At 57.4% G+C, this 54,424-nt stretch carries 59 protein-coding genes (2 of these 59 only partly in view); 25 read left to right on the top strand and 34 right to left on the bottom strand.

The features are described from left to right. The 3 genes in view from leuS to holA are tightly spaced (each overlapping or abutting the next) and all read left to right on the top strand, a layout consistent with a single transcriptional unit that may run on beyond the window. Positions 1–2,131: the 3' portion of a leucine--tRNA ligase gene (gene leuS, locus ACR0A1_RS16555; RefSeq protein ID WP_170398887.1), read on the top strand. The gene continues 422 nt to the left of window position 1, outside the view; only the last 2,131 of its 2,553 coding nucleotides appear in the window; its start codon lies off the left edge, out of view; the stop codon is at positions 2,129–2,131. Beyond that, positions 2,118–2,609, top strand: a complete 492-nt coding sequence (gene lptE, locus ACR0A1_RS16560) for an LPS assembly lipoprotein LptE (protein WP_170398890.1) — start codon at positions 2,118–2,120, stop codon at positions 2,607–2,609. Before leuS ends, lptE begins: the two co-directional genes overlap by 14 nt. Next, positions 2,606–3,634, top strand: a complete 1,029-nt coding sequence (gene holA / locus ACR0A1_RS16565) for a DNA polymerase III subunit delta (protein WP_170636384.1) — start codon at positions 2,606–2,608, stop codon at positions 3,632–3,634. The genes lptE and holA overlap by 4 nt, the downstream gene beginning before the upstream one ends. A 3-nt stretch (positions 3,635–3,637) precedes the next feature. Here holA and ACR0A1_RS16570 read toward each other — a convergent pair whose 3' ends face one another. Next, entirely contained in the window at positions 3,638–4,816 is a 1,179-nt protein-coding gene (locus ACR0A1_RS16570; protein WP_480868417.1) for a TIGR03862 family flavoprotein, read from the bottom strand. A 44-nt stretch (positions 4,817–4,860) separates the two neighbouring features. On the opposite strand from ACR0A1_RS16570, the gene ACR0A1_RS16575 reads away from it, so the two are divergent. Then, positions 4,861–5,157, top strand: a complete 297-nt coding sequence (locus ACR0A1_RS16575; RefSeq protein ID WP_170398899.1) for an HNH endonuclease — start codon at positions 4,861–4,863, stop codon at positions 5,155–5,157. Here ACR0A1_RS16575 and ACR0A1_RS16580 read toward each other — a convergent pair whose 3' ends face one another. From ACR0A1_RS16580 to ACR0A1_RS16590, 3 genes are read right to left on the bottom strand one after another with little or no spacing between them, the layout of a single operon-like run. Continuing rightward, on the bottom strand, positions 5,158–5,895 hold the full coding sequence (locus ACR0A1_RS16580) for a VOC family protein (RefSeq protein ID WP_480868419.1): 738 nt from the start codon (positions 5,893–5,895) through the stop codon (positions 5,158–5,160). It abuts the gene before it with no gap. After that, positions 5,892–6,500, bottom strand: coding sequence for an enoyl-CoA hydratase/isomerase family protein (locus ACR0A1_RS16585; protein ID WP_170562309.1), 609 nt, complete (start codon positions 6,498–6,500; stop codon positions 5,892–5,894). Before ACR0A1_RS16585 ends, ACR0A1_RS16580 begins: the two co-directional genes overlap by 4 nt. Further along, entirely contained in the window at positions 6,497–7,246 is a 750-nt protein-coding gene (locus ACR0A1_RS16590) for an SDR family oxidoreductase (RefSeq protein ID WP_170398908.1), read from the bottom strand. The genes ACR0A1_RS16585 and ACR0A1_RS16590 overlap by 4 nt, the downstream gene beginning before the upstream one ends. Positions 7,247–7,378: 132 nt before the next feature. On the opposite strand from ACR0A1_RS16590, the gene ACR0A1_RS16595 reads away from it, so the two are divergent. The 5 genes from ACR0A1_RS16595 to lpxK all read left to right on the top strand — a co-directional run bounded on the left by ACR0A1_RS16595 (position 7,379) and on the right by lpxK (position 13,378). Then, positions 7,379–8,902 (top strand): DUF2125 domain-containing protein, encoded by a 1,524-nt coding sequence (locus ACR0A1_RS16595; protein WP_480562299.1) that lies wholly within the window; start codon positions 7,379–7,381, stop codon positions 8,900–8,902. Between the two features lie 125 nt (positions 8,903–9,027). Continuing rightward, positions 9,028–10,374: a TldD/PmbA family protein gene (locus ACR0A1_RS16600; protein ID WP_480868421.1), complete on the top strand. Its 1,347-nt coding sequence runs from the start codon at positions 9,028–9,030 to the stop codon at positions 10,372–10,374. Beyond that, positions 10,361–11,161, top strand: coding sequence for a 3'(2'),5'-bisphosphate nucleotidase CysQ (locus ACR0A1_RS16605; protein ID WP_223117141.1), 801 nt, complete (start codon positions 10,361–10,363; stop codon positions 11,159–11,161). Before ACR0A1_RS16600 ends, ACR0A1_RS16605 begins: the two co-directional genes overlap by 14 nt. After that, positions 11,158–12,393, top strand: coding sequence for a 3-deoxy-D-manno-octulosonic acid transferase (locus ACR0A1_RS16610; protein ID WP_480868423.1), 1,236 nt, complete (start codon positions 11,158–11,160; stop codon positions 12,391–12,393). The genes ACR0A1_RS16605 and ACR0A1_RS16610 overlap by 4 nt, the downstream gene beginning before the upstream one ends. Then, complete coding sequence (gene lpxK / locus ACR0A1_RS16615) at positions 12,380–13,378, top strand: tetraacyldisaccharide 4'-kinase (RefSeq protein WP_170732541.1); 999 nt, start codon at positions 12,380–12,382, stop codon at positions 13,376–13,378. Before ACR0A1_RS16610 ends, lpxK begins: the two co-directional genes overlap by 14 nt. A 38-nt stretch (positions 13,379–13,416) precedes the next feature. Here the strand turns inward: lpxK and ACR0A1_RS16620 are convergent, their stop codons facing one another. Beyond that, entirely contained in the window at positions 13,417–14,082 is a 666-nt protein-coding gene (locus ACR0A1_RS16620) for a DsbA family protein (protein WP_170406731.1), read from the bottom strand. Positions 14,083–14,096: 14 nt separating this feature from the next. Continuing rightward, entirely contained in the window at positions 14,097–14,603 is a 507-nt protein-coding gene (locus ACR0A1_RS16625) for a DUF721 domain-containing protein (protein ID WP_170398930.1), read from the bottom strand. 81 nt (positions 14,604–14,684) lie between these two features. Between ACR0A1_RS16625 and mutY the strand changes: the two genes are divergently transcribed. Beyond that, the gene (mutY, locus tag ACR0A1_RS16630; protein WP_480868425.1) at positions 14,685–15,740 is read left to right on the top strand and encodes an A/G-specific adenine glycosylase; all 1,056 of its coding nucleotides are present in this window, start codon (positions 14,685–14,687) and stop codon (positions 15,738–15,740) included. Positions 15,741–15,799: 59 nt separating this feature from the next. Continuing rightward, the gene (locus ACR0A1_RS16635) at positions 15,800–16,936 is read left to right on the top strand and encodes an alkane 1-monooxygenase (protein ID WP_170596781.1); all 1,137 of its coding nucleotides are present in this window, start codon (positions 15,800–15,802) and stop codon (positions 16,934–16,936) included. Between the two features lie 84 nt (positions 16,937–17,020). On the opposite strand, the gene ACR0A1_RS16640 is transcribed toward ACR0A1_RS16635, so the two are convergent. The 4 genes from ACR0A1_RS16640 to ACR0A1_RS16655 form a co-directional block, all read right to left on the bottom strand. After that, positions 17,021–18,403, bottom strand: a complete 1,383-nt coding sequence (locus ACR0A1_RS16640) for an adenylate/guanylate cyclase domain-containing protein (protein WP_480868427.1) — start codon at positions 18,401–18,403, stop codon at positions 17,021–17,023. A gap of 132 nt (positions 18,404–18,535) precedes the next feature. Next, positions 18,536–19,639, bottom strand: coding sequence for a site-specific DNA-methyltransferase (locus tag ACR0A1_RS16645; protein WP_170406740.1), 1,104 nt, complete (start codon positions 19,637–19,639; stop codon positions 18,536–18,538). Positions 19,640–19,744: 105 nt separating this feature from the next. Then, positions 19,745–20,362, bottom strand: a complete 618-nt coding sequence (locus tag ACR0A1_RS16650; RefSeq protein ID WP_170406743.1) for a ribonuclease HII — start codon at positions 20,360–20,362, stop codon at positions 19,745–19,747. 109 nt (positions 20,363–20,471) lie between these two features. Then, positions 20,472–20,951 (bottom strand): hypothetical protein, encoded by a 480-nt coding sequence (locus ACR0A1_RS16655; protein ID WP_170636393.1) that lies wholly within the window; start codon positions 20,949–20,951, stop codon positions 20,472–20,474. Positions 20,952–21,126: 175 nt separating this feature from the next. Here ACR0A1_RS16655 and ACR0A1_RS16660 point away from each other — a divergent pair, with 175 nt between their 5' ends. The 3 genes from ACR0A1_RS16660 to ACR0A1_RS16670 all read left to right on the top strand — a co-directional run bounded on the left by ACR0A1_RS16660 (position 21,127) and on the right by ACR0A1_RS16670 (position 23,737). Next, positions 21,127–21,414, top strand: coding sequence for a hypothetical protein (locus ACR0A1_RS16660; protein WP_170425885.1), 288 nt, complete (start codon positions 21,127–21,129; stop codon positions 21,412–21,414). Further along, positions 21,386–22,087, top strand: a complete 702-nt coding sequence (locus tag ACR0A1_RS16665) for a winged helix-turn-helix domain-containing protein (RefSeq protein ID WP_170398951.1) — start codon at positions 21,386–21,388, stop codon at positions 22,085–22,087. The genes ACR0A1_RS16660 and ACR0A1_RS16665 overlap by 29 nt, the downstream gene beginning before the upstream one ends. Before the next feature lie 90 nt (positions 22,088–22,177). After that, on the top strand, positions 22,178–23,737 hold the full coding sequence (locus ACR0A1_RS16670; RefSeq protein ID WP_480868430.1) for a DUF427 domain-containing protein: 1,560 nt from the start codon (positions 22,178–22,180) through the stop codon (positions 23,735–23,737). A 119-nt stretch (positions 23,738–23,856) separates the two neighbouring features. Here the strand turns inward: ACR0A1_RS16670 and ACR0A1_RS16675 are convergent, their stop codons facing one another. From ACR0A1_RS16675 to ACR0A1_RS16700, 6 genes are all read right to left on the bottom strand, one after another. Then, positions 23,857–24,654, bottom strand: a complete 798-nt coding sequence (locus tag ACR0A1_RS16675) for a DUF1217 domain-containing protein (protein WP_170562284.1) — start codon at positions 24,652–24,654, stop codon at positions 23,857–23,859. Continuing rightward, on the bottom strand, positions 24,651–25,052 hold the full coding sequence (gene flbT / locus ACR0A1_RS16680) for a flagellar biosynthesis repressor FlbT (RefSeq protein WP_170398959.1): 402 nt from the start codon (positions 25,050–25,052) through the stop codon (positions 24,651–24,653). Before flbT ends, ACR0A1_RS16675 begins: the two co-directional genes overlap by 4 nt. Next, the gene (gene flaF, locus ACR0A1_RS16685) at positions 25,052–25,426 is read right to left on the bottom strand and encodes a flagellar biosynthesis regulator FlaF (RefSeq protein WP_170514863.1); all 375 of its coding nucleotides are present in this window, start codon (positions 25,424–25,426) and stop codon (positions 25,052–25,054) included. Before flaF ends, flbT begins: the two co-directional genes overlap by 1 nt. A gap of 77 nt (positions 25,427–25,503) precedes the next feature. After that, complete coding sequence (locus ACR0A1_RS16690; protein WP_170406757.1) at positions 25,504–26,721, bottom strand: flagellin N-terminal helical domain-containing protein; 1,218 nt, start codon at positions 26,719–26,721, stop codon at positions 25,504–25,506. 210 nt (positions 26,722–26,931) lie between these two features. Continuing rightward, positions 26,932–27,279 carry a flagellar biosynthesis protein FlgN gene (locus ACR0A1_RS16695; RefSeq protein ID WP_170425894.1) on the bottom strand — a complete coding sequence of 116 codons (348 nt, stop codon included), beginning with the start codon at positions 27,277–27,279 and terminating at the stop codon, positions 26,932–26,934. Further along, entirely contained in the window at positions 27,272–27,544 is a 273-nt protein-coding gene (locus ACR0A1_RS16700; RefSeq protein WP_480868432.1) for a rod-binding protein, read from the bottom strand. Before ACR0A1_RS16700 ends, ACR0A1_RS16695 begins: the two co-directional genes overlap by 8 nt. A 115-nt stretch (positions 27,545–27,659) precedes the next feature. On the opposite strand from ACR0A1_RS16700, the gene ACR0A1_RS16705 reads away from it, so the two are divergent. From ACR0A1_RS16705 to ACR0A1_RS16715, 3 genes are all read left to right on the top strand, one after another. Beyond that, positions 27,660–28,889, top strand: a complete 1,230-nt coding sequence (locus ACR0A1_RS16705; protein WP_480868434.1) for a flagellar hook-length control protein FliK — start codon at positions 27,660–27,662, stop codon at positions 28,887–28,889. A gap of 3 nt (positions 28,890–28,892) precedes the next feature. Beyond that, positions 28,893–29,558: a flagellar hook capping FlgD N-terminal domain-containing protein gene (locus tag ACR0A1_RS16710; protein WP_480868634.1), complete on the top strand. Its 666-nt coding sequence runs from the start codon at positions 28,893–28,895 to the stop codon at positions 29,556–29,558. Positions 29,559–29,679: 121 nt separating this feature from the next. Beyond that, positions 29,680–30,480, top strand: coding sequence for a phosphotransferase family protein (locus ACR0A1_RS16715; RefSeq protein ID WP_480751795.1), 801 nt, complete (start codon positions 29,680–29,682; stop codon positions 30,478–30,480). Here the strand turns inward: ACR0A1_RS16715 and ACR0A1_RS16720 are convergent. From ACR0A1_RS16720 to ACR0A1_RS16740, 5 genes are all read right to left on the bottom strand, one after another. Beyond that, the gene (locus ACR0A1_RS16720; RefSeq protein ID WP_480868435.1) at positions 30,475–31,776 is read right to left on the bottom strand and encodes an NAD(P)/FAD-dependent oxidoreductase; all 1,302 of its coding nucleotides are present in this window, start codon (positions 31,774–31,776) and stop codon (positions 30,475–30,477) included. The two genes, ACR0A1_RS16715 and ACR0A1_RS16720, sit on opposite strands and share 6 nt — an antisense overlap. Continuing rightward, positions 31,773–32,591, bottom strand: coding sequence for an ABC transporter permease (locus ACR0A1_RS16725; protein ID WP_170398984.1), 819 nt, complete (start codon positions 32,589–32,591; stop codon positions 31,773–31,775). Before ACR0A1_RS16725 ends, ACR0A1_RS16720 begins: the two co-directional genes overlap by 4 nt. Next, positions 32,588–33,478: an ABC transporter permease subunit gene (locus ACR0A1_RS16730; RefSeq protein ID WP_480868438.1), complete on the bottom strand. Its 891-nt coding sequence runs from the start codon at positions 33,476–33,478 to the stop codon at positions 32,588–32,590. The genes ACR0A1_RS16725 and ACR0A1_RS16730 overlap by 4 nt, the downstream gene beginning before the upstream one ends. After that, complete coding sequence (locus ACR0A1_RS16735; protein WP_480868439.1) at positions 33,478–34,605, bottom strand: ABC transporter ATP-binding protein; 1,128 nt, start codon at positions 34,603–34,605, stop codon at positions 33,478–33,480. The genes ACR0A1_RS16730 and ACR0A1_RS16735 overlap by 1 nt, the downstream gene beginning before the upstream one ends. 70 nt (positions 34,606–34,675) lie before the next feature. Further along, positions 34,676–35,761, bottom strand: coding sequence for a polyamine ABC transporter substrate-binding protein (locus tag ACR0A1_RS16740; protein ID WP_170508945.1), 1,086 nt, complete (start codon positions 35,759–35,761; stop codon positions 34,676–34,678). A gap of 140 nt (positions 35,762–35,901) precedes the next feature. Between ACR0A1_RS16740 and ACR0A1_RS16745 the strand changes: the two genes are divergently transcribed. Both ACR0A1_RS16745 and ACR0A1_RS16750 read left to right on the top strand, forming a co-directional pair. Beyond that, positions 35,902–36,585, top strand: coding sequence for a GntR family transcriptional regulator (locus tag ACR0A1_RS16745; RefSeq protein WP_170406782.1), 684 nt, complete (start codon positions 35,902–35,904; stop codon positions 36,583–36,585). 75 nt (positions 36,586–36,660) lie between these two features. Beyond that, complete coding sequence (locus ACR0A1_RS16750; protein WP_170611349.1) at positions 36,661–38,058, top strand: aspartate aminotransferase family protein; 1,398 nt, start codon at positions 36,661–36,663, stop codon at positions 38,056–38,058. Between the two features lie 40 nt (positions 38,059–38,098). Here ACR0A1_RS16750 and ACR0A1_RS16755 read toward each other — a convergent pair whose 3' ends face one another. Both ACR0A1_RS16755 and ACR0A1_RS16760 read right to left on the bottom strand, forming a co-directional pair. Then, entirely contained in the window at positions 38,099–39,415 is a 1,317-nt protein-coding gene (locus tag ACR0A1_RS16755; RefSeq protein WP_480562284.1) for a lytic murein transglycosylase, read from the bottom strand. A gap of 70 nt (positions 39,416–39,485) precedes the next feature. After that, complete coding sequence (locus ACR0A1_RS16760) at positions 39,486–40,193, bottom strand: helix-turn-helix transcriptional regulator (protein WP_170625762.1); 708 nt, start codon at positions 40,191–40,193, stop codon at positions 39,486–39,488. An 82-nt stretch (positions 40,194–40,275) separates the two neighbouring features. On the opposite strand from ACR0A1_RS16760, the gene ACR0A1_RS16765 reads away from it, so the two are divergent. Continuing rightward, entirely contained in the window at positions 40,276–40,974 is a 699-nt protein-coding gene (locus ACR0A1_RS16765) for a glutathione S-transferase family protein (protein WP_480562283.1), read from the top strand. Beyond that, positions 40,971–41,357, top strand: a complete 387-nt coding sequence (locus tag ACR0A1_RS16770) for a DUF1801 domain-containing protein (protein WP_170406797.1) — start codon at positions 40,971–40,973, stop codon at positions 41,355–41,357. Before ACR0A1_RS16765 ends, ACR0A1_RS16770 begins: the two co-directional genes overlap by 4 nt. On the opposite strand, the gene rnr is transcribed toward ACR0A1_RS16770, so the two are convergent. From rnr to dapE, 3 genes are read right to left on the bottom strand one after another with little or no spacing between them, the layout of a single operon-like run. Next, positions 41,348–43,606 (bottom strand): ribonuclease R, encoded by a 2,259-nt coding sequence (rnr, locus tag ACR0A1_RS16775; protein WP_480868443.1) that lies wholly within the window; start codon positions 43,604–43,606, stop codon positions 41,348–41,350. The genes ACR0A1_RS16770 and rnr overlap by 10 nt on opposite strands. 57 nt (positions 43,607–43,663) lie before the next feature. Then, positions 43,664–44,239: a TIGR04282 family arsenosugar biosynthesis glycosyltransferase gene (locus tag ACR0A1_RS16780; RefSeq protein WP_170425918.1), complete on the bottom strand. Its 576-nt coding sequence runs from the start codon at positions 44,237–44,239 to the stop codon at positions 43,664–43,666. A 3-nt stretch (positions 44,240–44,242) separates the two neighbouring features. Further along, positions 44,243–45,382 carry a succinyl-diaminopimelate desuccinylase gene (dapE, locus tag ACR0A1_RS16785; RefSeq protein WP_480868445.1) on the bottom strand — a complete coding sequence of 380 codons (1,140 nt, stop codon included), beginning with the start codon at positions 45,380–45,382 and terminating at the stop codon, positions 44,243–44,245. 207 nt (positions 45,383–45,589) lie between these two features. Here dapE and ACR0A1_RS16790 point away from each other — a divergent pair, with 207 nt between their 5' ends. Beyond that, positions 45,590–46,648, top strand: a complete 1,059-nt coding sequence (locus ACR0A1_RS16790; protein WP_480868447.1) for a transporter substrate-binding domain-containing protein — start codon at positions 45,590–45,592, stop codon at positions 46,646–46,648. On the opposite strand, the gene ACR0A1_RS16795 is transcribed toward ACR0A1_RS16790, so the two are convergent. From ACR0A1_RS16795 to ACR0A1_RS16805, 3 genes are read right to left on the bottom strand one after another with little or no spacing between them, the layout of a single operon-like run. Further along, positions 46,645–46,989, bottom strand: coding sequence for a hypothetical protein (locus ACR0A1_RS16795; RefSeq protein ID WP_170399025.1), 345 nt, complete (start codon positions 46,987–46,989; stop codon positions 46,645–46,647). The genes ACR0A1_RS16790 and ACR0A1_RS16795 overlap by 4 nt on opposite strands. Positions 46,990–47,026: 37 nt before the next feature. Then, positions 47,027–47,620 carry a TetR/AcrR family transcriptional regulator gene (locus ACR0A1_RS16800; RefSeq protein WP_480868449.1) on the bottom strand — a complete coding sequence of 198 codons (594 nt, stop codon included), beginning with the start codon at positions 47,618–47,620 and terminating at the stop codon, positions 47,027–47,029. Next, positions 47,620–47,898 (bottom strand): hypothetical protein, encoded by a 279-nt coding sequence (locus ACR0A1_RS16805; RefSeq protein WP_480868451.1) that lies wholly within the window; start codon positions 47,896–47,898, stop codon positions 47,620–47,622. Before ACR0A1_RS16805 ends, ACR0A1_RS16800 begins: the two co-directional genes overlap by 1 nt. A 106-nt stretch (positions 47,899–48,004) precedes the next feature. Between ACR0A1_RS16805 and ACR0A1_RS16810 the strand changes: the two genes are divergently transcribed. After that, complete coding sequence (locus ACR0A1_RS16810; RefSeq protein WP_480868453.1) at positions 48,005–49,186, top strand: aromatic ring-hydroxylating oxygenase subunit alpha; 1,182 nt, start codon at positions 48,005–48,007, stop codon at positions 49,184–49,186. Between the two features lie 52 nt (positions 49,187–49,238). Here the strand turns inward: ACR0A1_RS16810 and dapD are convergent, their stop codons facing one another. The 5 genes from dapD to ACR0A1_RS16835 all read right to left on the bottom strand — a co-directional run bounded on the left by dapD (position 49,239) and on the right by ACR0A1_RS16835 (position 53,381). Further along, the gene (gene dapD / locus ACR0A1_RS16815) at positions 49,239–50,066 is read right to left on the bottom strand and encodes a 2,3,4,5-tetrahydropyridine-2,6-dicarboxylate N-succinyltransferase (protein WP_170508970.1); all 828 of its coding nucleotides are present in this window, start codon (positions 50,064–50,066) and stop codon (positions 49,239–49,241) included. Between the two features lie 92 nt (positions 50,067–50,158). Further along, positions 50,159–51,124, bottom strand: coding sequence for a biotin synthase BioB (gene bioB / locus ACR0A1_RS16820; RefSeq protein ID WP_480868636.1), 966 nt, complete (start codon positions 51,122–51,124; stop codon positions 50,159–50,161). Next, positions 51,117–51,704 (bottom strand): biotin transporter BioY, encoded by a 588-nt coding sequence (locus tag ACR0A1_RS16825; RefSeq protein WP_480868456.1) that lies wholly within the window; start codon positions 51,702–51,704, stop codon positions 51,117–51,119. The genes bioB and ACR0A1_RS16825 overlap by 8 nt, the downstream gene beginning before the upstream one ends. 121 nt (positions 51,705–51,825) lie before the next feature. Then, the gene (locus ACR0A1_RS16830; RefSeq protein WP_480868458.1) at positions 51,826–52,425 is read right to left on the bottom strand and encodes a GntR family transcriptional regulator; all 600 of its coding nucleotides are present in this window, start codon (positions 52,423–52,425) and stop codon (positions 51,826–51,828) included. 44 nt (positions 52,426–52,469) lie between these two features. Then, positions 52,470–53,381 carry a threonine/serine dehydratase gene (locus tag ACR0A1_RS16835; protein WP_480868460.1) on the bottom strand — a complete coding sequence of 304 codons (912 nt, stop codon included), beginning with the start codon at positions 53,379–53,381 and terminating at the stop codon, positions 52,470–52,472. A gap of 78 nt (positions 53,382–53,459) precedes the next feature. Here ACR0A1_RS16835 and ACR0A1_RS16840 point away from each other — a divergent pair, with 78 nt between their 5' ends. Together ACR0A1_RS16840 and ACR0A1_RS16845 are read left to right on the top strand one after the other, a co-directional pair. Then, entirely contained in the window at positions 53,460–54,302 is an 843-nt protein-coding gene (locus tag ACR0A1_RS16840; protein WP_170399048.1) for an LOG family protein, read from the top strand. A 3-nt stretch (positions 54,303–54,305) separates the two neighbouring features. Continuing rightward, positions 54,306–54,424: the beginning of a cystathionine gamma-lyase gene (locus ACR0A1_RS16845; protein ID WP_480868462.1), read on the top strand. It continues 979 nt past the right edge of the window; the window shows 119 of its 1,098 coding nt (coding positions 1–119); the start codon lies at positions 54,306–54,308; its stop codon lies beyond the right edge, outside the window.

Below are 54,424 nucleotides of genomic sequence, written 5' to 3' on the forward strand. Positions count from 1 at the left end.
TATGCTCGAGGCCGGTCTGGTTTATCGCAAGAACGCCGTGGTGAACTGGGACCCAGTCGATATGACCGTTTTGGCCAACGAACAGGTAGAAAACGGCCGTGGTTGGCGTTCAGGCGCCTTGGTTGAGCGTCGCGAGTTGACTCAGTGGTTTTTCAAGATTTCCGATTATTCCGAGGAACTGCTCGACGCGCTGGATACGCTGGATAACTGGCCCGCCAAGGTGCGCCTGATGCAAGAGAACTGGATCGGCAAGTCCCGTGGCCTGCAATTCGGGTTCGAACGCACTGATGGAGGTGAGCCGATCACCGTCTACACGACACGGCCCGATACGCTGATGGGCGCGTCGTTTGTTGGCATCTCGCCCGATCATCCGATTGCCAAGCAGCTTGAGGCAGAAAACCCGAAAGTCGCTGAATTCGTTGCCGAATGCCGCAAGGGCGGCACCACCGAAGAGGCGATCGAAACCGCCGAAAAGCTGGGTTATGACACCGGCATACGTGTAAAACATCCACTCGACCCCAGCTGGGAGCTGCCGGTTTGGATCGCCAACTTTATCCTAATGGACTATGGCACCGGCGCCATTTTTGCCTGCCCAGCTCATGATCAACGTGACCTCGATTTCTGTCGCAAATACGGCCTGCCTGTGGTCGACACATTCTTTGCACTGGATGATGACACTCCGGTCGACAAGATCGCGTTTGTTCCACCAAAAACCGAGAAAGTCCGCTGGGTGAATCATTTTGCGGGTCTCACCGAGGCAACGGGTGACGAGGCCATCAATGCCACCGTTGATTTCGCCGAAAAGGCCGGTTGGGGTGAAGGTGTTACCAAATACCGCCTGCGCGATTGGGGGCTCAGCCGCCAGCGCTATTGGGGCTGCCCGATTCCTGTTGTGCATTGTGATCAATGCGGCACGGTCCCCGAGAAGAAAGATAATCTGCCGATCGAGCTGCCTTATGATGACGGCAACAGCAAACCCATAGATTTTTCGATCCCCGGCAACCCGCTGGACCGCCACCCCAGCTGGCGCGACACCCCTTGCCCTTCCTGCGGCGCTCCAGCCAAGCGGGAAACTGACACGATGGACACGTTTGTCGATTCGTCGTGGTACTTCGCCCGTTTCACCGCCCCGCGCGCTGAAACACCCACCGATCTTGCCGAAGCCGAGTATTGGATGAATGTCGACCAATATATCGGTGGGATCGAGCATGCGATTCTGCACCTGCTCTATTCGCGCTTCTTCGCACGGGCGATGAACATCACTGGTCATTTGCCGAAGAAAGCGATTGAGCCGTTCAACGCGCTGTTTACTCAAGGCATGGTGACTCATGAAATTTATCAGACACGCGACGCCAACGGTCGCCCGGTCTATCACCTGCCCGAAGACGTGACCGACGGCAAGCTGACCGACGGCACCGAGGTTGAAATCATCCCCTCAGCCAAAATGTCCAAGTCGAAAAAGAACGTCGTCGATCCGGTCAGCATCATCTCGGCCTTTGGTGCGGATACTGCGCGCTGGTTTGTTCTGTCCGACTCCCCACCTGAGCGCGACGTGGAATGGACCGCGTCGGGCGCCGAAGCCGCGTTCAAACATCTCAGCCGCGTGCACCGCATCGCCGCAGAAATCGCAGAATCGGACTTGCCGGCCACAGCAGATGACGAAACGCTGCTACGTGAGATGCACAAAGCCATTCATGACGTATCGGGCGGGGTCGAATCCTTTGGCTTTAATGCATCTATCGCAAAGCTTTATGCATTCACCAACACGCTTGCCAAATCCAAAGCGGGCTCTGCAGTCAAGCGCGAGGCAGCCAAGACATTGGCGCAGCTGATGTCGCCGATGACGCCACACTTGTCCGAAGAACTTTGGCAGATGCTGGGCGGAGAAGGCCTGGTTGCAACCGCGCCTTGGCCCATCGCGGATGAGACGATGCTGATCGATGACACCATAACCCTGCCGATTCAGATCAACGGCAAGCGTCGGGCCGAGATCAGCGTAGCCAAAGATCTGGATAAAGCAGAGGTTGAAAAAATCGCCCTCAGCACCGAAGCTGTGCAAAAGGCGCTGGATGGCGCTGCACCGAAGAAAGTGATCGTTGTTCCGGGCCGGATCGTTAATGTCGTCGTTTGATCGCAGAACCCTGTTATTGATGCCGCTGGCGCTCGCCGCTTGCGGGTTCGAGCCGGTCTATGCGCCCGGAGGATCAGGCTCGGCCTTGGATGGCAAGGTCGAGGTGTCAGCGCCGAATACCGTCGAAAGCTTTCTGCTGGTCCAAAACCTGGAACGTAAATTAGGTCGAAGCGCGACCTCGGGCAACGAATACAAGCTAGATGTCGGGGTATCGACGGTCACCCGCAGGGCCTCGATTACCACAGCGAATGAAACTAATCGCTATACGATCGACGGGAATGCGACTTACGCGCTGAAATCCAATGCGACCGGGCAAATCATCGCCTCGGGCAACGTTACCGAATTTGTCGGTTATTCTGCTGCGGGCTCAACTGTGTCGACGCTGGCCGATGAGCGTGATGCGACCGAGCGGCTGATGGTGATTCTAGCCGATCAGATCGTGAACCGCCTTTACGCCACGCCGGGCCTGTCCACATGAAGTTGAGCCCGCGTGAGGCTGAAGGGTATTTTTCCAAGCCGGACGCGGACAAAGCCGGATTGCTGATCTACGGGGCGGACGCGATGCGCGTTGCGTTGAAGCGTCAACAGGTGCTGGCGGCTTTGCTGGGACCTGGCGCCGAAGAGGAAATGCGCCTGACCCGCATTCCCGGAAGCGATCTACGCAGCGATCCGGCCCTGTTGCTGGACGCGGTCAAGGCTGTCGGATTTTTCCCCGGTCCCCGCGCGGTGTTTGTTGAAGACGCCACCGATGTCGCAGCGCCTGCGATTCTCACAGCCCTTGAAGACTGGGATCATGGCGATGCACAGATCATCGTGACGGGCGGGCAGCTCAAACCCAGCTCGAAGATCCGTAAAGCATTCGAAGCGAACCCTGCCGCATACGCTGTTGGCATCTACGATGACCCGCCCTCGCGTGCCGAGGTGGAGCGCATTCTGGCGCAAGCCGGATTGAAGAATATTCCGCGCGATTCGATGTCGGCGCTTAGCGAACTTGCAATGGCGCTCAGCCCTGGTGATTTCACTCAATCAGTTGAGAAACTGTCGCTTTACAAACGCGGTGACGCCGGTGAACTGACGATTGAAGACATTGAAGCCTGTGCGCCGCGGTCGACCGAGGCGGCGCTGGATGATGTATTGAACGTCGTTGCCGAGGGCCGGGCACAGGAAATCGGCCCCCTGATCCGACGCCTGCAGGCGCAGGGCACCAACGGGGTCACCTTGTGTATTGGGGCGACGCGGCATTTCCGAACGCTCTATGCCTGCGCATCCGACCCTGGAGGCGCGGCGCAGGGAATCGGCAAGCTGCGCCCTCCGGTCTATGGCAAACGACGTGACCGGATCCTGAGGCAAGCTCAGGGATGGGGGGCGCCCAAGCTGCAGACCGCTTTAACCGTCCTTACAGATACGGACCTATCCTTGCGCTCGGCAGGTCAAACCGCACCTGCAATGGCACTGGTAGAGCGTGCCATGATCCGTCTGGCGATGCTGGCCCGATCGGGTTAAGGCCTAGCGCGCCAACCACGTTGCCGCCGACTGACCGGCCCAACGTCCCGTCGCCAGACAGGCGGTCAGAAGATAACCACCGGTTGGGGCTTCCCAATCCAGCATCTCGCCCGCGCAAAAAACGCCCGGACATGCAGTCAGCATCAAACCGCTATCCACGGCACCCGATGCTACCCCGCCAGCGGTCGAAATCGCCTCATCCATCGGACGTAGTCCAGCGTAACGGATGGGCAGGTTTTTCAGCGCACCGATCCATTGCGTTTGCTTCAATGCGCGGCCCTTAGTCATTTCGTGGAACAAAGCGATCTTTTGCGGAGACAGACGCAGACCATTCTTCAACCAATGCGAAAGCGTTGCCTTTGATTTCTTCGCGTCCAATCGCGCCTGCATCCCTTCAACCGTCACATCCGGGACCAGATCAACAAACAGCGGCGCCCCCGTCCGCAGCGCAGGGGTCAGGGCATACATACCGCCACCTTCCAGGCCTTTTGCGGAAATAGTGGCCTCACCACGGCTATCCAGATCGCCCGCCATCCACCGCACCGATTTGAGCGCCGCGCCAAAATGTGGCTGCATATAGGGGCTCCAATCGACTGACAGAGCGGCGTTAGCCGGTGCAAACGGTGTTAGATCAACTCCGCTGTCCGCAAGCCATTGGGCCCAAGCCCCATCCGAACCCAACCGCGCCCAGCTGGCACCCCCTAATGCCAAAACCGTCGCGCCGGGCGAGCAAAACTGCATGCCATCTGGCGTCTCAAAAACCAACGCGCCACCTTGCCATCCCTGCCAGCGCCAGCGTGTCCTGATCTGAACACCGGCCTGATCCAATCTGGCCAGCCAGGCCCGCAGCAAGGGTGAGGCCTTCATGACTTTCGGAAACACCCGCCCGGTGGAGCCCGTGAACATCTCTTGCCCAAGATCACCGGCCCAAGCCTTCGCCGCCTGTGCGTCAAACGCTTGTATCATCGGATGCAACCAATCCTTTGCATCCCCGTATGCGCCCATAAGCATGTCAAAAGGCTCATCCTTGGTCAGGTTCAGGCCGGACTTCCCCGCCATCAGGAATTTACGCGCGACAGACGGCATGGCTTCGGCCACTACAACCTCGTGCCCGGCGGCGGCAAGCTGTTCGGCGGCCATTAGCCCCGCTGGCCCTGCTCCGATGACCATGGTTTGCGCCATTGTGTCCCTCTTGCCCTGTACACGCATCAGCGCGAAGTTAGGTCATGGCAAATTCCGATCCGATCTGCCCGCTCTGCAACCGTCCGATCCCCGAAGGTGGTGGAAGCCTGCACCATCTGATCCCAAAGCTTAAGGGAGGCAAGGGCGGGCCCACCGTTTTATTGCATCAGATATGCCACAAAGAGATCCACGCGACACTGACCGAGGCCGAACTGGCGCGTGACTTCCACACTGTCGATGCACTGCGCAAACATCCGAGGCTTGAGAAGTTTCTGATGTGGGTGCGCAAACGCCCGCCGGGGTTTCGCTCAAAAGTGCCTGGCAAACGACGCGGGCGATGATCAGGCAGGAAGCCAGGGATCACCGAATGCATCCTTTTTCGGGTCAGCCAGCCCTTCAATTTCGATCCCAAGGTAATCCGGCACCGGTGCAAACCGGGCATTTGGGATGTGTTGGTATTCCAACGTGGTATAAGTACGCTTCCACAGCCATTCGCGATTCTCAACCGCCCAGAGATCGGGGTTGGGAGGCTCCTCTGCGGTGAACGCATAGAAATGCAGATCGAACCCGTGAGGTTCGACATCCTGCAAAGACAGCAATGACAGTCCCATGGATCGGCAAAACGCATCTTCGGCGGCAATATCGCCGGTTCGCAAAGTGATCTGGCCGATACGGGCCTTCGCGAAGGGGGCGTCCGGGCTTGTAGCATCAACCGGTCGGTTGCCCTCGAAAACCTGCTGCAGCAGTTCGATGGCAAACCCTTCGGGGTCATTCAGATGGCACATATAGCCGATATCCAGAAACTGCCGCGGCGCGCTGACCGGGATACCCTTCTGGCGCAGGTGTTCTGCGGCAAGATCAACATCCGGCAACGTGATCCCGATCTTCCAATACCGCTGCCCCGGATCATGGCGGTAGCCCCCGCCGCCCGGCATCAGCAACAGATCGGCATCCTGACTGGAATATCCAAGACGACGATTGGCGCCTTCAACCCTGACAGACATGCCAAGCGCATCACGATAAAACGCCGCCAAAGCATCCGGGTCCGCCACCCGCAATCGGAGCGCGGCCAACCTCATGGGCACAATCCGGCTATGCGCGCAGCAACCGACGGATCTGCGGACAGGCTGTCGGCCACAAGCTCTTGTGCAGTTGGTATCAAATGTTCGGGCTCAACCACCCGATCAACCAGCCCAAAGCTACAGGCTTCTTCTGCAGAAATCTTCTGTCCAGCCATCAGTATAAGCCGGGTTCTGGCCGGACCGATCAACTCTGCCATCCGCTTGGGATCCGAGGGCTGCGGCAAGAATCCCAGCTTCATGACCGGGTAAAAGAACTTGGCCGAGGGCACTGCGATACGCAGGTCACAGGCCAGCACCATACCGTTGGCTCCACCGGCCAAAGTGCCGTTGAGCGCGGCCACCGTCAGACAGGGCAAGGCGGCAATGGCACCCGACAACCTCTCCCAAAGATCGGAGGTCGCAAGGCCCGCCCGCGCTTCTTCAAGATCGGCGCCCGCACTGAAGACCCGGCCCGCCCCCGTCAGGATCAATGCACGTGCCTCGGTTGCCGCCTCTGCGATGCGAACCAATTCGCTTAGCATCGCTGAGGTCAGCGCATTGGCCTTGTCCGGATTGTTCAACGTGACGGTCCACAACCCATTATCCTGTGTCAGTTCGATCACGTCAGCCCGACCCTTTTTCGGATGTCTTCGTTGCGCAGCGATATTTCGGTCCCCAAGAACTCATCCGCATCTGCCGAGCACATCCACATCAACGCCCGCGCGGGCCAGTCTGCGGGGATGTGATCGTCCCAATCCAGCTGACTTACTGGATTGATTCCGCTGGCCTTGATCACCCGCTGCATATCTGTGGCCACAGTTCCCGGGGACAGGCCCATTGCGCGAATACCGTGATGCGCCTCTTCCAGATGCAGGCATTCGGTCAGCATCTTGGCCCCGGCTTTTGATGCGCAATAGTGGCTCCAGGCTTCGACCGGGTTCGACGCGGCACCGGACGAGACTGTCAGAACGGTCCCGCCGCCTGCTGCCCGCATGATGGGCAGGACGGCACGCATTCCGTAAAAGACACCCTTCAAGTTGATGTCGATTGCTTGGCTCCAGGCCCGGGTGTCGGCATTCGAAAGATGAAAGATCGGATCAATGACGCCCGCGTTCCCGATTAGCACATCCAGCTTGCCGAACCGGTCGATGCAATCGGCAACTGTCTGTTCGACCTGGGAAAAATCGCTGACGTCGCAGGCCAGCGCCATGGCATTTTCACCCAATGCCGCAGCCAGAGCGTCAATCTGATCGCGGCTGCGTGCGACCAAGGCCACATTGGCCCCAGCTGCGGCAAAAACGCGCCCGGCTTCCGCTCCGATGCCTCGGCTTGCCCCTGTGATCAGTACCGTTTTCCCTTGCATATGCATCGTTTAAATCCCTGCATTTGAAATTGTCTTAACTCGTACCCTGCAAATGGGGAATTGGTCCACCCCTTCCCCCTTGACGCTGGCCGCTACAGGCACGACCATGCCGGCAAATTGATCAAGAAGGGTTCTCTTATGACTGTTTTCCTTCGCCGTAGCTGCGGTGCAGCTTTGGCCTATGCTGTTGCAACCAACGGCGCGTTTGCAGATGTTACCGCCAATGATGTCTGGGCCGATTGGCAGGCTTATCTGGGCGGCATGGGCTATGACGTCACTGGCGATCAGAGCGTTTCCGGCAACGTCACCACCATCGCGAACATGACGATGGCCATGGCCATTCCGGACACCGAAGGCACCTTCGACATGGTCATCCCCGAGATGACGTTGACCGAAAATGGCGACGGTACAGTCAATATCGGCTTTCCTGCCAGCTTCCCGATGACAATTTCGGGTGAAGCCGAGGGCGAGACATTTTCGGCTGATCTGATGTACGCTCACGACGCCTTGGAAATGGTCGTTTCGGGTACCCCCGAAAACATGACATATGACTATACGGCGAACAGCCTGACTCTGTCGATGGACTCGATGGAGTTTGATGGCGAAACCGTATCCAGCGACATGTTTGCCTTGAACGTTCAGATGAACGAAATCGCAGGCACATCGCAGATGCAGATCGGCGAGATGCGCGATATCGCGCAGCAGTTCACGGCCAGCAGCCTGTCCTATGATGTGGCCTTCAACGAGCCCGAAAGTGAAGACACGGGCCGGATCAGCGGTAAATTAGATGGTTTGAAATTTGATGGCGATACAATCATTCCACCCGGTATGGATGTCGCCAACATTGAAGACATCTACAAGGCCGGGTTCGCCGCTTCAGGTACATTCACATACGCCTCGGGCAGCACCGAAATGGCAGGCACTGCCGAGGGTGAGCCATTCTCGCTCAGCAGCAGTTCCGAAGGAGGCAGCTTTACCGGCAGCATCGATGCACAGCGCCTTGTCTACGATCTTGCGCAGAACAGCACCAAACTAGCCGTCACTACGTCGGATCTGCCTTTTCCAATCGAAATCGCGATGGCAAATGCAGGGCTGAAATTCGAGCTTCCGGTGCAGGCCTCGGAAGAAATCCAGCCATTTGGATTTGGCATGAACCTGACGGATTTCACCATGTCCGACGTGTTGTGGAGCATGTTCGACCCTGCTAGTGCGCTGCCGCGCGATCCGGCGACCATCGCGATGGATGCAACCGGCACCGCCAAAGTTTTGGTCGATTTCATGGACCCGGAAGCCGTCGAAGAGCTTGAGACATCTGATATCGTTCCGGGCGAACTGCATTCGCTGAAGATCAACAAGCTTCTCGTATCATTGGTCGGAGCCCAATTGAGCGGTGATGGCGACTTTGCGTTCGACAACTCCAACACGGAAGAGTTTGATGGCCTGCCTGCCCCGTCGGGTGTCGCCAACTTGAAACTTGTTGGGGCCAACGCTCTGCTGGACAAGCTGATCGGCATGGGCTTTGTGTCGGAAAACGACGCGCTGGGCGCGCGTATGATGATGGGTCTGATGGCTGTTCCGGGCGAAGAACCGGACACGTTGAACTCGAAAATCGAGTTTACCGAGGATGGACAGATTCTGGCCAACGGTCAGCGTATCAAGTGACAAACAAATCGGGAAAGGCCGCGGCGCTGGCCTTTCCCGCCCGAGGCACATAAAGCCAGTGGGCTGCAGGCCTTGCGGGACAGGCTATCCGAGGCTAGGTCCAGAACAACAAGACCGGAGGCCTCATGACGCGAACACCTCAAACAATCAGTGAAGAGCTGCTGAATGCAGCCCGCAAGGCAGGTGCCGAGGCAGCGGATGCCATAGTAATTGATGGCTCATCCGTTTCTGTGGAAGTACGTAGTGGTGCATTGGAACATGCCGAACGATCGGAAGCGACCGATCTGGGGCTGAGGGTCTTCCTTGGCAAACAGCAGGCAATCGTATCCAGTTCGGATAGTCGCCCCGATACGCTTTCCGCGATGGCCGAGCGCGCCGTGGCCATGGCACGGGAAGCGCCCGAAGATCCGTTCACCGGCTTGGCCGCGCCTGACCAATTGGTCGCCGACTGTAATATCGACGAGCTGGAGCTGTTTGACCCAGCCCCTGAACCCAGCGCTGAAGCTCTGATGCAGGATGCGCTGGCGGCAGAGGCAGCAGCGCTGGACGTTGCGGGAGTCTCACAGGTGTCCGACGCTGCGGCCGCCTATGTTACCCACCGGGTCCATCTTGCCGCAACAAACGGCTTTTCGGATGGCTACATGCGCAGCAGCCGTTCAACCTCATGCGTCGCCATTTCCGGCGAAGGGACGGGAATGGAGCGTGACTATGACGGTGACAGCCGGACTTTTCAGTCTGACCTGCGCAGCCCCGCCGAGATTGGTCGCACGGCTGGTGAACGTGCGGTTCAAATCGTGGGAGCACGCAAGCCCCAGACCGGCAGTTTTCCGGTGGTGTTCGACGAACGGATTTCATCATCCCTGATCGGCCATCTGCTGGCCGCCAGCAATGGTGCGGCGATAGCCCGCGGGGCCTCGTGGCTGAAGGAAAGCCTTGGGCAACAGGTTCTACCGGCACATTTGTCTTTGATTGAAGACCCGCATCGCCCGCGCATTTCGGGCTCGCGCCCGTTCGATGCCGAAGGGCTGGCAACACGGCGCAGGACGATCGTTGAAGATGGCGTTCTGACCGGTTGGACGTTAGACCTGTCCAGCGCCCGCAAATTGGGAATGACCTCGACCGGCAACGCAGCGCGCGGCGTATCCGGGCCGCCGTCGCCCAGCAATTGGAACCTGAGCCTGACGCAAGGCGAGAAGACCCGCGCCGAGTTGTTGCGCGACATGGGTACCGGGCTTTTGGTCACTTCGATGATCGGATCGACCATCAATCCGAATACCGGCGACTATTCACGCGGCGCTTCGGGATTTTGGGTTGAGAACGGCGAGATCACCCATCCCGTCAATGAGTGTACCATCGCTGGCAATCTTCGCGACATGCTGATGCGAATCATTCCGGCAAACGATGCGCGGCCTTACCTATCGCGCGTTGTACCCTCGCTGTTGATCGAAGGGATGACACTTGCCGGCAACTGACCTGCCCCTGCTGATCGACGCTGCGCTTGAGGCCGGAAAGATCGCCACGCGCTATTCGGGTCCTGATGCCCAGCGCTGGGATAAACCCGAAGGCGCAGGCCCGGTGACCGAGGCCGATCTGGCCGTCAACGCGATGCTAGAACGTGATCTGCAGGCGGCCCGCCCGGATTATGGCTGGCTGAGTGAAGAGACCGAGGATTCCCCCGACCGTCTGGCCCGTGATCGAGTCTTTGTCATTGATCCTATCGACGGCACCCGCAGTTTTGCCGAGGGGTCGCGCACATGGGCCCATTCGCTGGCCGTAACCGAGAACGGTGAGGTCACGGCAGCCGTCATCTACCTGCCCTTACGTGATCTGCTTTATGCGGCTGCAAAGGGGCAAGGTGCAACGTTGAATGGCACTGCCATCCAAGTTTCAGGTCAAGCACACCTGCCCGAAGCCGAGATTTTGGCGGCAAAACCCAATCTAGATCCGCGCCACTGGCAATCCGGTGCTGCCCCTGACTTTCGCCGTGTATACCGCCCGTCCCTGGCTTACCGGATGGCGCTGGTTGCGCAGGGACGGTTTGACGGGATGCTGACGTTGCGACCCAGTTGGGAATGGGATATCGCCGCCGGAGATCTGATCCTGCGCGAGGCAGGCGGGCTCTGTACCGATCGTTTGGGGCAACCTCTGCGCTTCAACAATACCCACCCGCGCCTGAACGGCGTGGTGGCGGCAGGTTCAGCGGTGCATTCGGACCTTCAGGCCCGGCTTGACCCGAATGGGGCCGGAATTCCGGCATGAGCAAGCCGCGATCTCTGAGCCTTGCGGCCTATCGGGTCCTGTCCTGGGGCGTCCCGCAAAGCACGGGCCACCCCGAGATTGCGCGCCCGGAAGGTGAACTTCTGTGGGTCCATGTCAGTACACCCGATCGGTTGCGGGCCGTCGACAATATTTGCCGTCGGCTGCTGTCTGTGCGACCGGGACTTTCGCTGTTGCTGACCGCCCCACCCGATGTTGATCTGAAGGACTGGGAAGATTGCGATACCCCGATCACAATGCTGCCCGCCGAGCATACCGGCGCGGCGCGCACGTTCTTGGATCACTGGCGCCCTGATATGGGGCTGTGGTTTGGCGGTGGGCTGATGCCCAATGTCATAACACGCGCACAGGAGCGGGGCATTCCGCTAATTTTGCTTGAGGCTGTGGTCGACGTGAAAACCGCAAGAGGTGGACGTTGGCTACCTGATATCACGCGATACACGCTGGATTGCTTTACAGCGATACTTGCGCCCAATGATGACAGCGCACGCCAAATCCGACGCCTGGGAGTGAACTCGGCAAAAATCTCGGTCGCGCCACCACTTCATATCAGCCCCAACCCAGAGCCCTGGCCCGAAGATGAATTGATCGAAACCACTCACACAATGGCCGGGCGCCCGGTTTGGCTGGCCGCATGGGTTCAGGACAAGGAATTCATCTCGGTTCTGACGGCCCATCGTCAGGCCTTGCGGATGCTGCCACGTCTGGCTTTGGTCCTGCATGTGGCGGATATGTCCGAGTCAGCGCCCTTGTTTAAACGCCTCGAAGCGATGGATCTTCGATGCGCCAATTGGGATGAAGGCCATCCAATCGAAGACACCACACAAGTGATTCTAACAGCCGAGCCCGAGGATCTGGGCCTTTGGCATCGTGTATCCGCAGTTACCTTCATGGGAAGTTCACTGGAACGCGGGGCGCGGGGGCACGACCCTCTGACCGCAGTCGCCTTGGGATCTGCGGTAATCCATGGGCCTCATGTCAGCAAGCATCGCAGTCTCTATGACAGATTGGGGCAGGCAAAAGCCGCGTTGAAGATACGAACCGCAACAGAGTTGGGCGATGGCGTTGTCGAATTGTTGGCACCTGACCGCACAGCAGACATGGCATTGGCCGGATGGCGGATTGTCACCGAAGGGGCTCCACAGGCGGACCAACTGATCGATATGGTACAGGATGCACTGGACCGTCGAGGGCGTGACGATGCGGGCACCTGACTTCTGGAACTCAGCCCCTGATCGGTTGGATCTGCGCGCCAGGCTGTTGGCGCCGCTTGGTCGCCTCTATGCCGCTGCAACCGCCCGTCGCGTGGCGAGCGGGCAAGGCATCTCGCCGGGCGTACCGGTTATCTGCGTTGGCAACCTGAATGCCGGTGGCACAGGGAAGACACCGACGGTGATCTGGGTTTTGGAATATTTGAGGGATACCTGGCATCAACCTCATGTCGTGACCAAAGGCCATGGTGGCTCGCTGGAAGGCCCGGTGCAGGTCGACCCGCGCAAACACACAGCGGCTCAGGTCGGGGATGAACCCCTGTTGCTCGCCGCGTTTGCCGAGGTCTGGGTCGCCAAAGATCGTGCAGCGGGCGCGCAGGCAGCCGCAGCGGCAGGGGCGACCGCGATCGTGCTGGACGACGGTTTTCAGAACCCCGCAGTTGCCAAGGATTTTTCCATCATCGTGGTGGATGCGCGGCTCGGATTTGGCAATGGCCTTTGCCTTCCTGCTGGTCCACTGCGAGAGCCCGTGGCCGTTGGATTGAAACGTGCTGCTCTCGTGTTGTCGCTTGGGGACGCCGCAGCGCAGTCAACATTTTCAGAAAGATGGGAACCTGCCCTGACGGTCCCACACGCCACCGGCGAGGTGTGTCCGCTCCAAACCGGAATGGACTGGAACAATACACCGGTTCTGGCTTTTGCGGGCATAGGCTATCCGGATAAGTTCTTTGGAACTCTGCGACAGCAAGGCGCGAAACTGCTGCGGGCCGAGGCACTGGATGATCACCAACCACTGACTTCAGCGCTGATGACGCGGCTTGAGAACGAGGCCAAAGCACTGGGCGCGCAACTGGTGACAACCGAGAAAGACGCCGTGCGCCTGCCCGCCACTTTCCGCAGCAAAGTTCTGACCCTACCGGTTCGGTTGCAAATCAATCAGGATGACAAAGTCAAAGAGTTGTTGGCGAAGGCCGCGCCTTCACCTTAGGCAGATGGCCAGCCCAAAACAGGCTGACCATTCAGGATTTAGCTGCCAAGCTCGGCTTCGATCAGCGTCTTGAAGTCGTCATAAGGCTGATTTTCAACCTTCTTCCCATTCACGACGAAAGTAGGCGTCGCCTGAATTCCATCGCGTTCGGCATTTTCCTGATACCAGGCTACCAGTGTCTGCGCGCGGGTACCGTCCTGCAGGCAAGCCTCAAGCTGATCATTGTCTATGCCAGCGAGACGCCCGATCTTGCGCAGTTCATCAACGATTTCGGCAGGACCTCCGGCACGGGTCCATTCCGACTGGCCTTCATACAGCAGGTCGGTGATGCCAAAGAACTTGTCAGGTCCTGCACAGCGCGCGACCATCGAGGCCCACAGGCCATAGCGGTCGAAATACACCTCGCGGTAAGTGAACTTTACCTTGCCGGTATCGATGAAGTCCTTTTTGAGCTGCTTGTACGCGCCCTGATGGAAATTCGCGCAGTGCGGGCAGGTGTACGATGCATATTCGATGATCTCGACTGGCGCGTCTTCGGCCCCCTGCACCATCTCGACGATGGTCGAGGTGTCCAAATCCGCCTCTTGCGCCTCAGCAGCACCAACAAGCGGGTTCGAAGGGATCGTGTTACTCGACGTTGTCAGCCAATAGCCGCCAGCGGCCACGGCGACAGCCGCACATATTACGGTTGCAATCCGGCTCATTCATCAGCCCTTTCTTAGCGTTTCTGTCTGGATAAAACGTTGCGGCCCAAACGTTCAAGGGCCGCGCGCAAATCTTCATCATCAACCGCGCGCGACACATTGTCGGCCTCAGCTGCGATTTCTGGTGAAACAACCGGTTTCGTCTGTTTCGGTTTGTGATCGAAACTCGCCTGCCCCTCAGCAAATCCGGTAGGCGCGGTCTGGGTGATACGCACCCGATTGATCGCGTTGTAACCATAGACCGCATTCACTTTGTCGCGCAGCTGTTCTTTCTGCATCTCCAGCATTGGCGCCTGCGGCCCGGTGGTCAGCACCGTCAGTGTCGCGCCAAAGCCACCCTTGGCGTATCCCACATTCACCGGCCGGGCGATCGACGCGATGTCCTGGCCCACAATCTCGGCCCAATGGGTCAAAAGGCGCGAGACGGCAAATCCCCGGCTTTCCCCGGCCTGCCTGATCCGGTCGTTCAGCAAAGTGGCGGTGCGCTTGAACCCGCGGGTCGAGGAACGTCTGCGTTGCATCTGGTTTCCAACTCCTGCGCCGCTATTGTAATAGGCTGATACCCGGACGCCAGTGAAACCCTACAGAGAGTTACATAAAACTTGCGTGACTGCACCGAATCTGACCTGAGCAATACGCTGCTGGATTGGTACGACCACCACGCACGTGAAATGCCTTGGCGTATAGGCCCGGCAGCGCGTGCCGCAGGCGTAGCACCAGACCCCTACCGCGTCTGGCTATCCGAAGTGATGCTGCAACAAACGACCGTTGCCGCTGTTCGCGACTATTTTGTTCGTTTCACCACGCGCTGGCCAACCGTCGAAGCCCTTGCCAATGCGCAAGATGATCAGGTCATGGGGGAATGGGCTGGCCTGGGCTATTACGCCCGCGCCCGCAACCTTCTGAAATGCGCGCGGGTGGTTGCGTCCGCGCATGACGGGCAGTTTCCCAACAATTACGATGCACTACTGGAACTGCCGGGCGTTGGCCCCTACACGGCGGCGGCCATCGCAGCCATCGCATTTGATCGACCAGAAACTGTCCTGGACGGCAATGTCGAACGGGTCATGGCAAGGCTCTATGATATTCACGAACCCCTGCCCGCCTCAAAACCCCTGTTAAAGAAAAAAGCCGCGGCATTGACCCCGCAGCACCGGCCTGGAGATTACGCGCAGGCTGTCATGGATTTGGGTGCAACGATCTGTACTCCAAAATCTCCGACTTGCGGTATTTGCCCCCTGCATGCGGCCTGTCTGGCGCGGAAGGCGAGGACGCAGGTGGAACTGCCGCAAAAAACGCTCAAGAAGCCCAAACCCACCCGGCTGGGCCACATCTACATCGCCCAACGCGGAGATGGTGCCCTGCTGTTGGAACGCCGCCCCGATAAGGGTTTGCTGGGCGGAATGTTGGGCTGGCCTGGCTCGGACTGGTCCGAAACACCGCTGGAAAGCCCTCCGTTCCCGGCGCGATGGCACGAAATCCCCGGTGAAGTGAGACACACCTTCACCCACTTTCACCTGATCCTGCGTATTTGGACAACCGAATTGCCAGACGGTTGCGATCCGAACGGTCTGACTGTCATGGACAAACACCAATTCAGGCCCAGCGACCTGCCCACGGTTATGCGCAAGGCTTTTGACCTCTGGCGCGGCCAATAGACCGCTGGGCAAAGCCCAGTGCGCGGTCTACGGTGCCGCCAACGTTTCGGAGCCTCAACATGATCGCATCTGACACCCTGTCCCGATGGCAATCCGCCCTTCCCTTTTGGGTCTCATACCTCCTGATCCCACTGATCTGGATGACCACTACGGCAGGCGGATGGTGGGTCCTGCTGGTACCGCTTTCGACATGGTGGGTCTTTGCGGTGCTAGACCGGCTGACCGGCCTAAACCTTGAAAACGCCGACCCGGACACGCCAGATGCGGGGCTGCAATGGTATATCTGGCTGACCAAAGCCTGGGCGCCTGTGCAATTCCTCACGCTCTATGGGCTGATCTGGTACACTACCCGAGCCGTAGATATGAGCTCGGTCGAAAAAATCGGCGTGTTCTTCGGCATGGGCGTCCTTTCCGGAACAATAGGAATCAACTACAGCCACGAATTGATGCATCAGAAAGGCAAACTGGAACGCTGGCTGGGCGATTTACTGTTGTCGATGGTCCTTTATTCTCATTTCCGGTCCGAGCACCTGCTGGTTCACCACCGCTACGTCGGAACTCCGCGCGATCCGGTAACCGCGCGCTACAACGAAGGTTTCCACCGGTTCTATCCGCGCGTTCTGCGCCAAAGCCTCATCTCAGCCTTTCGCGCCGAGCGGGAAAAACTGGCCCGCAAAGACCGCCCGTGGACCGACCCGGCAAACCCGTTCTGGCGCTATTGGAGCCTTCAAGGAGCCATGCTGCTGCTAGCATTTCTGATCGGCGGATGGGCAGGGCTAGGCCTGTTTTTGGTACAGGCCGGCACCGCGATCTGGCAGCTTGAACTTGTTAACTATGTCGAGCACTACGGGCTGACGCGCAAATATCTGGGCGATGGCAAATATGAGCATGTGCACCCGCGCCATTCCTGGAACGCGTCACAAAAGGCCTCGAATTGGTTGTTGATAAACTTGCAACGCCACTCGGACCACCACTACAAGCCAAACCGGCGCTTTCCATTGCTGCAACACCATACGCAGGACGCAGCGCCGCAACTGCCTCATGGATATCCGGTCATGACCCTTGCCGCGATGATCCCGCCCTTGTGGCGGCGTATCATGAATCCGAGGGTCCGCGCATGGCGGCGTCAATACTATCCCGAAATCACCAACTGGAAACCTTACAACAAAGCGCACAACCCTGCCCCTCGCACCTGACTGCAGCGCGCACCAGCGCGCTGCCCGGCCCAACGTGAAGGATCACATCTTTGATCCGGTGCTGACAGGCGGGAGCCCTGGTTGCTACAGCACCCAGACATCCATCGGGGCTGTAACACCGCGAACAGGCTGGTCCGAGTGCTGTGCAAACCCGGTCATCATGTCTTGCGCATTTGGCGTCTCGCTTAGAGCCTGAGACCGCAATGCATCGCTGACAATGATGCGCGCTTGAAAATCGCGCGTCAGGGCCTCTAGCTTCGCGGCAACATTCACCGCATCGCCGATCACTGCAAATTCCAGCCGGTTTGCACCGATATCCCCCAGTACGACCGAGCCAAAATGAACCCCGACCCCGATCCGAATCTCTGGCTCACCCGCGCGCTTGCGCTCCAAATTCCAACGGTCGATCATCTCGACCATGGACCGCGCGCATGCCAGCGCATTGCTTGCATCCAGCTCTCCGGGTACGGGGGTTCCAAACGTGGCCATCAGCCCATCGCCCAAGTATTTGTCGAGTGTTCCGTGATGGCGAAACACCTCGGTCTCCATTCGGGCGTGGAAACCACGCAAAACTTCAATAACCTCATATGGATCACGGCCAGCCGAGAACTTGGTGAAGCCAACGATGTCGATAAATAGAACCGCGATATCCTCTTTGCGGACCTGCTTCAGAGGTTCGTCGTTCTGGCTCAGCTCATCCACCACATTCGGCGAAAAGTATCGAGACAGATTCGCGCGTTCACGTTCAAGCCCAGCATTGGACATCAGCAAGCGATTGAGGCGGCGCATCGACACCCCAAGCGTCACTGCGACCATGACAAAAACGATCACCTGCTGGATGCGTAGGGTTGGCATGAAACTGTTGGGATCCATGAACTCGGCCACATCCGGGTAGCCTGACAAAGCCTCGGCCACACGCTCGCTAATCCCAGGGATCGGGGTGGCGACCCACCAAGCGATCACCCATCCAGCCGTCCACATCATCGCCGTCCACGAACCAATCGCAATGACAGTGCGCCAGGAATAGGCAAGCGTCCCTGCTGCCAGGATAATGAAGAAATACTGAAAATTGTCGAACCGATACTGCATCGCCAGTGGTCGCACGTCTTCGCTGAACGGGTTGGGCACAATCATCCCCAGCGTCATGATCAGCAGATCGACGAAGATCAAAAGCAACTCGGTCCGGGATTGCCCCACACGACCCGCGCGTTGGATCAGCCAACCATTGGCGCAGATCAGAAGCAGGATGAAATGGTACCATAAGACCTCCCACTGGGGATTCAGATAGATCAGCAACAGCCCGGTCAACGCCATCGCGATCCAGCGTGCACGAACAGCCAGTTCAAGCCCCTCTCGCTTGTGTCGTTCCAGTGCCGCCTCGGTATATTTGTTGTCCAGATCGAAGTTGTCCGGTTGCGTAACAAAGAACCGGCTAAGGCGGGATTGACTGGCGGTGGTCTCGGTCATTGCCTTTATCTCCCAAAAGGGCTGTCAGGGGCTGCCCTATGCAATCATCTCACAGGCAAAAACAAAAGACCCCGCCGGTAACGGCGGGGCAAGGCGTAGTGCCTTGTGTCAGGCCACAGGCACCGGCGGTATTCAGTTATGCAATTCGGCCCTGATCTGCTGACGCAACACGTCGATGGGCACGGTTTTGCCATCGCGTTTGAAGCACCAATAGGTCCAGCCGTTACAAGACGGTGCATTTTCCAGATGCGCGCCAACCTGATGGATCGAACCTTTGACGTTCTGCCCTACCAGAGTCCCGTCGGCGCGGACCTTGGCCTTGTGGCGTTGGTTCATCGAATACAGTTCCTCACCCGGGCGCAGCATGCCGCGTTCGACCAATTGGCCGAAGGGCACGCGCGGCTCAGCGCGCTTGCTAGCGCTGACTTCCAACGCTTCGCGGTCAAACTTACGGACCTTTGAGATACGCTTTTCAGCCACCTTGCGATAACTTTCTTCGCGCTCAATCCCAATGAACTCACGCCCCAGCATTTTCGCTACAGCACCTGTGGTGCCCGTGCCAAAGAACGGATCCAGCACCACGTCACCGGGATTGGTCGAGCCAATCAGGACACGATGCAGCAGTGATTCCGGTTTCTGTGTCGGGTGCGCCTTATCGCCGTTTTCGTCCTTGAGTCGTTCATGCCCGGTGCAGATCGGCAGTACCCAATCGCTGCGCATCTGCACACCTTCGTTCAGCGCTTTCAGTGCTTCGTAGTTAAACGTGTATTTGGCCCCTTCGCGCTTGGACGCCCAGATCATTGTTTCATGCGCATTGGTAAACCGCTTGCCACGGAAGTTTGGCATCGGGTTGGATTTACGCCACACAACGTCGTTCAGAATCCAATAACCCGCATCCTGCAGGGCGGAACCCACGCGGAAAATGTTGTGATAAGACCCAATCACCCAGATCGCACCATTGGGCTTCAGCAGACGATGCGCAGCCTTCAACCATTCCCGCGTGAACTGGTCATAAGCCCCAAAGCTGCTGAACTGATCCCAGTGATCATCGACCGCATCGACCTGAGAATTATCGGGCCTGTGCAATTGACCTTTCAACTGTAAATTATACGGGGGGTCCGCAAAAATCAGGTCAATCGACGCCTCTGGCAGACTGTTCATCGCCTCGATGCAGTCACCGGATAGAATCGTGTTTAAAGGGAGCGCGGCTGCGCCCTTTGTCTTGATTGTGGTCATATCACTGCCTCAGTTCCACGGCGCTTTTGCGCTCATTTGGTTGAGACAAGGATGAGTCAAAGATGATTCGCCGTCAATTTCTTTTTTGAATCAGCGACTTACGATTTACTCTTGATACAAGATATTGTGGACCGGTTTGAACGAACGTCTATGGTGTGGGGTCACGCCAAGATTTTGCAACGCCTCGCGGTGCTGTTTTGTCGGATATCCGGCATTCGCCTCCCACCCATAGCCGGGATGCTGTTGCGCCAAATCCACCATCAGCTGATCACGCCAGATTTTTGCAATGATCGATGCTGCCGAAATCGACACCGACCGTGCGTCGCCCTTCACCACCGCCTGCGAGGGCAATTTCATACCGCGCGGGATCATGTTGCCATCAATCAGCAAGAAATCCGGAGCCGGGTCCAGCGCAGCTACCGCGCGTACCATCGCCAGATGCGAGGCGCGCAGGATGTTATGCTCATCGATCTCTGCAACCGTGGCTTCGGCCACCGCGACCTCTGCCCGGTCGCGCAATATCTCATCCAAACCGCCGCGACGCTTGGCCGTCAGTTTTTTTGAATCGTTCAACCCAGCAGGAATGTCATCCGGGTTCAAAATAACCGCTGCGGCCACAACCGGGCCGGCCAGCGGACCGCGCCCAACCTCATCCACCCCGGCAATTCGGGTATATCCGCGTGCTAGCAAAGCCCGTTCGAGTTCATAATCAGGTGTCGTCATACCCTTGGCAAATCGCGTTTCGTAGCGCTTCGCAAGAAAAAAGAGAGGGCAGCTTGCGCCACCCTCTCCCGCGCGGCGCTTCTATGGCGCCACTCCTGCTCGAAACCTGTTACTGGTAAACGACGCGGTATCCTTTCTGGCGCAGGCAGGCGGGTTCGTATGCCCGTTTTACCTTTTTACCATTCCAGAAACCAATCTTGCATTGGTGTGGCAGGCTATCGGCATGTTTATAGTACTTCTTCAGGCAATTTGGCCCAAGCAGCGGACGCTTGTTCGAATAGGCATTGAACGTGCGCAGGCAACGCTGCGGTAGGTCATACCGCGCCACCCGCTTTGGCAACGGGCGTACAGCATGTTTTTTCTTGGCCTTCTTCGCCTTGGCTTCAGCCTGCTTGTGACGCTTGCGGCGCTCTGCCTCTTCGTCGCGCTTTTTCTCCTGATGATAGTGGTTGACCGCAGCACCTATGAGCGCGATCGCAGCCAATCCGCCGAGAATATCTCGGGTATCTGCCGCCCGTGCCTGCGACGCTGAGATCCCCGTTATGGCGACGGCGGTTGCTATGATCAGAGCGATAAATTTCCGGTGCATGATGCGTGTCCTTTCGGATAACGGGCAGGCCGGTTACCGACCGCGAATTTGATAACCTGACACTGCGACCACCCCGTTCAGACAGGCAATAACGGCATACTGTTATTCAATATCAGCACCACAAACCCCCTGAGGTTATTGAATATCCACCCAACCCATGCGCAGGATGCAGCCCATGAAACAGATCCTCTCTTCTCTGGCTCTGACGGCCCTGATATCGGTTGGGTCGCAAGCCATCGCGGCAGATTGCTATGCCGACTACAAGGCCAAGCAGGACAATCCCTTACGCCTGCACTATGGCGTCATGCAGGTCTCAAACTGCGATAAAGGCTCGGCCCGGAAAGAAGTCGCCAAGCGGCTGAAGTCAAACGGCTGGACCCTGCTGAACGTGATGACCGTTTTCGAGGCGGGTGGATTGGATCAAAGGAAGGCCAATGCCGGAAAATACTATCTCCGTTACTGAGGCGCGTCGTTCGGGGGTTCGGCTGGTTGGTCTGGGGATTGCGGCAATCGTCGCGATCCTGGTGACTGCAGCGGTTTTCCTGTTCTGGACGCTACCGGACGCAAATGCCTTCAACGCGCGGGTTGAACGGCTGTTTGTCGAGGCTGACCTGACCTCGCAATCGGAAATCCGTCTGCTCGAGATTCTGGCGCAATCGGGCACCGCCTTTGCCGATACGCTATCCAGCTATCGAATGGTCATCTTCGTGCTGTTGGTCTTTGCCAGCGCCATGCTGATCACCGCGCTTGTTTTTCTGGTCATGCTGGTTCTGCTGAACCGCCGCATGGCCCAGATTGAACGGACGGGGATCCAGGTAACATCCCTGCTGATCAGCCGTGAAGAGAATACCGTTTATCTCAACAACATGGATTTTAAGTTGACCCCCGCCGCGATGGAAACGCTTTCGGTTCTGGCTGAATCCCGCTTGGATGACGAGGTCCTGTCGGGTGCCCAGATTGAAGCGATGATCTCGGGCAGAAACGCTGCAGATTGCGATGAGGCCGCCGGGGCAACCCGGATCAAACGCCTGCGCGACGCTTTGGGAAATCAGATGGTCAGTGAGCTGCTGGTGAAGAACATCGCCAAGAAGGGCTATATGCTATCGATTGAGAAAGACGTTATTCAAATGGTCTGAGGATGCCATTGCAGTAAAATCTACGTGCGCATCTTGGAATTCTCGCCCTCAAGACCCATGATATAAGGGCTTGGCCAAGGGAGGTTGCAGATGAACGTCCATGCCACACCGAATGTCAAAGGCTATGGGATATCAGTTGAGCCGCTGCAGGGACGGATCGCGATCTACCGTGGTGATATACTGCTGGCCGAAAGCCACAACGCCAAAGTGATGTACGAAACGCGGCTACCTCCCGCGATCTATGTTCCGCGCGAAGACCTGTGCGTCGAACTCAGCCCTGAGACCGAATTGCAGACGTTCTGCCCCTTCAAGGGTACCGCAACCTATCACGACATTAGCCTACCGGAAGAGCGCCTTACGAACTCGATTTGGGCTTATGAAGACGCCTTCCCTGAAAGCGCGGCCATTCAGGGCCATATTGGATTCATGCCGGATACCGCGACGCGGATCGACCTCGGCGACAACCAACTGCGTCAACCCGACGATGGCAATATCAGCGGCCCCCTGATCGATTGGCTGATGCGCGGTGCGTCCGAAATTAACACTCCTGATGCCTTTACAAAAACGCTGGCCGAGAAAATGCTGGAACATGGCATCGCTATTCAACGCCTAAGCATTCTGGTCTGGTCGCTGCATCCGCTGATCGCAGGCAAACACTATATCTGGGAGAAAGACTCGGCTGAGATTTCGACCCACACTCCGACCTATGAAATTCATGATCACCCTGCCTTTACCAATAGCCCTCTGCGTCACGTTTCAAACGGGTTGGGTGGTGTCCGCCAGCGCCTGAACAACGACAATCCGCATAACAGCTTTCCGATCATCGAAGACCTGCGCGCAAAAGGGGCCACCGATTACGTTGCCATGCCACTGCCTTTCTCGGATGGGCGGACGAATGTCCTGACCCTGACTTGCGATCATCCCGATGGGTTCACGACCGAGAACCTGGGTCTGGTTTTTGAATGCTCTACTGTCATCGCGCGGTTCTACGAGGTCTTCATGCAGCGCGAAAACGCGCAGGTTCTGCTGGAAACCTATGTAGGCAAGCGCAGCGGTGCGCGCGTTCTGGGGGGCGAGATTCGCCGCGGTGATGGCGATGACATAGATGCGGCGATCATGTTTTGCGATCTTCGAAATTCAACCGTATTGGAAGAAAAACTGGGGCGTGATGACTATATCGAGCTACTGAATGCGTTTTTTGAGACAGTTTCAGGGATCGTGCACGACCATGACGGAGAAGTTCTGAAGTTCATCGGCGACGCTGTTCTTGCCGTCTTCCCGGCGGGTGACGATGCCGCCAAAGCCCGATCCAGCGCGCAGCTTTCGGCAACAGAGATCGTCGAAAAACTGGGTGAATTGCGCAGTGACGGAAGTGATCATGATTTCGACTGCTCGATTGGTGTCGCCTATGGCCGCGTCACCTATGGCAATGTGGGCTCGCGCGAACGGTTGGACTTTACCGTGATCGGTCAGGCCGCCAATGTCGCTGCCAGATTGGGCGAATATGGCAAAACCGTCGGACATAGAATTGTTGTCTCGCAAGATATCGAACCTGTTTGCAAACAGGCGATCCCTTTAGGGGCGATCAAGCTGCACAACGTCTCGCAACCGATCAAATCATTTGCCCTGCAAACCTCAGCCGATGCCTGATTTGACAGTTTACTTCGCAAGAGTTGAACCTCAAATTGTGCCACCCACTATCTCGGATCGGTCAACCTATGGCCTTGCGCGAGATACCGTACACACCGTGTCTGGTTGACATCAATGGTTCAAAAACCACCGCCCAGCAGGATCAGAGCCGTCTGCGCAGGTGAGATCGTCTGTTGGATTTGATTGATCTGATTGCGGGCCAGATACGTGTCGGTCAGTTTGTCGATTGCCTCACCTTCAGTGAACTGCGCCAAATCGGATGACCCTGTAACGCGCTGCAATCGATCTTTGAACACCTCAAGCTGCTTGTCGATATCCAGTTGTGCAAATGCTGCAGGCAGCCCCAATGCCGTTTCCATCATGCGGCGCAAGGGAGGCAGCCCCATCAGATCAAACCACCTTCTGTCCTCACTGCCACCCTGGCCAGCCAGATCGCGCAATGCATGCTGGGTGTACAACGCGATACGCATCGATTCATCTGCTTCGCCAACCGAGATTTCAAATCGCGCAATCAAGTTGTCGTCAGCGATCTTTTCCATGGCGTCCACCAATCCGGTCTTGCGCACATCGCCAGGACCAAGCCCAAAGGCGTTGGCAAAATCTCGGTACCTGCCGTCGGCCAGCCTGTTCGCAAGTGCATCGTCGGCCTGCGTTCCATCCGACAAGATTTTTTGGATAAAATACCGATTGTCGAGATCACCTTCCAAGCCAAAAGCACCCAATGCCACCTGCAACAACCGTCGGTCCGAAACCAGATCCTCGGCCGTCTGGACCTTGCCGATATTGTCTAGAAAGTACCTTGAGTCCCGTTCATTGATCCCCGAGGTGGAATAGCTTTGAAGCTGCGCATCATAAGTACGCTGCAAAAAACGCCAGCCAACCAGACCACCTGAAGGTATGACCGGCTGGAAGGTCACTGCTGATACGCCATCAGACGTTCTTCGCGCGGCAACAGTGAACGCAAGGCCTTTAAACACTTATAGTATTGCTCTGCCACCAATGCTTCAGTCGCGTTGGCCAGGACCCGGCGACTGTCGGCATCCGTGAAAACCTGGCTCAGCTCTTCCACGCGCCGCAGAAGTTGCTGGCGCGCCTGCTCAGGTTCGGTATCGCCTGACAGAACCAACTGCGCGGCATAGCAGACACGGCGTACCGGCGTGTTGACCTCTTCCGGGTGAATGGCATCGCGCAGGCGCAGGACATTTGCCTGAGGTGTCATGATCGAAAACCGACTGCGTCGATCCCCGTTTTCGATTACAACACCATTGATCAGAACCCGTTCCTTTGGGGCAAGTTTCAGGACCAGACCCCCCATCAGTTGCCCCTCATTTGACGTAGCCCGCGCAACACGGCCATGTTGATCTCAAGCAGCGGCTCAACGGTCGCCTTGTTCGCCAGCACCTGGCTGCTGTGTTGTTCGGTAAACTCAGCCAAATAGAAAATCCGCGCCCGCAGATTGCTCGGCAGCCCGTTATCCGCATCCGCCACATCGGTTGCCAGCACATTCCACAGGCGGCGATTTTCGTGCAAGGCTTGAACGAACCCTCCGAAATCAGCCGCTTTCCGCGTGGAAGCAGCCTTCAACCGATGTGTAATCCTGGAAATCGCCTCATACTCTGTATCCCGAGGTGTTCGCGTCGGTGCAGCAGATTGCGCATAAGCGCGGTGAGCAAGCGTTTGCGGTGTCACTTGAAATCCTTCCAATTGTCCTTCAGCGGGCGATTAAGTCCGGGGCACAGCGTGCGTGCCCCGGATCAGTTCCAAAGTTAGCGGAACAGCGACAGGATGGACTGTGGCGCCTGGTTCGCGATCGATAGCGATTGGGTTGCCAGCTGTTGCTGGACCTGCAACGCTTGCAGTCGCGCCGAGGTTTCTTCCATGTCAGCGTCAACCAACGAGCCGATACCGGATTTGAACGAGTCAGACAGGTTCGAGATGAACTCTTTCTGGGTCTCGATCCGACCCTGCGCCGAACCAAAAGCCGCCGAGGCATCAATCGCAGTATCGATGAGGCCTTCGATCGCGCCAAGCGCTGCGGATGCGCCGGCAGAAGTCGACACATCAATCGAGGCCAGAGCGCCTAGACCGCCAGAGTTCGCATTGGCATATTGACCGCTGATCTGCAGCGAATCTGACCCTTCGTTGGTGATATCGAGTTGCGCAGCATTCGTACCCGGATCATAGACGACCGAAACATTGGCATCCGAAGCTTCGATGGCAGCTTTTAGCCCCGCAGCGATGATCTCTTCGGGCGCGTTGCCTGCGGCGATATCCTCAGCCCGGACTGTATAAGACGCGACATCGTCGCCCAGTCGGACCGTGAAAGTATCGCCAGCGGACAATGTGCCCGGATCAGCGATCACGATGCTTCCATCATCATCGCTTCCGCCGTTTCCATCCAACGAAAATCCGAATGCGTCGGCCGTATCCGCGGTGACCCCGTCAGTTCCAGTGAACACGTCGGCAGCAGTGTAACCACCTGTCGACAGGTTTTGCGCCGATACGCTAATGGAAGACGCTGTCACGTTGCCTGCATTGTCTCGATCCAAAGAGGACAGAATGCTTGCGCCAGCCCCACCGTTCACCAGATTGAGGCCATTGAACTGGGCAGCGCCGACAACCGATTCGATCTGATCCCTAAGCGCGGCCACATCGGTGTTGATCTTAGCACGATCAACGTTGTCTTCTTGTGCCGCAACGATCTTGCCTTTCATCTGGTTCAGCAGATCCGTCACAGTTTCTGAGGCGTTTCGTGCAACTGCGACAGTGGATTCACCCAAGGCCAGGCTGTCCTTGATCGCATTGAAGCCGTTGACGTCTGATTCCATCACCTTTGAGATGGCCCAGACAGCCGAGTTATCCTTGGCTGTAGCCACATCCTTGCCGGTCGAGATCGCGTTTTGCGTCTGCGCGAGGTTCTTGTTGACCGATTTGAGAGTTTGCAGCGCAACCATTGCGCCATTGTTCGTCAGAATGCTTGACATATTTGTCATCCTCTTAGCGTTCGGGCGCGTTTGACGCCCATGTTGGACCCACCAAACCGGCAGGCATTCTGTCGTTCTGACCTGTGCGTCGTGCCTTGTGGCCTTCGCGCCACCCGTTGTTTCAGGTGCATCGCCACATTTGCCCCCGATCTCCTAACGGAGTGCTAAGACGGGCAAATCCGAAATCTCGGATTTGAATCAAACCTGATGCTATGCCCGTTTTTCCAGCTTTGCCCGCGATCGCAAGGCAAACCCACTACGCTGCCCCGAGGCGTCATAAGTGCTGAACTCCTGCCGGACCTGTTTCAGTTCCGCCATTCGGTCCGCCACAGCCCGAATACCCTCGGCCGCACTGTTCAAAAGGGCTTGGTTGCGCACGACCTTCTTCTGGATCCGGATCAGATCATCGCTTTCCAACACCTGCAGATCATTTATTGCACCGATCAAGTTCTCTTTTTCAGGCACCAATCGATCCAGATCGGTCAAATCCCCCTGGACCAGCGCTGTGCGCTCCAGATCCAAAAGGTCTTCCAGTGCATGAATCGGATCTTTATTCATCGGACTTCTCCATCATTGCATTGAACAAAGTTTCCGAAAGGCCGATTCCACCCGCCTTTGCCATTTGCTGTGCCTGCTGTTGCACCAGAAACGAAGCAAACTGATCTTCGCCTGCACCACCGCCAAAGGAACTTCGTGCTTGGCCGAGTCCTGCTGACTTGAGCATTTCAGCCAGAAAAGCGGCCTCCAGCTCAACAGAGGCGGCTTTCAGCTTCTGTGGAATCTGGGCGGAGTGCATGGTCGCACTGGTAGATGTAATCGTCATCGGATTCTCCGAAAATTGCTATGAACTTTCTCGATCAAAGGGGAAAGCGGTTAAAATAAACGTAACTTCCTGTGGGCACAGTGCCGGCCAGATCAAAGAAACCCCGGAGCGAAAAATGACCAACCCGCTGACGATCATGCCGCCTGCATCTGCCACGGGTGACAAACCGGGGGCATCTCAGGGTAAAGAGCGTGATACCAAAGGTGGGTTTGCCTTTGAGGAAGTGCTTAATGAGGATGTCGAACAAAATGAATTGAAGGATGTTGATCCGTTTGTGGCTGATTCAAACCTGCCACCCGAACAATCAGAAATTCCATCTGTTTCTACGGCAGATTCAACTGAGACAATCAAACCCGACGAACTAGAGCGCGCCCAACTGCAGGTGGCTGCGCAAGAGGTCGCAAATGCGCCGAAACACCAAGCGGATTTTGCCGTCGGTGAGACGAACCATGTTGCCGCTCCGCCCAGCCCGGTACAGCAAATTTCGCAGTTGGCCCCTGAAAATTCAACGCTAAGACAAAATACAGGCTCGCCCGAAGCGGCTGTCCCAAGGCCTGACGCAAACGTGCTTCGAGCGCCAACCCAAGTTCCGATCCATGATGTTAGCGGAAATGGATATCTACACCAAATGCCGGCCTCACACGCGCTAAATGCTAGCTTTGTTGGGGATACTTTTTCGAAACTGGAACCGCCAAGTCCTGAAACAGAGGTGCCACTCGTCGCACGCGCAGTTGAGCCTGTAGAGGCTCGAATAACCCAGCAAACTGTCATTTCTGCCGCCTTGAAACCGCAGACAACAGCTTGGAATCTCGACCGGGCTCCGGGCGATGCTATTGCTGAAACGGCGATCAGCGCGGAAGTTGATGACCTTTTTGCCGTCAAAGATACTGCGGTGGGCCACACGATACGCGACACGACGCAAGCGATGCCCGTCGCCGCAGCCCGCGCGGAAACGGCACGCACGATTGCGGGGCAACTGGCCGCTTCGATTTCGACCCGACCAAATACCGGTGGCGTTGAAATAGCCCTGAACCCCGAAGAGCTTGGGCGCGTATCAATCACGCTCAACGGTCGAGAAGACGGGTTTCATCTATCGATCGCGGCCGAACGGCCCGAAACACTGGACCTGATGCGGCGACACATTGCGATCCTGTCGGCTGAGTTCGAAAAGCTGGGTTATGGGGATCTGTCGCTTGATCTTAGCATGTCCGGGGACTCGTCCCGGCATGGTGACCCATCAGAGCCTGACCCTTCCTCAGAAACGGTCGAAATGGTTCGCGACGCGGACCATAAGGCACCCACACTTTCGGCTGGCCCTGAAAGGGGCCTTGATATGAGGCTTTAATTGATGATTTCAGCGACCAATTCAGTGACCGCAACGGGTGCAAATCCCGGCGCAAACAACAATTCGGAACGCTCGGCACTGACGTCAGATTTCGAGACCTTTCTGCGCATGCTGACCGTGCAGGCGCGCAATCAGGATCCGCTTGAACCTCTGGATTCCTCCGAATATGCCTCTCAGCTGGCGCAGTTCTCGATGGTCGAACAACAAGTCAAAGCCAATGAGCTTCTGTCTGGCCTCGCGATGACAATGGGGGCAGTCGATCTTAATCAGCTCACCGGGTGGGTTGGGATGAATGTCAAAACCGATGCACCGTTTCGCTTTGTAGATCAGCCTGTTCCGATTTTTGCTCAGGCCGAACCCACTGCCGACCGGGCCGAGTTGGTCATCCGCAACGACCAGGGCACCATTGTCGATCGCATCCCTGTGCCTACTGATAAGGCCGAATTCGAGTGGGCCGGGGTCAGCAGTGCCGGTGATCCCTTTCCCGCTGGCAGTTACTCAGCCACATTGGAGAGCTTCAAAAGAGGTGAGTTACTAACCAGCACGCCCGCATCTGCCTTCGGTCGGGTGGTAGAGGCACAGGTCAGTGAAGGTGGCATCATCCTGAAACTGGAGAGCGGTGCAGAGGTGTCCGCCGAAATGGTCACGCAAATCCGCACGGGTGCTTGATCTAGAAGGCAAGGCGGGCCAAAGCTTGGTGCATCGCGACTCGCCCCCTAAACCGGTATCTCTCCTGTCTGATCATCACCAACCTCCCCCGGGTCTTGTTGCCCAGCTCAGCACCCAAGGTTTGATCCGCCACGACGTGACCTTCGAGGTGTTGTACGGTGGGCGGACCAATCATGTCTGGAAGGTTTTGTCCGGCAATAGTGATGCCGTTCTGAAGTTATACAGCACCGGGTTTCAGAACCCCTTGTTTCGCAACGATGCCCGGCTTGAGTCAGAATGTCTGCGCACGCTCAACAGCTTTGGCTTCGTGCCCAATTTACGTGCCACGGGTTCCTTTGGAGACGATAGCTGGGTCTACTATGACCACGCACCGGGCGTCCCTTGGCAGGACGATGTTTCGGGCGTGGCCCATCTGCTCGGAAGGTTGCACCAAATTCCGGTCAATCTGGACCTCCCTAACGGCTGCAATGGCAGCGAAGATCTGGAACAGCACGCGTGTCAAATTCTGGCTGATTGCCACGCGGAAGAGCGGCGATCGTTGCTTGCAAAAAAACCTCAGGCCCAAGTACCGCCATTATCCGCGCGGTGCTTGATCCATGGCGATCCGGTCGCGGGAAACATCCTGCAATCGAAAAATGGGCTGACGCTGATCGATTGGCAATGCCCGGCCTTCGGTGACCCATGTGAAGACTTGGCGATATTCCTTTCACCTGCGATGCAGCAACTCTATCGTGGCGCGCCCTTGTCCGAGGCCGAAGAGACGCTGTTTCTTAAGGCCTACGACCAACCCGATATCACCGAACGCTATCTGTCATTGAGGCCTTGGTTTGCCTGGCGCATGGCCGCTTATTGTCTTTGGCGGGCCGAAAACGGTGCGGCTGATTATGCCATTGGGTATGAGTTGGAAGTTGAGGCCTTATAGGTCCGCCAGACCCAGATACGCATAGGCTGGCGGCATGACAGCGCGACGCCAACGGCCAAAGGGAAACCGCCCCGGCGCACCCGCAATAGGGGACGGAATGTCTGCGGATTGCCCCAGCACCAGTCGCGCCAAAGCACGTCCACAATAGGTTCCCATCGCCACACCATTGCCGTGGTAAGCAAACCCTGCATACATCCCCGGATGCTCAGGAACCGGGCCCACAAAGGGCACAAGGTTCCGGGCAAGGCAAACCATGCCGGACCACTTATGTGTGACATCGACCGTGTCCCAGGCGGGGAACATCCGCCTGAAATCCCCGAAGGCCTTTTGCCGAATGCGCGCCTCAGCCCCAGGGGATGAAAGCAGCCCCCCTCGTGTCCCAAACAGAAATCGTCGATTGGGCATCAATCGGAAATAGTGCAGCAAATTACGCGTGTCATAGGCCATCTGATCCGACGTCCAGCCTTGCGCCTGCAGCTCGACATCAGTCAGAGGCCGCGTCACAAGAACCGTTGACTGTGCAGGCATATAACGCGCGGCCAACCAGGGCGGCAAATCCTCGCTTGAGTAGCCATTTGTGCACACCAGAACGTTCGAAGCACGAACGTGACCCGCAGGCGAGGTCAGCACGAATCCCGAGGTGGCCTGTTTGATCTGCGTGATCGGGCTGTTCTGGAACAGAGTTGCGCCCTTTGCCTGGGCAGCGCCTGCCAAGCCGAACAGATACTTTCGGGGGTTCAGGGCAAAACCAATCGGAGTTGTATAGCCGCCGAAAAACGCACCGCCCAACCCAAGGCTCCTCAGTTCGCCGATTTCGTGCAATTTTCCGACCGGATCGGCCGACCGGCGCAATCGTTCCATCGCGCGCCGTGAATGGGCCAGTTGAGTTTCACCCTTGGAATGCGTTTCGGCGTCGATTTGGTTATCACGCAGAAGGTCAGCAACCAATAAAACGGCGTCTTCTTCCGCTTGGTAATAGGCCTGCGTTGCCACCTGACCATAGCGACGGGTCAGACCAGCCTTGCTGAGCTTTGACCCGCCCAGACAACAAAAGCCCCCGTTTCGACCGGACGCCCCCCAGCCCGGTGTTTCCGCCTCGAACACAGCGACCGAAACCCCTGCCTCGGACAGATGCAATGCGGCGGACAAGCCGGTAAACCCGCCCCCGATGACGGCGACATCAACGCTGATATCGTCTTCGAGCTTTGGCCAAGCAGGGGTCGCGATCGTCTCATCCCACCAACACCCCGCGCGTGGCGCGGGGCCGTAGGCATAATCAGGAAATATACGCCTCATTCAGCGCTTGCCGCGGCCAACTCATCCTGTTTCTGCCTAACCATCGCCCGCTTGGTCACCAGGGACGCGGTAATAACGCCCACCGTGACAACCGCGATCATTAATGTTGACAGCGCATTGATCTCGGGACTGACGCCCAAACGCACAGCCGAGAAAATCTTGATCGGCAAGGTGGTGGCAGAAGGCCCGGATGTAAACGAAGCAATCACTAGGTCATCCAGCGACAGGGTGAAAGCCAGCAGCCATCCTGAAATCACCGCCGGAGCGATGATCGGCAGGGTGACCAAGCGAAACGCCTGCGCAGGAGAGCAGCCCAGGTCCAGTGCGGCCTCTTCCAACGACCGATCAAAGGTCACAAGACGCGAGGATACGACGACCGAGACAAAACACATCGAAAACGTCGTGTGCGCCAGAACGATGGTCAAGATCCCCCGGTCCAATCCGATGCCAATGAACAACAACAGCAGCGACAGACCCGTGATCACTTCGGGCATCACGAGCGGGGCATAGATCATCCCGGAAAACAGTGTTCGCCCAAAGAACCGCCCACCGCGTACCAGAACATAGGCCGCTGCGGTGCCCAGAATCGTGGCCAGCGTTGATGAGAATACGGCAACGCGCAGCGTGACCCAGGCTGCATCAAGAAAGGCTTCGTTCTGCATCAACTCGCCGTACCATTTGGTCGAGAACCCGGCCCAAACGGTGACAAGCTTGCTTTCGTTGAAGCTGAAGATGATCAGGATGATCATCGGGATATACAGAAAGGCAAATCCCAGCGTCAGTGAGACAGTATTGAACCAGCTCAGCCTGTTCATTGTTCTGCCTCCGTCTGCTTTTGCTGGTTGCGCTGGAACAGCACAATCGGGATCACGAGGATGAGCAACAGAACCACGGCCACCGCGCTGGCGACGGGCCAATCGCGGTTCGAGAAGAACTCTTCCCACAGCACCTTACCGATCATCAAGGTCCCCGATCCGCCCAGTAGCGAGGGGATTACGAATTCCCCAATCACCGGAATCATCACGAGGAAGCAGCCCGCGATAATACCGGGGCGCGACAAGGGGATTGTGATCAACCAGAATGCCTGCAGACGCGAACACCCAAGGTCTTCAGCGGCTTCGATCAGCGACCCGTCCATCCGTTCAAGCGACGAATAAATCGGCAGGATCATAAAAGGTAGGTAGGTATAAACGATACCGATATAAACTGCGGTATTCGTGTTCAGAATGGTCAGCGGCGCTGAGATGATGCCTGTCCAAAGCAAGAGCTGGTTCAGATAGCCTTCGTTGCTGAGGATACCCATCCATGCGTAAACCCGGATCAGGAACGAAGTCCAGAACGGCAGGATGACCAGCATCATGAATGTAGGTCGCCACTCTTCAGGTGCGCGCGCCATCGCATATGCGATCGGATACCCGACAATCAGCGTCAACACCGTTGAGATCAGCGCGATCTTTACGCTGGACAGATAGGCCTTCCAATAAAGATCATCTTCAGTCAGCCAGACAAAGTTTTCCAGATCAAGCTGACTGAAGAAAACCCTGATACCCGCCCAACCTGCGGACAGGTCCAGCGTCGGAGTGTAGGGCGGAATGGCAAGTGCGGTGTCTGAAAGCGATATCTTTAGGACGATAAAGAACGGCACCAAGAACAGTGCCAGCAACCAGACATACGGGACAGCGATAAGAACAGCGCGGCGCATCAGTTTTCCAGCAGAACTGCGGCAGTCGCTGTCCAGGACAGCCAAACCGGGTCTTCCCAGGTGAACGAGCGGCGCGAGATGCGGCGGGTATTCGCTGTTTGCGCTTTGATAATCGTGCCGTTTGGCAGTTCGACATGATAGGTCGACAAGTTGCCCAGATAGGCGATGTCATGCACCTTGCCTTGAATGGCGTTGATCGCATCGACCGGGCGCTCGGCAGATATCGCGACCTTTTCAGGCCGGATCGCCAGATGACAGCTCTGACGATTGGACAGTTGGGTCGCGGAAGACGCCGCTAACGGGGGTTGCCCTTCTGCCCACTCGATCTGATAGCTTTCGTCGCCTGCTGCGGTAGCGCGTCCCTCAATGATATTCACATCCCCAATGAAATCAGCAACATAAACCGAGTTTGGCGTCTCATAGATGCGATCTGGAGTTGCCACTTGCATCAGTTTGCCCTGATCCATCACGGCCACTCGGCTGGCAACGGTCATCGCCTCTTCCTGATCGTGCGTCACGATGACAAAGGTCGTGCCGGTTTTTTCCTGAATGTCCATCAACTCGAACTGAGTATCCTGACGGAGTTTCTTATCCAAAGCGCCCAAAGGTTCGTCGAGCAATAGCAGTTTTGGTGCTTTGGCCAATGACCGGGCCAGCGCAACGCGTTGGCGTTGACCACCCGAGATCTGGTGCGGCTTGCGGCGTGCGAACTGTTCCAGCCGGGTTAGGCGCAGCATCTCATCGACCCGCTCTTCCAGATCACGTTTGGGCATGTTGTCCCGGCGCAGGCCAAAGGCGATGTTGTCCCAGATGCTGAGATGAGGAAACAGCGCATACGACTGAAACATCATGTTTACCGCCCGTTTGTTGGGCGGGATCGGGTCGATATCCTGTCCACCCAGAAGGATGTGACCATCGGTAGGGGTTTCGAATCCGGCCAGCATCCGCATCATCGTGGTCTTGCCGCAGCCCGACGGGCCGAGCAGCGCAAAGAACTCACGCTCGTAGATATCCAATGAAAGATTGTCGATTGCGGTGAATGCGCCAAAACGCTTGGTGACGTTCTGGAACTGGATCAAGGGTTTCGCCTGCGGGTCATCCCACGGCGCAAAGACTTCAGAATTCAAGGCGGCCCCCGTTTATCGGTCAGGATAAAAATGGCGCAAGGCAGTGGGCCCGCCTTGCGCTATGATCAGATCAGGTGCCTGATTTCACTTTGGTCCAGAGACGTGTCACCACCCGCTGGGTCTTTGCCGGATAAGGTGTGGTGATGTAGAGGTTCTGCATGGTCGCATCATCCGGATAGATCGCCGGATCACCGATCACGTCCTCTTCAAGAAACTCCTGCGAGGCCTTGTTGCCGTTGGCGTAGTACACATAGTTCGACGCCGCAGCCATGTTGTTGGCATCCAGGATAAAGTTCAGGAACTGGTGCGCGCCTTCGGGGTTTGGTGCGTCGACCGGAATAGCCATCTGGTCAAACCACATCAGCGAGCCTTCCGCAAAGGGATGGTATTCAATGTCCACGCCGTTATCCGCTTCCGCCGCACGGTCGCGTGCCTGCAAGATGTCGCCCGACCAGCCGACAGCAACGCAGATATCACCATTGGCGAGCGCATTGATGTATTCCGAACTATGGAATTTCTGAACATACGGGCGCACACTGGTCAGAATTTCTTCGGTTTTCCCAATTACATCCGTGTCGTGGCTGTCAGGGTCTTCGCCGATATACTGCAGCACCATCGGAATGATCTCAGACGGTGCGTCGAGGAAATGCACCCCACACGAGGCCAGCTTTTCCATGTTCTCGGGCTTGAGCACCAGATCCATGCTGTTAAGCGCAACATCGTCGCCCAGCACTTCTTTGACCTTGCCGACATTCAACCCGATACCTGTCGTGCCCCACATATAGTTGATCGAGTAGGCGTTGTTGGGGTCATACCCTGCGGTTCGTTCCTGGATCACATCCCATAGGTTGCCTGCATTCGACAGCTTGGCGGCATCCAGTTCCTGGAATGCGCCGGCCTGGATCTGGCGTTGTAGGAACGTGCCTGAAGGCACAACCACATCATAGCCTGACCCACCGGCCAGCATTTTTGTTTCCAGAACCTCGTTGCTGTCGAACACATCGTAGATCAGGGTTAGCCCTGTTTCTTCTTCGAATTTGCTCAGCAGATCTTCGTCGATGTAGTCGGACCAGTTATAGACGCGCACTTCTTCAGCAAACGCGGCCGAAGTCCCCAATGCGACGATCGCTGTCATCCCCAGCGTTTTCAGTTTCATATTTTTCTCCCTGCAACTGTGCGGCCATTTTGACCTTTTTTTGGATTTGATCAAGTTTTGCGTTTCACGACGGTTTCACCTATGGTCGGAATAGGTGAAGATTCTGGCAAGACAGAAACACTTGGATTGGGGCAAACCTTTTGGATTTGATCAAAAATAAAGCAGATACACCTCCGGTAGATGAAGAAAAACGCCCAGCGCACGAACAGGTCTATCGGACACTGAAATCCCAGATTCTGTTTGGCGATCTCGTGCCCGGGCAGCCGGTCACGATCCAGGGCCTGACTGATTCGCTTGGTGTCGGCATGACTCCGGTGCGCGAGGCAATACGCCGTCTGATTTCCGACGGCGCGCTCATTTTTCAGGGCAATCGTCGCGTGAGCGTCCCGCTGCTTTCAGCCAACGACATCGAGCAGATGATTTTTGCAAGAATTTCAATAGAAACAGAGCTTTCCAGGCGATCCACAAAGAACATATCTATAACCGAGATCGACTATCTTGAGCAGCTGGATCAACGATTGGACAATATGATCGCGGATGGAGATGTAGGGGGTTACCTGCGTTTGAACCACGCCTTTCACCAATCTTTGTATTCCCATGCGGACGCTCCGATACTTGTTGATCTAGCCGAACGGCTATGGCTGCGATTCGGCCCTTCGTTGCGCATCGTTTGCGGTCGCTTCGGCACTCAAAGCCTGCCCGACAGACACAAAGACATTATTGCCGCGCTACGTGAGCGAGATGCAGAAAAGGCCGCGTTAGCAACAGCGCAGGACATTGAGCAGGGTATGGGAATGATGGGCGATGCTTTGCCAAGCACCTAGAAACCAGCGATTCGATTGACAGCATAAAATTTGATCATATTCTATCTGGCAACGACGCTTGCTGGAGAATCCGAGATGTCCACCATCACCAATCACATGCCCACTGCCGAATTGCAGGCGCTGGACGCAGCACACCATCTGCATCCTTTTTCAACCAATGAGTCGCTGGCAGACGAAGGTGTCAGGGTCATCACCCGTGCCAAGGGCGTCTATCTGACCGATAGCGAAGGTCATGAAATTCTGGATGGTATGGCCGGATTGTGGTGCGTGAATATCGGATATGGCCGCGATGAACTGGCCGATGCAGCCGCACGTCAAATGCGCGAGCTGCCGTATTATAATACTTTCTTCAAGACGACCCATACGCCCGCCATTGCGCTGGCTGCAAAGCTGGCTGAGCTTGCGCCAGGTGATCTGAACCATGTCTTCTTTGCCGGAAGCGGGTCCGAGGCCAACGACACCAACATCCGTCTAGTGCGCACCTATTGGGCCGAAAAAGGTCAGCCGGACAAGAACATCATCATCAGCCGCAAGAATGCCTATCACGGTTCTTCTGTTGGATCGGCGTCGTTAGGTGGCATGGCAGGAATGCATGCGCAGGGCGGCATTCCAATCCCGAATGTCCACCATATCAACCAGCCGAACTGGTGGGCGGAAGGCGGCGATATGAGCCCCGAGGAATTCGGCCTTGCCCGCGCGCGCGAGCTGGAAGAGGCCATTCAGGAACTGGGCGAAGATCGCGTCGCTGCCTTTATCGCCGAACCTGTGCAGGGCGCAGGCGGCGTGATCATCGCACCCGACACATATTGGCCTGAAATTCAGCGCATCTGCGACAAGTACGATATACTGCTGATCGCGGATGAGGTGATCTGCGGGTTTGGCCGAACCGGCAACTGGTTTGGCTCGCAAACCGTCGGGATCAAACCGCATATCATGACAATCGCCAAGGGCCTTAGCTCAGGCTATGCACCTATTGGCGGATCGATCGTCTGCGACGAAGTCGCCCGTGTCATCAGCGCCACCGAGTTCAACCATGGCTACACCTATTCCGGCCACCCGGTTGCCGCAGCAGTTGCGCTCGAAAATCTGCGCATCCTCGAAGAAGAAAACGTCGTCGATCATGTGCGCAACGTGGCCGCGCCCTATATGAAAAAGAAATGGGACGCATTGGTCGAGCATCCGCTAGTCGGAGAGGCAAAGATCGCAGGCTTGATGGGGTCCATCGCATTAACGCCTGAAAAGGCAAGCCGAGCCAAGTTCGCATCAGATCCCGGCACGATCGGATATATCTGCCGCGAACATTGCTTCAAAAACAATCTGATCATGCGTCATGTGGATGACCGCTTGGTCATCTCTCCGCCGCTGGTCATTACCCCGGCCGAAATCGACGAGATGTTCGTGCGCATTCAAAAATCGTTGGATGATGCGTTGGTTGAAATCAACGAAAAAGGTCTGATGAAGCCTGCGTCCTGATCATTAGATCATGGGCGACCCAAGTGGGCCGCCCTAATTATCAGCGCATCCTTTCCAGCAGGCCGAGCGACGGGTATCCATCCGGGATCAACCCCTGAGCAACCTGAAACGCGCGCACCGCGTTAATCGTATTTGGCCCGGTGCGCCCATCGATCCCTTGTGTATCGAAGCCCGCCTGAGTCAGCCGACGCTGTAGTTCTTTCTTTTCAGTAAAGCTCAATACGCGATCGCCACGCGGCCAATCGGCCTCAAACGGAGAGCCTCCTGCAAGCCGGTCGGACAGATGCCCGATGCCGATCACGTAGGCATCGGCGCCGTTGTAGGCCTCGATCACTTTGAAATTATTGAAGATCATCAGGGCGACACCTCGACCACCAGCCGGTAACAGAATTGCCGCTTGACCGTGATCGGGCACGGCCTTGCCCGAGTAAGCAAGAACCCCACGGGCCGCCCATTCCGACGGCATCATAGTGAAATCTCGCCGCGCGTTGGCGTAGTCAAAGTCGGATGGTAGTTGCACTTCGACCCCCCAAGGTTGGCCTTTGGTCCATCCATGTTTTGCCAAATAAGAAGCGGCTGATGCTAAGGCATCAGTTGGATTATCGGACCAGATCTCGCGACGCCCATCTCCATCGAAATCAACCGCGTAATCAAGAAACGAGGTCGGCATGAACTGTGTATGCCCCATCGCCCCAGCCCAACTGCCAACCATATTCTCAGGGTCGACATCCCCTGCCTGCAGTATCTGCAACGCGGCGATCAGCTGTCCCTCAAAAAAGTTTGCTCGTCGAGCATCAAAGGCCAAAGTCGCCAGCGACCGAATGGTTTGCTTGCTTCCTCGGTAGGTGCCGAACGAAGTCTCAAGACCCCAGATCGCGGTCACGACCTCTTTTTCGACGCCGTACTGGGCTTCGATCCGGGTCAAAGTCTCTCGGTGCTTGTCTAGCCCAGCGCGACCGTTGGATATCCGCGTTTTTGAAACCGCTCCGTCCAGATATTCCCAAATCGGTTTGGAAAACTCCGCCTGATTGCGATCGCGTTTGATGATGTCACTGTCATAGGTCACCCCAGCCAACGCCCGATCCAGCGTATTGACCGAGATGCCCTGCTCTTGCGCCCGCTTGCGAAATGCCCCCAGCCAAGCCTGAAATCGGGCATTCCCGTCTGCCGATACACGTTGCACCTCGACTTTAGGCCGCAGCACGGGCCGTACCGAGACCGTCACGTCCGCCGAGGCCAGTTGCACATTGTCGACCATAGGTCGGGCCAGAGGCTGTATCGAATTTTCTGTTGTATCCGCCTGCACGATGGATGCCCATAATGCGGCGGTCATAACGCCACCTACACACTTACGCATTCCGTTTTATCCTGATTACTGCTCAGAGCCGATGATAGCGCACAATCGGGATTTCTCAAAACGCAGAACGTCAGGTTTCGTGATCCTGTTCCTCACGTTCCGCGCGAATACGGGCAATGGCATCACGCAAAAGCGATACGCGATTGGGTCGAAAGCTATCCTCGGTCACATCCATGCCCTGCATACGATCCAGCCTAAACACTCGGAAATCCTGGCGCAAGTGACACCAGCTGAGCAGTACGCTGGCGCGATCCATATAGACGATGCTCAGCGGATTGACCCGACGACGGGTGTCTGCGCCTTTGGCATCGGTATAGGCGAACTCGATCACGCGTTCGTCCCACGCGGCTTGGCGCAGTTCGGCGACATCGATGGTTGGCACGGCCGGCCTGTCAAATCGCGTGGCGGTCAAAACGGCGTGGCTCAATCGGTGCGACTGGCGCTGCGGCAACCGGCCCTGCAGCTTGCGTAGGGCCGCGCTTGCGGCATCCGACAGCGCCGGGTCTCCGATCAATTGCACCTCGCGCAAGCCCAACACCAGCGCTTCGAGCTCATCATTGGTGAAACCCAACGGCGGTAGGGTGGCATCCTCGATTAGGGTGAACCCGAAACCGGCCTCTCCGTCGATTATCGCCCCGAGGCCACGCAATGCATCGATATCCCGGTGCACTGTGCGCGGCGAAACGCCTAAATCCTGCGCCAATTGAACCGACGTCCTGGGCGAGGGGCCAGATCGTAGGGCCTGCATCAACTGAAAAAGACGGGCGGTGCGGGACATAGTATATTCTACTCTAAGTCTAATGTCAGAATCTGTCATCAGTCCGACGTATCCATCAGGCGTCCCAACTATGGAGCTGATGATGCTGACCCTTCTCACCTTCCCCTCCGCCTTTGGCCTGTTCAGCGCCAGCCCATTCTGTGTGAAAACGGCCCTGATGCTTCAAAACGCGGGCCTGCGCTGGCAACGGTCCGATCTGCTGGACCCACGCAAGATGCCACACCAGAAGCTGCCGGTTCTTCGCACGCCTGAACGTCTGATTCCGGACAGCGACCTGATCCGCGACTGGCTTGAGGCTCAGGGGGCCGATTTCGATGCTGGCCTGACCGACCTGCAAAAAGCCCAGTCCCGCGCACTGGTCCGCATGGCCGAGGAACACCTTTACTTTCATGTCGTGCAGGACCGTTGGGCCAATGATGAGGTTTGGCCAATCCTGCGCGATACATTCTTTACCGTCATTCCCGCACTGATCCGCAAGCCGGTTTCGAATTCGATCCGGAAATCCGTTCTCAAGGGGCTCGCGTTTCAAGGTGTATCCCGCTTTTCGCCCGTCGAACGACAAGACCGGCTGGAGCGCGACTTTGAGGCGATCTCGGCCTATCTTTGGCAATCGCCTTATCTGATGGGAGAGAAACCTACCTCGGCGGACATGAGCGTCGGTCCAATGCTGGCGGCGATGCGCGCGACACCATCAGACACCCCCCTGACCCGTCGGATTAAACAAGATAAGCTGCTCAACAGCTATATCGACCGAATGGAGCAGGCGATCCCGCTATCATGACAGCCTTTGAGGACAAAAAAGTCGCTGCAGCCTATGAGGCGCTACCAGAAGAGACGCGCAATGGGGCACTAGCGCTGCGCGAGTTGATCTTCGAAACTGCGGCCTCGCTGCCACGCGCTCAGCCTCTGGAAGAAGCGTTGCGGTGGGGCCAGCCCGCCTATCTGGCGCCCAAAGGCTCGACGATTCGTTTGGGCGGACACAAGGCGGCCTGCTTTGCGTTGTTTGTACACTGCCAAAGCCGACTGATGGGGGATTTTACTTCCGCCTTTCCTGGTGAGGATCGGATCGACGGCAATCGCGCGATTCTGTTCGACCGGCCCGATCAGATTGATCCTACGCGCCATGGCTGGCTGATTGCGCGCGCGCTTACTTATCACCTCTGACGGCGTTTGCGTTCGACCTTGCGCTTGATCTTGTCCTTCTTGCGTTTGGTGCTGGCGGCCTTGCGCCGCGTTCCGCGCTTGGCGGGGCCACGGCCGCGCGGCAGCGCCTGATCATCGATGGACAACAACTCCAATTCCAATCCGCCCGTCACCGGCGTCGCCTCGGTCAACCGCACCGTGACACGCTGGCCAATGGCGATGATCAGCCCGGTGTCCGAGCCCATCAGCGTCCCGGCCTCTCGGTCGAAATGGAAAAACTCTCGCCCCAGCGAACGCACTGGAACCAGACCGTCCGCTCCGGTCTCGTCCATCTTCACGAAGGCACCGAACCGGGCAATACCGCTGATCCGGCCAGAAAACTCATTGCCGACCCGCTCGCTGAGATAGGCCGCCAGATAGCGATCAGTCGTATCGCGCTCGGCCATCATCGAGCGGCGCTCGGTATCCGAGATATGGGTCGCCGTTTCTTCCAACCGTGCAATCTCATCCTCGGTCAAACCGTCCTTGCCCCAGCCATGGGCTGAGATCAGCGCGCGATGCACGATCAGATCAGCATAGCGCCGGATGGGAGAAGTGAAATGCGCATAGTTCCGCAGAGCCAGCCCAAAATGGCCGAAATTTTCGGGGTTGTAATAGGCCTGCGCCATCGACCGCAGGGTCGTCAGGTTGATCAGCTCTGCATCCTCGGTACCAGCGGCGGCGTTCAGCAGCGCGTTCAGATGTCGGGTCTGCAATACCTGCCCTTTGGCGAGGTTTAATCCCGCCGCCTGCGCCGTCTCTCTCAGGCTTTCCAGCTTTTCGGGCGCGGGCTCTTCGTGGACGCGGAACAGCAGCGGGCGGCGTTTGGTGATCAGGGTCTCGGCAGCGGCGACATTGGCGAGGATCATGAATTCCTCGATCAGCTTATGCGCATCCAGCCGGTCACGGAACGCGACGCTGGTCACCTCACCCGCATCGCTGAGTACGATTTTGCGCTCAGGCAGGTCCAGTTCCAACGGCTGCCGCATGGTACGTGCCTTTTTCAGCGCAGCATACGCGGCATAAAGCGGATTCAGCACCGTATCCAACAGCGGCCCGGCGCGGTCGTTCGGGTTGCCGTCGATCGCCTCCTGCACCTCGTTATAATTCAGCGAGGCGGCAGAGCGCATCAGGCCGCGCACGAACCGGTGGCCGATCTTGTTGCCTTCGGCATCAATCTGCATCCGCACGGCAATACAAGCGCGCGGTACGCCTTCGTGCAGGGAACACAGATCGCCGGACAGGCGATCCGGCAGCATCGGCACTACGCGGTCCGGGAAGTAACTGGAGTTGCCCCGCTTGCGTGCCTCGCGATCCAGCGCCGTACCGGGTTTCACATAGGCGGCGACGTCAGCTATGGCGACCCAGATCACATGGCCACCCGGGTTCTTGGGATCGTCATCGGCATGGGCATAGCAGGCGTCGTCGTGGTCCCGTGCATCCGCAGGATCGATGGTCAGCAAGGGCATATCCCGCAGGTCTTCACGCCCTTTCAGTCCAACGGGTTTGGCCTTGTCGGCTTCTTCGATTACCTTGTCCGGGAAATCGTCGGGAATACCGTGTTGGTGAATGGCAATCAACGAGACAGCCTTGGGCGCGGTCGGATCGCCGAGCCGTTCAACAATACGCGCACGCGGCAGACCCATGCGGTTCTTGGGTCCGGCCTGTTCGGCCTCAACCAACTCACCATCCTTGGCCCCCAGAACGGCCCCGTCCGCGACCAGCCATTCTGTCTGACCAGCCTTGTCGATGGGCACGATCCGCCCGCCTTCGGCCCCTTTGCGGAAAATGCCGACGATCTTGCGCGGGTTGGTGCCGATGCGGCGGATCAAGCGGGCTTCGTAATTGTGATCTTCCTCATGCACCACGGTCAGGCGGGCCAGAATGCGGTCACCCTCACCCAGCGCCGGATCGCTGGCACGCGTTACGAGCAGAACGATGGGCTCGACCCCCTCTCCGTGCCATTCCAACGGGCGCGCAAACAGGTCGCCATCTACGTTCGGGGCCTTCACCTGCAACACGCTGACCGGCGGCAGACGATCCGGATCGCGATAGCTGCGGTTGCGTTTTTCCAGATGGCCGTCGGCCTCAAGTTCTTTCAGGATACGCTTCAGATCGATCCGATCCGCGCCCTTGATGCCAAAAGCCTTGGCGATATCACGTTTCGAGGTCAGGGTAGGGTTCGCCGAGATCCAGTCGAGGACCTCTTGCTTGGTCGGAATGCGTGTCATGAGTTTGGCCTAGCACGGGCATGCGACCGCGTCATGGTCAAAAAGCGGTGCCTCATGTCAGCCGTGCAGATCGGCCACGGTATCCACATCGCGCAGATTATCCAGCAACGCTACTCGGCACCCGCGAACCGAATTCAGTGTGTCTTCCAACGCGTGTTCCGTTGACCAGCGCACATCGCGGAATAACCCTGAGGGCAGCGCCCCATAGCGCTGCGCACCGACCAGCCAATAGCCGCCATCCGGGGCGGGCCCGAACACCATCTCAGCCCGGCCCAACGCGCGAAAGGCCCGCGCAATGTGACCCCGTGTGATGCCCGGAATATCCGCACCGATCAGGCACACCGGGCCATCGGGAGCACCGCGCAACATCCGCCCCATGCGGTCGCCCAGATCTCCGCGCCCCTGAGGCTTCCGGGGTAAATCTACAGGCCAGACCCGACTGTTCATTCCCTCCCTATCCGGAGAGACCGCCAGTACAATCTGCCAGCGAGGATCACGCAGACGCCGGATCAGAGATCGCGTTTGATGCCGAAACCACCAAGCAGCCCCGACCATGCCGATATCGCGCCCCAAACGGGTCTTGACCCGACCTGGACGTGGCTCTTTCACCATGATGACCAGCGTTTTCTGCATGGATCAGGCGAAGTAATCCGTCAGAATACGGGTGTAGATCGCCTTGAGTTGATGAATTTGCGCCACTTCGACACATTCATCGACCTGATGCATGGTGTGCCCGACCAGACCAAACTCGACCACCGGGCAATGATCTTTGATGAAGCGGGCATCCGAGGTCCCGCCGGTGGTCGAAAGCTCGGGGCGGATATTTGTTTCTGCTTCGACAGCGCAAGCTACCAGATCAGACAATGCCCCCGGAGGGGTCAGAAAGCTTTCACCCGAAATCTTGATCCGGGTCTCGACATCGACGCCAAACGCCTCGGCAACGGTGTCTGCCTCGGATTGCAACCAATCGCTCAAACTGGCCCCGGAATGCAGGTCATTGAACCGGATGTTCACTGTCCCAGAACATTGCGCCGGTATCACATTTGTCGCCGGATTACCGGTGTCGATCGTGACAACCGCCAAGGTCGAGGCGTCAAAGTGGTCGGTCCCCTGATCCAGTTCGTGGCTGGCCAGCCGATCCATCAGCCGCGCCATCGCGGGCACCGGGTTCTTTGCCCGATGCGGATAGGCCGAATGCCCCTGCACTCCGGTCACAGTGAACCACGCGGTCATCGAGCCGCGCCGACCGATCTTCATCATTTCGCCCATCGTGTTCGGACAGGTGGGTTCGCCCACCAGACAAACCGACATCCGCTCATCCGTTGCGGCCATGTGATCCAGTAAAGCAACAGTGCCATCCAGTGCGTCGCCTTCTTCATCACCTGTGATCGTCAGGATCACCGCCCCATCCGGGGGCGTGTCACGCACAAAATCGATAGCCGCTGCCGCAAATGCTGCCACGCCCGATTTCATATCCGTCGCGCCCCTGCCGTACATCACCCCGTCCCGGACCTCAGCGCCGAACGGGGGCATGGTCCAGGCCGCCTCATCCCCTACCGGAACTACATCCGTATGCCCGTTAAAGCCAAAGCTGCATGCATGACCCTTCTGCCCCCATCGGGCGAAGAGGTTGCAGATTCCACCACGATCTACGCGAGTGCAATAAAATCCGGCCTCCTCCAGCACTTGCTGCAACAAGACCAAAGCCCCGCCTTCATCGGGTGTGACCGATGGGCAACGGATCAGATTTGCTGTCAGCTCAACTGGATCGGTCATATTGGGCCTCTTGTCCTTAGGGGTGCCTGTGTTCGTGCACAGATTCAACGAATTGCCCGGATTGCCAACCCCGAATAGTCGAATTCCGAGACCGAATGCCCAAGCGGCTTGACTTTGCACCCCAACAAAACATGAGCGTTGACCCAGCGGCTGCCTTGCCGCGCTGCCCTTAAGTGCGTTAGAGGGCCGCGAAACAGGTGATTCCACATGAAGCGTGTCTTCTTCGCATTGATCTGCCTGACTTTCGCGACTCTTGCGCAGCAAAGCCAGGCCCAGTCTCTTACGGTTACAACGGTAACCCGTCCTCCGTTCTCATTTGTCGAGGACGGTGCCCAGACCGGTTTCTCGATGGATCTTCTGGCGGCACTGTCTGAATCACTCGGCTGGGAATACTCGGTCAACCGCGTCGAGACATTTGGAGAAATGTTGGGCGCGGTTCAGGATGGTTCTGCCGATCTGGCGATCGCTAATATATCGATCACCGCATTGCGCGAAACCCGAATGGATTTCACGCAACCGATATTTGAGGCCGGATTACAGATCATGGTCCCGTCAGAGGCCGCTCGCCAGCCATCGCTGTTGCACGCTTTGCTGTCTCGGGAATTGTTCATCGCCATCGGGCTGGCCTTTGCGATCCTGCTTGGTGGCGGCATGCTGATGTGGAGTTTTGAGAAACGCGCGCAGCCCTACTTTGATCGCAAATTGAACGAGGCGTGGTTCCCCTCGTTCTGGTGGGCCCTCAACCTGGTGGTGAACGGTGGCTTTGAAGAGCGGATGCCGCGCACCCCGTTTGGCCGCCTGTTGGGTGTAGTACTGGTGGTGTCATCCCTATTCATCGTCTCCGTTTTCACGGCCCGGATCACCTCGGTGATGACGGTGGACGCAATCACCGGCAGCGTTAATTCGGTCAACGACCTCTATGGCAAACACGTGGGGACGATTTCCGATTCGACCGCCGCCAGTTTCCTGAACCGGCGCGAAATTGATTATACCGGTTATGGCGATCTGCAGGACATGCTGACCGCATTCACCAACAAGGATCTGGATGCGGTGGTATTCGACGCTCCGATACTGTCCTACTACGCCAGCCACGAAGGCCGCAGAACGGCAGCAATGACCGGAGGCATCTTCCTGCGCGAAAACTATGGGATCGCATTTCCGACCGGATCGCCTCTGGTCGAAGACGTCAATCAGGCTCTGCTGTCCCTGCGCGAAGACGGCACCTATGACGAAATCTACCGCAAGTGGTTCGGGGCGCGAAACTAAGCGGTTTCCTCGTCACCGAAAAAGGGCGTCATCTGCGCCACGATAACCGCATTTTCATCCAGCGCCCGCTGCATCAATGCCCGTTCATCCGGATCGATATCGTGCCCTTGCGCTTCACGCTCGGCCAGCGTGCCATAGCCGGTGACATCCAGTGGTGCTGTATCGGCCTGTTTCAGGATCGCGACCGTCTCGCGCACGGCCTCGGCCTCGTCCACGCCGCTGGCAAAACACATCAATGCCGCCCCGGTCGCGCCTTCGGGCAGCCCGTCACCATCTTTTCGACCGATCTGAACCAACAACGTATAGACCTGTTGGCGCGAAGGTTTTTTCTGCTTTTCCATACTGCCCGCAATACGCTGGCCCAATGACACGGTCAACTCAGTCGCGGGTGATGGCGTACAGGTGATCCAATAGCATCTGCGCCGCCATACGCTGTGTGTCGCGCCATTCCGCGCGGGGCCGCAATGGCATCACCGCATCTGTATTGAAATAAATTGCGGCCATTCCCGCTGCCACGGCTTGGATATCCCGCGCGCTGGCAGCCGGTAGTTCCTTTATGATTTCAGCAGCGATCCTTGCCTCGAAATCATAAACAAACCCAAGCAACGGTTCTCGCAAATCCGCGTGCCTTTCTGAGGCGGCGACCAACGCGGCAAACACCGCGGCACTTTCCGAAGAATAGGCGCTGCGTCCGAATAAAGCTTCCGTCATCGCCGCGACCCGGTCGGTGCGCGGCAGAGTGTCAAAGAGCGCCTCAGCCTGATCTGCAAAAACCCGCAGAACGTGATCCAGCAGCTTGCGAACCATCTCGTCCCGATTGCCCAGATAGTGGCGCAGCAATGGCCGCCCGACGCCTGCCTCTTCGGATATGCGGGCCAGGGTCGAGCCATCCAGCCCATAGCGCGCGACACAACGCATAAATGCGTTCAGGATCTGTTCGGATCTTGCGTCTTTCAGGCTGGGGCGAGGCATCAGAAACCGTTCGCAACGGGCAGGAAAACATCCGCCAGAATGTAGAGAACGCCCAGACCAATCCACAAAACCGTCAGCGACCAGAACAGTGCGGGGTCTGTCGCGCGATCAATCGGCTCGATCAGGAAGGCCTGCCCCGAGCGCACCGCCAAGAGCCCCCAAAAGATGAACAACAGACCCCAAAGGCCGTAGAACCCGGCGAGGGTCGAGATAAGTAGCGCCGCCAGAACCAGCAGCGTCATCCACTTTTGATGCCTCAGCGTTTGAACAAATGTCATCCTGCCTCCAAGCGGGTCCTGAAAATTCTTAAGGTCAAATCTGGACATTCGGGGGTTTATTGTCAATATTGATGATAATCATTTTTGACAATAAACGGACTCGACAATGCCGCCTGCCGCACTTCCCGACCAACCCAAACAACAACTGCCGCGTGAGGCTTATGTCTCGGACAGTTGGTTTGAGGCCGAGCAGAAAACCCTGTTCAGCAAGTGCTGGAGTTTTGCCGGGGTGACCATGGATTTCACCGAACCCGGCGATTTCAGGACGATTCAGACCGGGGCCTACGCTCTGATCGTCATCCGGGACGCAAATGGCGACTTGCGCGCGTTCCACAACCAATGCCGTCATCGCGGCACCGAGTTGCTGGAAGGTTGCGGCAACGCAGGCAAAACCATTGTCTGCCCCTATCACAACTGGGTCTACAATCTGGATGGCGCTTTGCGTGGTGTCCCGGCCCAGCGCGAGTGCTTTCCGGATCTGGACAAGAAGGCAACCGCGTTGTTCGGTGCCTCAGTCGGTGTCTTCCGCAACCTTGTTTTTGTTCACCCAGAACCGGATCAAAGCTTTGACGCGTGGCTTGGCGATCTGGCTCAAATACCTTGGCCTCATGATCTGGCATCAAGCGAGCTACAAGAGAACCCCGACGACGTGGTCTATGAGATCAACTGCAATTGGAAGGTCTTCTTTGAAAATGCAATAGACGGCTATCATCTGGCCTATCTGCACAAAGACACGTTGGGCGGGCCAACCCATGACAAGAATCTTTGGGAGGTTTTTGGCCAAAACATGGTCTGGTGGTCGACTGAGCGCGAAGGCGTCAAACATCGTATCCCTCAGTTTGTTGAAAGCTCGGCCAAAGGGTCCGGCCTGAAAACGGTACGGAATGCCGAAACGCCGGGCTATGGCGGGGTCTACATGCTGTTTCCGACCACGATCCTGACGCCAAACCCCTGGGGGTTTTCGATATCGACCATGGAACCAGTGGATGCCAACACAACACTTCTGCGGGTCAGAAACTGGTCGCCTAAAGGCTGGTTCACCTATACGCATCGCGCGGCGGACATACCCGGATACGACCCGGAATCCGGTCGGATCAAATCCTCTCACTGGACCCAGCACCCACTGGAGACGGGGGATTTTCAGACCGAGGATGTCTGGGTGTGCGAAAAGATGCAGCGCGCCCTTCAATCGCCCCGATATCAAGTCGGCCCTCTGGCAAAAGGGGCCGGAGGTGAGGCGGCGATTGATTTCTTTCAGCAGACAGTGCTGGAGTTCATGCCAAAATAAGAAAGGCCGCAGAGCATGCACTCTGCGGCCTATTCAGACTGAAACGACGGGATCAGTCGCGCAGTAGCTCATTGATCCCGGTTTTCGAACGGGTCTTTTCATCGACGCGCTTCACGATGACCGCGCAATACAGGCTTACATTGTTCTTGGACGGCATCGAACCCGCAACAACCACCGAATAGGGCGGAACCTCGCCATACATGACTTCACCGGTTTCGCGGTCCACGATCTTGGTGGATTTACCGATGAATACGCCCATGCCCAGAACCGAACCCTCGCGGACGATGCAGCCTTCGACCACTTCCGAACGCGCACCGATAAAGCAGTTGTCCTCGATAATGGTCGGACCGGCCTGCATCGGCTCCAGCACGCCGCCAATGCCGACGCCGCCCGACAAGTGCACGTTCTTGCCGATCTGCGCGCAGGAACCAACGGTGGCCCAGGTATCAACCATCGTGCCTTCATCTACATAAGCACCAAGGTTGACGAACGAAGGCATCAGCACCACACCCGGTGCGACATAGGCCGACTTGCGGACCACACAGTTTGGCACGGCGCGGAACCCTGCCGCGCGCCACTGGTTCTCACCCCAACCGGCGAACTTGCTGTCTACCTTATCCCACCAGCCGCCGTTTTGCGGGCCTCCGGTCTGGATTTCCATGTCCTTGATGCGGAACCCCAGCAGAACTGCTTTTTTCGCCCACTGGTTCACGTGCCAATCACCACTGTCGAGCTTTTCAGCCACCCGCAGCGAACCGCTGTCCAGCGCGCTCAGCGTGTCTTCGATTGCTTCTCGTTGCTCGCCGGTGGTCGCAGGGGTGATTGTGTCACGTACTTCCCAGGCGGCTTCGATGGCGGCTTCCAGTTGCGCATTGGACATGGGGCGTCTCCCTAGAGAATCTGTTCACGTTGATGTGGCCTATACGCAAGCGAGACCCATGGCGCAATGCGACGCGGATACCTCGGTTTGCGTCAATCATCGGTAAGTGCGCTGAGTGCGGCAAACATATCCCGGTCATTTTGGGTTCCGGCATTGGGTGCGGTCAGCAACACATCGCCGTAGAAAACCGAATTTGCGCCAGCCAGAAAGCACAAAGCCTGCTCGGCAGTTGAAAAGTCCGACCGTCCTGCCGACAGGCGCACCCGTGTTTGCGGCATGGTGATCCGCGCGGTCGCAACCATGCGCACCAGATCAAAAATGCCCACCTTTTCTAGATGCGCCAGCGGCGTGCCTTTGATCGGGATCAGCGCGTTTATCGGTACACTTTCGGGATGCGGATCAAAATTCGCAAGGACCTGCAACAGCGAGGCACGATCCCGCAGGCTTTCACCCATACCGATAATGCCGCCGCAGCACAGATCAATACCTTCGTCCCGGCAATAGCTGAGGGTCTCAAGACGATCCTGATAGGTACGAGTTCCAATAATCTCGCCATAGAATTCCGGCGAAGTATCCAGGTTATGATTGTACGCCGTAAGTCCCGCCTCGGCCAATCGTTTGGCCTGATGTGGCTTGAGCATGCCCAGGGTGACGCAAGCCTCCATGCCCAGATCACGCACGCCCCGCACCATGTCCAGCACATTGTCGAATTCTTCGCCGTCGCGCACCTGACGCCATGCAGCACCCATGCAAAACCGTTCAGCCCCCGCATCGCGCGCCCGTTTGGCAAGCGAGATGACATTCGCAGGGTTCATGAGCTTTTCCTTGGTCAGCTCGACCTCGCGATGATGAGCGGATTGCGGGCAATAGGCGCAATCCTCGGGACAGCTTCCGGTTTTTATCGACAGCAGGCTGGCTTTTTGGATGTCGTTTGGATCGTGATATGTCCGGTGAATTACATTTGCGCGACCTACCAGATCCAACAGTGGGAGGCGCATCAGCGCCTCCACTTCATCCACGGTCCAATCGCTGCGGATATCTTGCCCGGTATCAAGCATCTGGCTGCGGCCCACGGATTTTCTGCATCAGACCCGTTGGCAGGCCAATCACTAGAACGGCTGCCAATGCAATCTTCACGAGATCACCCAGGATGAAAGGGCTGAAACCGTAAACCAGAACCTTGTCTGCAGGCACGAACTGAGCCAACCAACGCAGACCCAGCGCATAGATCACCGCAAGTCCAGCCAGCATCGCCGGAACCAGAAACAGTTTGCGCAGATTGTCCGCGGCCCATCCAACCATGACCGAGGCGACCACGAAACCCAGCAAATAACCTCCGGTTCCGCCCATCATATAGGCCAGCCCGATGCCTTTTTCGGGCGTTCCGGCAAACACCGGCAAACCCACTGCCCCGGCAACCATGTAACCGATCACGGTTGCAGAACCGAGACGCAGCCCAAATGCCGCGGCGATAGCCATGACAGCGGCGACTTGAAGAGTCATGGGCACAGGCCAAAATGGCACCTGGACTTTTGCACTGGCGGTCAAAAGAAGAATACCCAACGCGACACGAAGGATCTGACCCGCAGGAGTTATTGCTCCGGCGGCCGGAAGGGTGGATTGCAGAGTGGCTTTCATCGTCTTTCTCTTTTTATAGATAATATTTCATCGATTCAAAATTGATCATCGTTTTTATCTATTAAAAATCAAGTCAAATCTTCTGAGGAGGCACAGATTGTCGTTTCAAAGGCAGAAAGTATCAGCTTGCACGACGGATATGGCGCACAAGTATCGAGGTTGCGGCGGAAATGTCTTTGCTCTTCAGTGCCTGAATGATCGCAGCGTGATCCGTATCGACGCGCTGCACCCATTTGGGCCGCCAATGTGCAAACAAGTGCCTGGCACTGGCGATGTGCAGGTCATCGACAGAATGCAAAAGGCGGGGCAACCCGCATGGTGTCAGGATGGCACGATGAAACACCCTGTTCCGCGCCTCCCACTGAGGCATGCTCTCTGCCTCATCACACGCCTTTCGTGCATCATCAGCGGCCTTCAGAGCAGATGGAGTCATGTTTTGCACGGAATGCTGCATTGCCAGCGTTTCCAGCGCGACACGCATTTCGATCACCTCACGCACTTCGGCAGCGTCCAACGCGGTGACGCGCATGCCCTTTCGCGGCTCGCTTTTGGCCAATCCATGCGCCTCAAGCCGCAGCAGTGCTTCGCGCACCGGAACATGGCTGGTCTCAAAGTCGCGCGCGATATGGTCCTGACGCAGCTTTTCACCGGCAGGAAGATCGCCGGTGATGATTTTCTGGCTCAGGGCATTATAGATTGTGTCGGCAATGGTTGCGGTCATGAATTATAGATAAAATCCATGAACAACATCTACAAGCCGTATTCTCAACCCGTTAGCGGATCTGGCGCGATGTTCCCGCCGCAAATCAGCACTGCGACACGCTCACCCGGCTCCGGCTGGTAAGCGCCCGAAATCAGTGCGGCAAGCGCAGCAGCCCCTGCTGGTTCAACCAGTATTCGATGCGTCTGCCACAGAGTATTCTGGGCTTGCGCTATCGCATCATCAGAAACCAGAACCGAACTCATACCTTGGGCCAGCCCAAAGCAAATCTCACCAATTCTCCGTGCGCCCAGTGCGTTCGCTGCAATGCCCGAAACGGAAACATCAACCGGTTCGCCCGCAGCCAACGCCGCATTCAGCGCGCAAGAGGTTTCCGGTTCGACCGCCACGACTTTGCGCGCACCCTGAAACCATGCCAAAGCTCCGGCAATCAGCCCACCGCCGCCCACGGCCACCAATACTGTGTCCGCCTGCAAGCCCTGCGCGTCCCATTCAGCAAAACATGTCCCTTGCCCTGCCACCGTCGCTGGCGCATCATAGGCGTGGATTTGCATGGCGCCGGTGCTTTCCTCATGCGCCTGCGCCATGGTCAGTGCATTGGCGTATTCACCCGAAACAACACTCAGATCAGCCCCGATCCGCTTGATCAGCGCAATCTTGGAGGGGCCTGCAAGTTCGGGCACAAAAATCTTCGCTGGGTAGCCCAGTGATTGCGCGGCATAAGCCGCTGCCGCACCGTGGTTGCCACCGGAAGCCGCCACGACGCCTGCCGCGGGCACATCCATGCTGAGCAGGGTATTGAACGCCCCGCGCGCTTTGAAGCTGCCGGTGTGCTGCATATGTTCAAGCTTCATTTCAATCGGATAGCCCGGAATATGGCTTTCCATCACCGGTGTGACCTGCGCGTGTCCGGCAATGCGATCCCGCGCTGCCAATATTTCACTTTTCCGATCCATTCTTGTCTTTCCGTGACTGGCACTCTGCCCGCGAACCCTATAGCTGTTTTGGAAACACGCAAGCAGGGAACCCCGTTTATGAGAGAAGATCGCCTCAGCCCCTTTCGCGACGCACAGACCGACCGCTCGACCGCAAGCGAGGTACCAGATACCCCGCAGACGCGGTCTTCGGCCTATCGCCTTGCCTTCGCTGATGATGACTTCCTGTGCCGGGATGAGCTGCGCCCCGTACGACTCCAGCTGGAGCTGCTGAAACCCGAGATGATCATGACAGAGCGTGAGATCACCTCGACCATCGTCATGTTCGGTGGCGCGCGCATTCCGGAACCCGCTCAGAAACACACGGCGCGGACCGAGACCTTGGCCGGGCTGTCGAAATACTACGATGAAGCGCGTGAGTTTGCGCGGCTGATGACCGAGAAGTCAAATCAGACGGGCTGCCGCGAAAATGTGATCGTCACCGGTGGCGGCCCCGGCGTGATGGAGGCGGGTAACCGTGGTGCACAGGATGCGGGCGGGTGTTCGATCGGCCTGAACATCGTGCTTCCGCACGAGCAGGCTCCGAACCTATACGTGACGCCTGATCTCAGCTTCAATTTCCACTACTTCGCCATCCGCAAGATGCACTTCCTTATGCGCGCTCGCGCCATCACCATCTTCCCCGGCGGCTTCGGCACCATGGATGAGCTCTTCGAATCCCTGACTTTGATCCAGACCGGCCGCATGGATCGCGTCCCTTTCCTGCTGTTCGGGCGTGAGTTCTGGGAGAAGGTCATCAACTGGGAAGCGCTGGCCGATGCAGGCACCATCTCGGACGAGGATCTGGACCTGTTCCGCTTTGTCGACACTGCGCAAGAGGCGGTCGAGATCATCGAGAATTGGGAACCCGCGCCCCCACGCGATGAAATACCGGGGCGCTGAGCCATGAGCCCGAAGACCGGAGAAATGTTGCACTTGCGCGGGAATGCCCTGAAAAAGGGTGAACCTGTGGCCCTGCCGTTGACCCAAAGCAGCATGTACCATCTGCCCGGCGCGCCGGATGG

This window comes from Ruegeria sp. D6 (assembly GCF_056534365.1).

What these genes read in the sequence shown, in the direction of transcription:
- lptE (WP_170398890.1), top strand. Translation starts at nt 2,118, where the DNA reads ATGTCGTCGTTTGATCGCAGAACCCTGTTATTGATGCCGCTGGCGCTC.
- holA (WP_170636384.1), top strand. Translation starts at nt 2,606, where the DNA reads ATGAAGTTGAGCCCGCGTGAGGCTGAAGGGTATTTTTCCAAGCCGGAC.
- ACR0A1_RS16570 (WP_480868417.1), bottom strand. Translation starts at nt 4,816, where the DNA reads ATGGCGCAAACCATGGTCATCGGAGCAGGGCCAGCGGGGCTAATGGCC.
- ACR0A1_RS16575 (WP_170398899.1), top strand. Translation starts at nt 4,861, where the DNA reads ATGGCAAATTCCGATCCGATCTGCCCGCTCTGCAACCGTCCGATCCCC.
- ACR0A1_RS16580 (WP_480868419.1), bottom strand. Translation starts at nt 5,895, where the DNA reads ATGAGGTTGGCCGCGCTCCGATTGCGGGTGGCGGACCCGGATGCTTTG.
- ACR0A1_RS16590 (WP_170398908.1), bottom strand. Translation starts at nt 7,246, where the DNA reads ATGCATATGCAAGGGAAAACGGTACTGATCACAGGGGCAAGCCGAGGC.
- ACR0A1_RS16595 (WP_480562299.1), top strand. Translation starts at nt 7,379, where the DNA reads ATGACTGTTTTCCTTCGCCGTAGCTGCGGTGCAGCTTTGGCCTATGCT.
- ACR0A1_RS16600 (WP_480868421.1), top strand. Translation starts at nt 9,028, where the DNA reads ATGACGCGAACACCTCAAACAATCAGTGAAGAGCTGCTGAATGCAGCC.
- ACR0A1_RS16610 (WP_480868423.1), top strand. Translation starts at nt 11,158, where the DNA reads ATGAGCAAGCCGCGATCTCTGAGCCTTGCGGCCTATCGGGTCCTGTCC.
- lpxK (WP_170732541.1), top strand. Translation starts at nt 12,380, where the DNA reads ATGCGGGCACCTGACTTCTGGAACTCAGCCCCTGATCGGTTGGATCTG.
- ACR0A1_RS16620 (WP_170406731.1), bottom strand. Translation starts at nt 14,082, where the DNA reads ATGAGCCGGATTGCAACCGTAATATGTGCGGCTGTCGCCGTGGCCGCT.
- ACR0A1_RS16625 (WP_170398930.1), bottom strand. Translation starts at nt 14,603, where the DNA reads ATGCAACGCAGACGTTCCTCGACCCGCGGGTTCAAGCGCACCGCCACT.
- ACR0A1_RS16635 (WP_170596781.1), top strand. Translation starts at nt 15,800, where the DNA reads ATGATCGCATCTGACACCCTGTCCCGATGGCAATCCGCCCTTCCCTTT.
- ACR0A1_RS16640 (WP_480868427.1), bottom strand. Translation starts at nt 18,403, where the DNA reads ATGACCGAGACCACCGCCAGTCAATCCCGCCTTAGCCGGTTCTTTGTT.
- ACR0A1_RS16645 (WP_170406740.1), bottom strand. Translation starts at nt 19,639, where the DNA reads ATGACCACAATCAAGACAAAGGGCGCAGCCGCGCTCCCTTTAAACACG.
- ACR0A1_RS16650 (WP_170406743.1), bottom strand. Translation starts at nt 20,362, where the DNA reads ATGACGACACCTGATTATGAACTCGAACGGGCTTTGCTAGCACGCGGA.
- ACR0A1_RS16655 (WP_170636393.1), bottom strand. Translation starts at nt 20,951, where the DNA reads ATGCACCGGAAATTTATCGCTCTGATCATAGCAACCGCCGTCGCCATA.
- ACR0A1_RS16660 (WP_170425885.1), top strand. Translation starts at nt 21,127, where the DNA reads ATGAAACAGATCCTCTCTTCTCTGGCTCTGACGGCCCTGATATCGGTT.
- ACR0A1_RS16665 (WP_170398951.1), top strand. Translation starts at nt 21,386, where the DNA reads ATGCCGGAAAATACTATCTCCGTTACTGAGGCGCGTCGTTCGGGGGTT.
- ACR0A1_RS16670 (WP_480868430.1), top strand. Translation starts at nt 22,178, where the DNA reads ATGAACGTCCATGCCACACCGAATGTCAAAGGCTATGGGATATCAGTT.
- flbT (WP_170398959.1), bottom strand. Translation starts at nt 25,052, where the DNA reads ATGGGGGGTCTGGTCCTGAAACTTGCCCCAAAGGAACGGGTTCTGATC.
- ACR0A1_RS16690 (WP_170406757.1), bottom strand. Translation starts at nt 26,721, where the DNA reads ATGTCAAGCATTCTGACGAACAATGGCGCAATGGTTGCGCTGCAAACT.
- ACR0A1_RS16695 (WP_170425894.1), bottom strand. Translation starts at nt 27,279, where the DNA reads ATGAATAAAGATCCGATTCATGCACTGGAAGACCTTTTGGATCTGGAG.
- ACR0A1_RS16700 (WP_480868432.1), bottom strand. Translation starts at nt 27,544, where the DNA reads ATGACGATTACATCTACCAGTGCGACCATGCACTCCGCCCAGATTCCA.
- ACR0A1_RS16705 (WP_480868434.1), top strand. Translation starts at nt 27,660, where the DNA reads ATGACCAACCCGCTGACGATCATGCCGCCTGCATCTGCCACGGGTGAC.
- ACR0A1_RS16710 (WP_480868634.1), top strand. Translation starts at nt 28,893, where the DNA reads ATGATTTCAGCGACCAATTCAGTGACCGCAACGGGTGCAAATCCCGGC.
- ACR0A1_RS16720 (WP_480868435.1), bottom strand. Translation starts at nt 31,776, where the DNA reads ATGAGGCGTATATTTCCTGATTATGCCTACGGCCCCGCGCCACGCGCG.
- ACR0A1_RS16725 (WP_170398984.1), bottom strand. Translation starts at nt 32,591, where the DNA reads ATGAACAGGCTGAGCTGGTTCAATACTGTCTCACTGACGCTGGGATTT.
- ACR0A1_RS16730 (WP_480868438.1), bottom strand. Translation starts at nt 33,478, where the DNA reads ATGCGCCGCGCTGTTCTTATCGCTGTCCCGTATGTCTGGTTGCTGGCA.
- ACR0A1_RS16740 (WP_170508945.1), bottom strand. Translation starts at nt 35,761, where the DNA reads ATGAAACTGAAAACGCTGGGGATGACAGCGATCGTCGCATTGGGGACT.
- ACR0A1_RS16750 (WP_170611349.1), top strand. Translation starts at nt 36,661, where the DNA reads ATGTCCACCATCACCAATCACATGCCCACTGCCGAATTGCAGGCGCTG.
- ACR0A1_RS16755 (WP_480562284.1), bottom strand. Translation starts at nt 39,415, where the DNA reads ATGCGTAAGTGTGTAGGTGGCGTTATGACCGCCGCATTATGGGCATCC.
- ACR0A1_RS16760 (WP_170625762.1), bottom strand. Translation starts at nt 40,193, where the DNA reads ATGTCCCGCACCGCCCGTCTTTTTCAGTTGATGCAGGCCCTACGATCT.
- ACR0A1_RS16765 (WP_480562283.1), top strand. Translation starts at nt 40,276, where the DNA reads ATGCTGACCCTTCTCACCTTCCCCTCCGCCTTTGGCCTGTTCAGCGCC.
- ACR0A1_RS16770 (WP_170406797.1), top strand. Translation starts at nt 40,971, where the DNA reads ATGACAGCCTTTGAGGACAAAAAAGTCGCTGCAGCCTATGAGGCGCTA.
- rnr (WP_480868443.1), bottom strand. Translation starts at nt 43,606, where the DNA reads ATGACACGCATTCCGACCAAGCAAGAGGTCCTCGACTGGATCTCGGCG.
- ACR0A1_RS16780 (WP_170425918.1), bottom strand. Translation starts at nt 44,239, where the DNA reads ATGCAGAAAACGCTGGTCATCATGGTGAAAGAGCCACGTCCAGGTCGG.
- dapE (WP_480868445.1), bottom strand. Translation starts at nt 45,382, where the DNA reads ATGACCGATCCAGTTGAGCTGACAGCAAATCTGATCCGTTGCCCATCG.
- ACR0A1_RS16790 (WP_480868447.1), top strand. Translation starts at nt 45,590, where the DNA reads ATGAAGCGTGTCTTCTTCGCATTGATCTGCCTGACTTTCGCGACTCTT.
- ACR0A1_RS16795 (WP_170399025.1), bottom strand. Translation starts at nt 46,989, where the DNA reads ATGGAAAAGCAGAAAAAACCTTCGCGCCAACAGGTCTATACGTTGTTG.
- ACR0A1_RS16800 (WP_480868449.1), bottom strand. Translation starts at nt 47,620, where the DNA reads ATGCCTCGCCCCAGCCTGAAAGACGCAAGATCCGAACAGATCCTGAAC.
- ACR0A1_RS16805 (WP_480868451.1), bottom strand. Translation starts at nt 47,898, where the DNA reads ATGACATTTGTTCAAACGCTGAGGCATCAAAAGTGGATGACGCTGCTG.
- ACR0A1_RS16810 (WP_480868453.1), top strand. Translation starts at nt 48,005, where the DNA reads ATGCCGCCTGCCGCACTTCCCGACCAACCCAAACAACAACTGCCGCGT.
- dapD (WP_170508970.1), bottom strand. Translation starts at nt 50,066, where the DNA reads ATGTCCAATGCGCAACTGGAAGCCGCCATCGAAGCCGCCTGGGAAGTA.
- bioB (WP_480868636.1), bottom strand. Translation starts at nt 51,124, where the DNA reads ATGCTTGATACCGGGCAAGATATCCGCAGCGATTGGACCGTGGATGAA.
- ACR0A1_RS16825 (WP_480868456.1), bottom strand. Translation starts at nt 51,704, where the DNA reads ATGAAAGCCACTCTGCAATCCACCCTTCCGGCCGCCGGAGCAATAACT.
- ACR0A1_RS16830 (WP_480868458.1), bottom strand. Translation starts at nt 52,425, where the DNA reads ATGACCGCAACCATTGCCGACACAATCTATAATGCCCTGAGCCAGAAA.
- ACR0A1_RS16835 (WP_480868460.1), bottom strand. Translation starts at nt 53,381, where the DNA reads ATGGATCGGAAAAGTGAAATATTGGCAGCGCGGGATCGCATTGCCGGA.
- ACR0A1_RS16840 (WP_170399048.1), top strand. Translation starts at nt 53,460, where the DNA reads ATGAGAGAAGATCGCCTCAGCCCCTTTCGCGACGCACAGACCGACCGC.